At 48.4% G+C, this 57,671-nt stretch carries 51 protein-coding genes and 1 other RNA gene (1 of these 52 running past the window's edge); 20 read left to right on the top strand and 32 right to left on the bottom strand.

Features of this window, described 5'->3' with window-relative positions; all coding sequences use genetic code 11:
• The 6 genes from AB5903_RS08060 to AB5903_RS08035 all read right to left on the bottom strand — a co-directional run.
• On the bottom strand, positions 1-387 hold the 5' portion of the coding sequence (locus AB5903_RS08060; protein WP_117857535.1) for an ABC transporter ATP-binding protein. It extends 630 nt beyond the left edge of the window; the window shows 387 of its 1,017 coding nt (coding positions 1-387); it begins with the start codon at positions 385-387; the stop codon falls past the left edge of the window.
• Between the two features lie 38 nt (positions 388-425).
• Positions 426-1,490, bottom strand: a complete 1,065-nt coding sequence (locus tag AB5903_RS08055) for an iron ABC transporter permease (protein ID WP_022104796.1) — start codon at positions 1,488-1,490, stop codon at positions 426-428.
• On the bottom strand, positions 1,490-2,656 hold the full coding sequence (locus tag AB5903_RS08050) for an ABC transporter substrate-binding protein (RefSeq protein ID WP_060385983.1): 1,167 nt from the start codon (positions 2,654-2,656) through the stop codon (positions 1,490-1,492). Before AB5903_RS08050 ends, AB5903_RS08055 begins: the two co-directional genes overlap by 1 nt.
• 89 nt (positions 2,657-2,745) lie before the next feature.
• Entirely contained in the window at positions 2,746-4,101 is a 1,356-nt protein-coding gene (locus tag AB5903_RS08045; RefSeq protein WP_217733255.1) for an FAD-dependent oxidoreductase, read from the bottom strand.
• 4 nt (positions 4,102-4,105) lie between these two features.
• Positions 4,106-4,696, bottom strand: a complete 591-nt coding sequence (locus AB5903_RS08040; RefSeq protein ID WP_217733253.1) for a DUF417 family protein — start codon at positions 4,694-4,696, stop codon at positions 4,106-4,108.
• An 88-nt stretch (positions 4,697-4,784) separates the two neighbouring features.
• Entirely contained in the window at positions 4,785-5,642 is an 858-nt protein-coding gene (locus tag AB5903_RS08035; protein ID WP_217733251.1) for a helix-turn-helix domain-containing protein, read from the bottom strand.
• A gap of 88 nt (positions 5,643-5,730) precedes the next feature.
• Between AB5903_RS08035 and AB5903_RS08030 the strand changes: the two genes are divergently transcribed.
• The 8 genes from AB5903_RS08030 to nudC all read left to right on the top strand — a co-directional run bounded on the left by AB5903_RS08030 (position 5,731) and on the right by nudC (position 15,731).
• Positions 5,731-6,438, top strand: a complete 708-nt coding sequence (locus AB5903_RS08030) for a precorrin-2 C(20)-methyltransferase (RefSeq protein ID WP_016662095.1) — start codon at positions 5,731-5,733, stop codon at positions 6,436-6,438.
• Positions 6,439-6,529: 91 nt separating this feature from the next.
• The gene (locus AB5903_RS08025; protein ID WP_022104799.1) at positions 6,530-6,925 is read left to right on the top strand and encodes a DUF1573 domain-containing protein; all 396 of its coding nucleotides are present in this window, start codon (positions 6,530-6,532) and stop codon (positions 6,923-6,925) included.
• Between the two features lie 117 nt (positions 6,926-7,042).
• Positions 7,043-9,034, top strand: coding sequence for an OPT family oligopeptide transporter (locus tag AB5903_RS08020; RefSeq protein WP_022104800.1), 1,992 nt, complete (start codon positions 7,043-7,045; stop codon positions 9,032-9,034).
• Positions 9,035-9,083: 49 nt separating this feature from the next.
• Entirely contained in the window at positions 9,084-9,953 is an 870-nt protein-coding gene (locus AB5903_RS08015; RefSeq protein ID WP_272709855.1) for an alpha/beta hydrolase, read from the top strand.
• 65 nt (positions 9,954-10,018) lie between these two features.
• A complete protein-coding gene (locus AB5903_RS08010) occupies positions 10,019-13,234 on the top strand; it encodes a glycoside hydrolase family 2 TIM barrel-domain containing protein (protein WP_005653323.1) in 3,216 nt (1,071 codons plus the stop codon).
• A gap of 12 nt (positions 13,235-13,246) precedes the next feature.
• Positions 13,247-14,074 (top strand): N-acetylmuramoyl-L-alanine amidase-like domain-containing protein, encoded by an 828-nt coding sequence (locus AB5903_RS08005; RefSeq protein ID WP_050759553.1) that lies wholly within the window; start codon positions 13,247-13,249, stop codon positions 14,072-14,074.
• A 225-nt stretch (positions 14,075-14,299) separates the two neighbouring features.
• Positions 14,300-14,920 carry an HU family DNA-binding protein gene (locus tag AB5903_RS08000; RefSeq protein ID WP_005653325.1) on the top strand — a complete coding sequence of 207 codons (621 nt, stop codon included), beginning with the start codon at positions 14,300-14,302 and terminating at the stop codon, positions 14,918-14,920.
• Positions 14,921-14,927: 7 nt separating this feature from the next.
• Positions 14,928-15,731, top strand: coding sequence for an NAD(+) diphosphatase (nudC, locus tag AB5903_RS07995; protein ID WP_005653326.1), 804 nt, complete (start codon positions 14,928-14,930; stop codon positions 15,729-15,731).
• 324 nt (positions 15,732-16,055) lie between these two features.
• Here the strand turns inward: nudC and AB5903_RS07990 are convergent, their stop codons facing one another.
• The 3 genes from AB5903_RS07990 to AB5903_RS07980 all read right to left on the bottom strand — a co-directional run bounded on the left by AB5903_RS07990 (position 16,056) and on the right by AB5903_RS07980 (position 21,271).
• The gene (locus AB5903_RS07990; RefSeq protein WP_022104804.1) at positions 16,056-17,798 is read right to left on the bottom strand and encodes a phospho-sugar mutase; all 1,743 of its coding nucleotides are present in this window, start codon (positions 17,796-17,798) and stop codon (positions 16,056-16,058) included.
• A gap of 80 nt (positions 17,799-17,878) precedes the next feature.
• Positions 17,879-19,516, bottom strand: coding sequence for a C69 family dipeptidase (locus AB5903_RS07985; protein ID WP_368117754.1), 1,638 nt, complete (start codon positions 19,514-19,516; stop codon positions 17,879-17,881).
• Between the two features lie 51 nt (positions 19,517-19,567).
• The gene (locus AB5903_RS07980; RefSeq protein WP_118207015.1) at positions 19,568-21,271 is read right to left on the bottom strand and encodes a M23 family metallopeptidase; all 1,704 of its coding nucleotides are present in this window, start codon (positions 21,269-21,271) and stop codon (positions 19,568-19,570) included.
• A 187-nt stretch (positions 21,272-21,458) separates the two neighbouring features.
• Here AB5903_RS07980 and ald point away from each other — a divergent pair, with 187 nt between their 5' ends.
• Positions 21,459-22,565 carry an alanine dehydrogenase gene (ald, locus tag AB5903_RS07975; protein ID WP_368117753.1) on the top strand — a complete coding sequence of 369 codons (1,107 nt, stop codon included), beginning with the start codon at positions 21,459-21,461 and terminating at the stop codon, positions 22,563-22,565.
• A 108-nt stretch (positions 22,566-22,673) separates the two neighbouring features.
• Here the strand turns inward: ald and AB5903_RS07970 are convergent, their stop codons facing one another.
• Entirely contained in the window at positions 22,674-23,888 is a 1,215-nt protein-coding gene (locus AB5903_RS07970; RefSeq protein WP_368117752.1) for an MFS transporter, read from the bottom strand.
• Positions 23,889-24,124: 236 nt separating this feature from the next.
• On the opposite strand from AB5903_RS07970, the gene AB5903_RS07965 reads away from it, so the two are divergent.
• The 4 genes from AB5903_RS07965 to gadC all read left to right on the top strand — a co-directional run bounded on the left by AB5903_RS07965 (position 24,125) and on the right by gadC (position 29,221).
• A complete protein-coding gene (locus tag AB5903_RS07965) occupies positions 24,125-25,561 on the top strand; it encodes a glutamate decarboxylase (RefSeq protein WP_005653335.1) in 1,437 nt (478 codons plus the stop codon).
• Between the two features lie 118 nt (positions 25,562-25,679).
• Complete coding sequence (gene glsA, locus AB5903_RS07960; protein WP_005653336.1) at positions 25,680-26,645, top strand: glutaminase A; 966 nt, start codon at positions 25,680-25,682, stop codon at positions 26,643-26,645.
• 119 nt (positions 26,646-26,764) lie between these two features.
• Entirely contained in the window at positions 26,765-27,502 is a 738-nt protein-coding gene (locus AB5903_RS07955; protein WP_005653338.1) for a potassium channel family protein, read from the top strand.
• Positions 27,503-27,604: 102 nt separating this feature from the next.
• Entirely contained in the window at positions 27,605-29,221 is a 1,617-nt protein-coding gene (gene gadC, locus AB5903_RS07950) for a putative glutamine/gamma-aminobutyrate antiporter GadC (RefSeq protein WP_368117751.1), read from the top strand.
• Positions 29,222-29,321: 100 nt separating this feature from the next.
• Here the strand turns inward: gadC and AB5903_RS07945 are convergent, their stop codons facing one another.
• The 7 genes from AB5903_RS07945 to AB5903_RS07915 all read right to left on the bottom strand — a co-directional run bounded on the left by AB5903_RS07945 (position 29,322) and on the right by AB5903_RS07915 (position 34,732).
• On the bottom strand, positions 29,322-30,287 hold the full coding sequence (locus AB5903_RS07945) for a nitronate monooxygenase family protein (RefSeq protein WP_005653342.1): 966 nt from the start codon (positions 30,285-30,287) through the stop codon (positions 29,322-29,324).
• Positions 30,288-30,365: 78 nt separating this feature from the next.
• Entirely contained in the window at positions 30,366-31,037 is a 672-nt protein-coding gene (locus tag AB5903_RS07940; protein ID WP_005653343.1) for a DUF4858 domain-containing protein, read from the bottom strand.
• 38 nt (positions 31,038-31,075) lie between these two features.
• Positions 31,076-31,621, bottom strand: a complete 546-nt coding sequence (locus AB5903_RS07935; RefSeq protein ID WP_005653345.1) for a DUF4943 family protein — start codon at positions 31,619-31,621, stop codon at positions 31,076-31,078.
• Between the two features lie 19 nt (positions 31,622-31,640).
• A complete protein-coding gene (locus AB5903_RS07930) occupies positions 31,641-32,732 on the bottom strand; it encodes a hypothetical protein (RefSeq protein ID WP_005653346.1) in 1,092 nt (363 codons plus the stop codon).
• Positions 32,716-33,327 (bottom strand): RNA polymerase sigma factor, encoded by a 612-nt coding sequence (locus tag AB5903_RS07925; RefSeq protein WP_005653348.1) that lies wholly within the window; start codon positions 33,325-33,327, stop codon positions 32,716-32,718. The genes AB5903_RS07930 and AB5903_RS07925 overlap by 17 nt, the downstream gene beginning before the upstream one ends.
• 171 nt (positions 33,328-33,498) lie before the next feature.
• A complete protein-coding gene (gene nadC, locus AB5903_RS07920) occupies positions 33,499-34,347 on the bottom strand; it encodes a carboxylating nicotinate-nucleotide diphosphorylase (protein ID WP_005653350.1) in 849 nt (282 codons plus the stop codon).
• Complete coding sequence (locus tag AB5903_RS07915; protein ID WP_005653352.1) at positions 34,340-34,732, bottom strand: DUF4783 domain-containing protein; 393 nt, start codon at positions 34,730-34,732, stop codon at positions 34,340-34,342. Before AB5903_RS07915 ends, nadC begins: the two co-directional genes overlap by 8 nt.
• A gap of 112 nt (positions 34,733-34,844) precedes the next feature.
• On the opposite strand from AB5903_RS07915, the gene rlmH reads away from it, so the two are divergent.
• Positions 34,845-35,318, top strand: coding sequence for a 23S rRNA (pseudouridine(1915)-N(3))-methyltransferase RlmH (rlmH, locus tag AB5903_RS07910; RefSeq protein ID WP_005653354.1), 474 nt, complete (start codon positions 34,845-34,847; stop codon positions 35,316-35,318).
• A 16-nt stretch (positions 35,319-35,334) separates the two neighbouring features.
• On the opposite strand, the gene AB5903_RS07905 is transcribed toward rlmH, so the two are convergent.
• From AB5903_RS07905 to AB5903_RS07865, 9 genes are all read right to left on the bottom strand, one after another.
• A complete protein-coding gene (locus AB5903_RS07905) occupies positions 35,335-35,682 on the bottom strand; it encodes a MarR family winged helix-turn-helix transcriptional regulator (RefSeq protein WP_005653356.1) in 348 nt (115 codons plus the stop codon).
• A gap of 8 nt (positions 35,683-35,690) precedes the next feature.
• Positions 35,691-38,147 (bottom strand): FAD-dependent oxidoreductase, encoded by a 2,457-nt coding sequence (locus AB5903_RS07900; RefSeq protein ID WP_368117750.1) that lies wholly within the window; start codon positions 38,145-38,147, stop codon positions 35,691-35,693.
• Positions 38,148-38,412: 265 nt separating this feature from the next.
• A complete protein-coding gene (locus AB5903_RS07895; RefSeq protein WP_368117749.1) occupies positions 38,413-39,609 on the bottom strand; it encodes a clostripain-related cysteine peptidase in 1,197 nt (398 codons plus the stop codon).
• Between the two features lie 30 nt (positions 39,610-39,639).
• Positions 39,640-40,032: a hypothetical protein gene (locus tag AB5903_RS07890; RefSeq protein WP_016662114.1), complete on the bottom strand. Its 393-nt coding sequence runs from the start codon at positions 40,030-40,032 to the stop codon at positions 39,640-39,642.
• Between the two features lie 111 nt (positions 40,033-40,143).
• A complete protein-coding gene (locus tag AB5903_RS07885; RefSeq protein WP_002561589.1) occupies positions 40,144-41,004 on the bottom strand; it encodes an RNA polymerase sigma factor RpoD/SigA in 861 nt (286 codons plus the stop codon).
• Between the two features lie 191 nt (positions 41,005-41,195).
• Entirely contained in the window at positions 41,196-42,725 is a 1,530-nt protein-coding gene (locus tag AB5903_RS07880; protein WP_368117748.1) for a trypsin-like peptidase domain-containing protein, read from the bottom strand.
• A gap of 323 nt (positions 42,726-43,048) precedes the next feature.
• Positions 43,049-44,383 carry a transglutaminase family protein gene (locus AB5903_RS07875; RefSeq protein WP_117899320.1) on the bottom strand — a complete coding sequence of 445 codons (1,335 nt, stop codon included), beginning with the start codon at positions 44,381-44,383 and terminating at the stop codon, positions 43,049-43,051.
• Positions 44,384-44,444: 61 nt separating this feature from the next.
• Entirely contained in the window at positions 44,445-45,614 is a 1,170-nt protein-coding gene (locus tag AB5903_RS07870) for a dipeptide epimerase (protein ID WP_117741394.1), read from the bottom strand.
• A 1-nt stretch (position 45,615) separates the two neighbouring features.
• Positions 45,616-46,818, bottom strand: a complete 1,203-nt coding sequence (locus tag AB5903_RS07865) for an NlpC/P60 family protein (RefSeq protein WP_368117747.1) — start codon at positions 46,816-46,818, stop codon at positions 45,616-45,618.
• Between the two features lie 171 nt (positions 46,819-46,989).
• Between AB5903_RS07865 and rnpB the strand changes: the two genes are divergently transcribed.
• An RNA gene (gene rnpB / locus AB5903_RS07860) (RNase P RNA component class A) lies at positions 46,990-47,362 on the top strand.
• 93 nt (positions 47,363-47,455) lie between these two features.
• Entirely contained in the window at positions 47,456-48,775 is a 1,320-nt protein-coding gene (locus AB5903_RS07855) for a YihY/virulence factor BrkB family protein (protein WP_368117746.1), read from the top strand.
• Between the two features lie 8 nt (positions 48,776-48,783).
• Here the strand turns inward: AB5903_RS07855 and AB5903_RS07850 are convergent, their stop codons facing one another.
• The 4 genes from AB5903_RS07850 to AB5903_RS07835 form a co-directional block, all read right to left on the bottom strand.
• The gene (locus AB5903_RS07850; RefSeq protein ID WP_005653426.1) at positions 48,784-49,323 is read right to left on the bottom strand and encodes a nitroreductase family protein; all 540 of its coding nucleotides are present in this window, start codon (positions 49,321-49,323) and stop codon (positions 48,784-48,786) included.
• 42 nt (positions 49,324-49,365) lie between these two features.
• Positions 49,366-49,968, bottom strand: a complete 603-nt coding sequence (locus AB5903_RS07845) for a riboflavin synthase (RefSeq protein WP_005653428.1) — start codon at positions 49,966-49,968, stop codon at positions 49,366-49,368.
• A gap of 353 nt (positions 49,969-50,321) precedes the next feature.
• On the bottom strand, positions 50,322-51,017 hold the full coding sequence (phoU, locus tag AB5903_RS07840) for a phosphate signaling complex protein PhoU (RefSeq protein ID WP_016662118.1): 696 nt from the start codon (positions 51,015-51,017) through the stop codon (positions 50,322-50,324).
• Positions 51,018-51,026: 9 nt separating this feature from the next.
• Entirely contained in the window at positions 51,027-51,221 is a 195-nt protein-coding gene (locus tag AB5903_RS07835; RefSeq protein WP_147345133.1) for a hypothetical protein, read from the bottom strand.
• Between the two features lie 317 nt (positions 51,222-51,538).
• Here AB5903_RS07835 and AB5903_RS07830 point away from each other — a divergent pair, with 317 nt between their 5' ends.
• The 3 genes from AB5903_RS07830 to AB5903_RS07820 are packed head-to-tail and all read left to right on the top strand — an operon-like array spanning position 51,539 to position 55,390.
• The gene (locus AB5903_RS07830; RefSeq protein WP_005653433.1) at positions 51,539-53,278 is read left to right on the top strand and encodes a glutamine--tRNA ligase/YqeY domain fusion protein; all 1,740 of its coding nucleotides are present in this window, start codon (positions 51,539-51,541) and stop codon (positions 53,276-53,278) included.
• 10 nt (positions 53,279-53,288) lie between these two features.
• Positions 53,289-54,710 carry a tetratricopeptide repeat protein gene (locus AB5903_RS07825; protein ID WP_022104823.1) on the top strand — a complete coding sequence of 474 codons (1,422 nt, stop codon included), beginning with the start codon at positions 53,289-53,291 and terminating at the stop codon, positions 54,708-54,710.
• Positions 54,711-54,745: 35 nt separating this feature from the next.
• The gene (locus AB5903_RS07820; protein WP_005653437.1) at positions 54,746-55,390 is read left to right on the top strand and encodes a DedA family protein; all 645 of its coding nucleotides are present in this window, start codon (positions 54,746-54,748) and stop codon (positions 55,388-55,390) included.
• 74 nt (positions 55,391-55,464) lie between these two features.
• On the opposite strand, the gene tpx is transcribed toward AB5903_RS07820, so the two are convergent.
• Entirely contained in the window at positions 55,465-55,968 is a 504-nt protein-coding gene (gene tpx / locus AB5903_RS07815; protein ID WP_005653439.1) for a thiol peroxidase, read from the bottom strand.
• A 125-nt stretch (positions 55,969-56,093) separates the two neighbouring features.
• Between tpx and AB5903_RS07810 the strand changes: the two genes are divergently transcribed.
• The gene (locus tag AB5903_RS07810) at positions 56,094-56,669 is read left to right on the top strand and encodes an HdeD family acid-resistance protein (RefSeq protein ID WP_118207408.1); all 576 of its coding nucleotides are present in this window, start codon (positions 56,094-56,096) and stop codon (positions 56,667-56,669) included.
• 130 nt (positions 56,670-56,799) lie between these two features.
• On the opposite strand, the gene AB5903_RS07805 is transcribed toward AB5903_RS07810, so the two are convergent.
• Complete coding sequence (locus AB5903_RS07805) at positions 56,800-57,396, bottom strand: master DNA invertase Mpi family serine-type recombinase (protein WP_005653444.1); 597 nt, start codon at positions 57,394-57,396, stop codon at positions 56,800-56,802.
• Positions 57,397-57,671: the final 275 nt, after the last annotated feature.

Below are 57,671 nucleotides of genomic sequence, written 5' to 3'. Positions count from 1 at the left end.
GGCTCGCTCCACCACCTGCCTGTCCTCTTTGGTAAGCGTACCCCAAAAGCCCGTATAGGGACTGCGTCCCAATCCTATCAATTCCGTAACGGACATATTGCGGATGTCGCATTTCTCTGTCAGCACTACACTGATAACGCGCGACAGTTGCTTGTCGGTATAGGACTCAATCTCCTTGCCTTGAATACGTATCTCTCCACCCAGTTTGGGCTGGAAAGCGGACAGAGTGCGGAGCAGTGTGGACTTACCCACTCCGTTAGCACCCAGCAGGCAGGTCAGCTCGCCACTGTTGATGCCTGCACAGATGCCGTCCGCCACTACCTTCACATCACTCTTACCGGGATAGCCGATAGAAAGATTCTCGATATGTATAGTCTCGTTCTTCAATGTTATATGTAATATTAGAGTTCAATATACTTGATATTTTATTCGTTCAACTCCCCTTTTCTCTTTCTGAAAAGCACGGATGCAACCACCGGCGCACCTACCAGCGCAGTTACCGAATTGACGGGCAACGCTCCCTCGAATCCCGGCATGCGGGCTATCAGGTTACACACCAACGCCAAGGCTGCGCCTACCAGCAAGGTAGCGGGCATCAATATGCGATGGTCGGACGTGTGAAAAATGGCGCGGCATAAATGAGGCACTGCCAACCCGATAAACATAATAGGACCGCAGTAGGCGGTGACAATGGCCACCAGCACTCCGGAACAGGATATGACGAGCAGGCGCGCCCGTTTGATATTCAATCCTAAGTTACGTGCATAACCGTCGCCCAACAACAACAGGTTCATGGTCTTTATCAGCAGGAACGACAAGGGCAGCAACACCGCCATGATACAGACAAACAGCAGCATCTGGTCACCGGAGACACGTGCAAAACTGCCCAGCCCCCAGATAACGTACGCCCGTATATCCTCTTCCACACTGAAATATTTCAATACACCGATAACGGCACTTGCCACATAACCTATCATCACACCGATAATGAGCAGCGTTACATTCCCCTTTACTTTTTGGGAGACGTAGACAATCAGCGCCATGACCGACAATGCCCCGATAATGGCAGCCACGGACAACGCCACCTCTCCCATATACCCCAAACGGCTCAGTGCCACACCGCCCATAGCACCGGACAGCAGTACCACACAAGCCACTCCCAGGCTCGCTCCCGAACTGATGCCCAGCACCGAAGGTCCTGCCAGCGGATTACGGAACACCGTCTGCATCTGCAAACCGCTGACCGAAAGCCCCGCTCCCGCCACCAATGCCGTCAAGGCCTGCGGCACACGGCTTTTCCAAAGAATATTGCTCCAGATAACTTCCTGGTTGCTCATCGTATCGGGATTGGAAGCCGCTCCTGTCCCCCACAGCAATTCCCATATCTTGCCAAACGGGATATGGACGGAACCCAACAGCAGGTTCAGCAAAAAGAGCAGGAAGATGGATGCCAGTATAAGGAGCATCAACGGCAATGCAGGTCTTTTCATTAGTTCAGTCGCTCGTAATAAGTGGGTTTATAATCGGGCAGCAGGTCGGGATGAAAAGCATGAATCAAATCTTCCAATACTACCTCAGGCTGCATGGGCATACTCTCATAGAAGGGTTTCTCACGCATATTGCAATAGATTACTCCTTTCTCGCGAAAAGCGCGAAAGTCGGCATAACGAGGGTCCAAAGACTTCAAGGCATCGTAAGAGAATGTTCCGTCGTAACTGTTGACGATGCGCCAATAGTCGGCACTCTCCGCCCTACTGTACACCGTCTCGAAATCCAGTGTCACACCGCCCGAACGCGGATCGTCTTTCAGGAAATAGTCTGCACCGGCATCCCGGAACAGTTCGGCAAGGAAACTCTTTCCGCCTACCGCATACCAGTTGCCGCCACGCATTTCACCGCTGAACACCACAGGACGCTTTTTTACACCGGCAGCCAGTTCTTTTAGCTCGTTATACCGCTTCTCTATCCCGGCAAAACGGGCATTCGCCTCTGCTTCCCGACCGATGAACATACCGATGAACTTTATCCATTCAGCCTGCCCCAACGGAGTCATTTCCTTATATCCCAAGTGCGGCACCAGCGGAATGCCTGTTTCGCGCATGGCGTCATATCCGCCCCGTTTGAAAGGAGAGATAAAGATAACATCGGGATTAATGCTCATAATCACCTCGTTATCGAAGTTCCCCTCAATCCCGATTTTGGATGTCTTGCCCGCCTTCAGACGCCCGTTCATCTCCTTATTGAAAAGATGGCGGGTACTGGTAATGCCCACCACATAATCGCAGGCATCCAACCGGATGAAGTTGGACAGTTGCAGGGAAGTCATGCAGATAACATGCTTCACCGGAGTTTCTATCACGGTATAATCGGCAGGAATACCGGCAGGCTTCGTACCCCTCGGAACCAAAGCATACCGAAAGGTATTCCCCTCTTCTTTTTGAGGGTCGTGTATGTCCACCAGACGCACATTCCCCGGCAGATGTTTCACCGCATAGCCTTTGGCGTAGACGGGAATAACGGCTGTTGCGGTATCCGCAACGGAAACCGCAACAGCCGCAGTATCGGAATTGCCGGATGCTTGCCGGGACTTTGTACCGCACGAAGTCATAGACACTGCACACGCAAATACAAGACCCATGAGAGGTAATCTGATCATGATTGTTCGGTTTTATATTTCAGGACACAATATTCGGCAATTTTGGGGAGATACGCAAACTCTTCCCGAACAAATCGTTATAAAAGAAACTACAAGTTCATCAAATCGTTCAATGCCTCGCTCATGCTAGGATGTGTGAAGATGAAATCACGCAGGAAAGTATACTCCTGCCTCATCTTCATAGCCATCGCCACCAGATTGATTACTTCACTCGACTCCGGGCCAAACAGAGTGCAACCCACTATTTTATCGGTATCGGCATCCACTATCACCTTGAACAATCCGTCCGTATTGCCCAATGTACGGGCACGGGGAATGGCGGAGACGGGGAGTTTGTTTACCTTAATGTTCAAACCTTTCTCACGTGCTTCGGTCTCACTCATACCGATACGTGAAAGCGGCGGATCTATAAACACCGAATAGCTCACCGGCTCACGGTCGGACACCTTACGCTCTCCCGCTCCAAACAGGTCTTCGCGGAGAATACGGTAATCGTCCAACGAAATATAAGTAAATTGCAGTCCGCCTTTCACATCGCCGATAGCACGGATATTGGGATTGGTAGTCTGCAAATGCTCGTTCACGATAATAGCACCACGTTCGTTCACCTCTACTCCTGCCTCAGGCAGATTCAATCCCGCAGTATTGGGACGACGTCCGGTAGCCAAAAGAATAGCATCCGCGTCCAATTGCAGTATCTTGCCTGTCACGGCATCCTGATAGACAACCACCGTACCTTCCACGGACTGCACACGGGCATTCAGGCAGAAAGTGATGCCTTTCTTTTCCAACACTTCCTGCACGCTGGCAGCAATGTCACGGTCTTCACGGGCTATCAGTTCGGAATAGCTTTCCAACACTGTCACCTGCGATCCGAAAGAAGCGTACATCGAAGCGAACTCCAAGCCGATATATCCGCCGCCCACAATAACAAGATGCTTAGGAAGCTCCACCAGTTCCATAATGGAAGTGCTGGTGTATACTTTCGGATTGTCCTTTACTCCCCCGATAGGCGGAATGATGGTTTCAGCTCCCGTATTGACAAATATCTGCTGGGCTTGAAGCTGAATCGTTTCTTCCGCCATACGTACTTCCACCACATCAGGACCGACAAAAGAACCTGTACCCGTATATACCGTTATATTAGGATTGTCTGACAGATTGCGGTAATTCTTCTGACGCAGGAAAGAAGTAACTTCCTCTTTCCGTGCAACAGACTGGCGGTAGTATGCCCGTTTCTGTTCCCAGGACGCACTTGTATCTGCCAACTTTGCCGAATGTATCAGTGTCTTGGTCGGAATACATCCGATATTGATACACGTACCGCCGTACATCTTATCCGAACGTTCTATCATAGCAACAGTAAAGTTCCGTTCAGCCAGCCCGGCAGCGAGTGTCTTGCCTCCTTTTCCAAAGCCGATAATAATAGCATCATACTTTTTCATAGTCTTATTTTTCCAATTGGTTCAATACCCTTTTTGCACTGTCCGCCAGCACCACGATAGCTCCGGCAAGGATGGCGGTATCCTTTATCACCAGTCGTCCGGTCCCTGTCAGCAAAGGGAAGCCATGCTCTCCGCTTCCCAAATCGGGAACCCACACTTCAGGAGTAGTGACAAGGAACGAAAGCGTGCCGACAGTCATTATGACGGCCAGCGCAGCCCCTGCCAATCCGATTTTCGGAAAGAATATCCCCAGAAAAGTAAGGATGCCGATTGCCATAATCAGTATGCCAAGACCACGGGAGAAGCCGTAGGTATTGTTCTCTACATGCCACCGGTGCTTGGCTTCGTCAAACTCTCCCTCTTTCAGCTTGTATTCCTTGTATTCCGGTGCAGGCTTATCGTAGAAGAAACTCATAAAAGGACTGTTTGCCACGAACGGAACGATTCCTTCGGCTTCGTAGTTCCAGAATTTCAAGCCGCCTATCCATACAAATATCACAAGAATGGCCACGCGGATGAGGTTGATACCCAACTTTTGGAAAGAAGCGGCCAGCGTCAGTGCCGCAAGGAACAGTTTTTGCAATTTCGTTTTCATATTTTTGTTGTTTTAGATTCACCACAGAGACACTCGGGTGAAATGTTTTTGCAAAGATCCCTGTTTCCTGCCGGTTATGGAATGGCAATTATTCCGTAACAATTGGCAATTCTTCCCGATGTGCTTGTTTCCGATACTCCGACACACTCTCTCCCGTCATTTTCTTGAAGAAGCGGCTGAATGCAGCCAAGTCCTCAAAGCCCAGGATGGCGCTGATTTCCTTAGCGCTCTTCCGTGTGTACAGCAGCAGGCGTCTGGCTTCCGCACCTATCCGTTCGTGAATGATGCGAAGCGGAGAAGGCAGTCCGCAGGCAGAAAACAAGTTGGAAAGCGTCTTAGGCGAACGGCAAAGCATATCGGCATAGTCCTGCACCTGTTTCTTTTCACGGAAATGCTGGTCTACCAGCACATAGAACCGACGGACAACATCGAAAGTCCTTTCATTCTCCTGCCCCACACCAAACCTTGCACGTGCTATGCGCGTACAGGTGATGATGAAACGTTTCAGTACAATCCGCAACATCTCTTCCTGAAGATTGTCATTAATGGCGGACTCCTGACGGAAGATGCGGACTATATCATGCAGGTTGGACGATTGCTCCTCGGACAGCTTCAGCCGCATCACCCGGGACGAACCGTAGAACAGAAAGCCGTTGCAGGACACCTCATTGTCATGTCCGTAGATGCAGTAGAAGTTACTGTTGAAAACAAAGGTCAGAAACTCACCTGCCACCTCTTTGATAGTCAGATGATGCAGCGGGGTAAGCGTGACAATCTCGTCTTTCGCCAGCTTCATGGGTATATGGTCTACCTCGATGGCGAGCGTGCCGCTCTGTACCCAGAGAAACTTATACAGAGTCTTGTCGCGTTGCAGCGGCTTGTTTTCGTGAAAGCGGGATGTCATTGCGATATTGCCGTTCAAACGCGTATTCAGTTGGTAGTCCATAGGCTTCCATTATTTGTAAGGGTAACAAAGATAGCGAATATCTTGCTTACTATTGATTATTTCCCGATTTTTGCACATAAAAAACAGAATGTCCCCTATTCAATTCGTATCCCTCGGCCCCGGTGAAGCCGAACTCATCACCCTGAAAGGACTGAAAGCCCTGCAAAATGCCGACTGTATCTTCTGTCCCGAAACACCCGTCCGCGACGGTCATTCCCTGTCACGCGCCGCCGACATCATGCTCCGGCTCGACATACCCGCCAACCGTATCCGCCGCTTCTCCCTGCCCATGAGCAAGCAGCGGACCGATGCCCTCAACGCCTACGACCAAGTGTATGCCGCCGCCCTTTCCCTGCATCACGCCGGCAAGAAAGTGGCTATCGTGGCAGAGGGCGATGCAGGCTTCTACTCCTCTGTACATTATATATATGAGAAACTGCAAGCCGCCGGCATCCCCGTAGAACAGATTGCCGGCATCCCCGCTTTCATCGCTGCCGGAGCACGGGGCGGATTGCACATCGCCAGCCGGGAAGAGAGGCTGACCGTAATTCCCGGCATCACCACCGCCGAAGAGATAGAACGGCTGATACAATCGCAGAACACGGTAGTCATCATGAAACTGTCGCAGTGCACCGATGAAGTGCACCGTTGCATCCGCCTTCATCCCGAATACGATTACCGCTATTTCGAGAATGTAGGCACTCCGCAGGAGAAATACATCAGTGACGGGCAGCAGCTTGAAACACTCCGTTTTCCTTATTTCTCTCTACTTATCATCCGTCACAATGGCTTCTGACGCCGATTTAATACAATTTCGCACAGAGTACGAGTGATTTTTGCAGAAATGGCTTACCTTTGCACCTTGTGTAATTAAAAAAGATAAAGACATGAAGAAACTTGCTTTTTATATGTTGATGCTGGTTATGAGCATCGGTTATGCCTATGCACAAGGCGGGGCAGACATTAAATTCGACAAGACCACCCATAACTTCGGAACATTCTCCGAAAATAATCCGGTGGTAAGCTGCACGTTTACATTCACCAATGTGGGAGACGCTCCGCTGGTAATCCACCAGGCAGTGGCATCTTGCGGATGCACAGTGCCCGAATACACGCAAGAGCCGGTGATGCCCGGAAAGACCGGAACCATCAAGATTACCTACAACGGTACAGGCAAATACCCCGGACACTTCAAGAAGTCCGTTACGCTACGCACCAACGCCAAGACCGAAATGATGCGTCTGTTCGTTGAAGGCGACATGACTGCCAAAGACGCCAAATAAACGTTTTTATGATACAGAAAAAAGGAGAATTTTTCAATTCTCCTTTTTTTTTGCTTTCTTTGAAGTCTATAATGGAATACATATCGCAATCATAACAATAAAAATAAAACAGCTATTATGAAACAAGAAGAAGAGAAAGCAATCGGCGTACCGGAAAACGCGTTCCGCGAGCTGAAGCCGGGAGAGGTCTACAATCCCTTGATGAGTCCCGACAAGAAATATCCCGAAGTAAACCTGTGGTCGGTACTGTGGGGTATCGCCATGGCGGTACTGTTTTCGGCAGCGGCAGCCTATCTGGGGCTGAAAGTGGGACAGGTATTCGAAGCCGCCATCCCCATCGCCATTATCGCCGTCGGCGTGTCCGGCGCAGCCAAGCGTAAGAACGCACTGGGCGAAAACGTCATCATCCAGTCCATCGGGGCCAGCTCCGGAGTAATTGTGGCAGGCGCAATCTTTACCCTGCCCGCACTGTATATCCTACAGGAAAGCTATCCGCAGGAAATTACCGTAACGTTTGCACAAGTATTCATCAGTTCGCTGCTGGGCGGCGTACTGGGTATCCTTTTCCTTATCCCGTTCCGTAAATATTTTGTAAGCGACATGCACGGCAAATATCCTTTCCCCGAGGCCACCGCAACAACGCAGGTGCTTGTATCGGGAGAAAAAGGCGGCAGTCAGGCAAAACCGTTGCTGACGGCAGGTATTATCGGCGGTCTGTACGACTTCATCGTTGCCACTTTCGGTTGGTGGAACGAGAACTTCACCACCCGTGTATGCGGCTTCGGCGAAATGCTGGCAGAGAAAGCCAAGCTGGTGTTCAAGGTAAACACCGGAGCTGCCGTACTGGGTCTGGGCTATATCGTCGGACTGAAATACGCCTCTATCATCTGCGCCGGCTCGCTTGCCGTATGGTGGATTATCATCCCCGGCATGTCCCTTATCTGGGGCGACAGCGTGCTGAACCAATGGAATCCGGAGATTACCGCCACCGTAGGTGCCATGTCTCCCGAAGAAATCTTCAAGTACTATGCCAAGAGCATCGGTATCGGCGGCATTGCAATGGCGGGTATCATCGGCATCATCAAGTCATGGGGCATCATCAAGAGTGCCGTAGGGCTGGCTGCCAAGGAAATGGGCGGCAAGGCTGATGCGGAAACCAACGTGAAGCGTACGCAACGCGACCTTTCCATGAAGATTATCGCTATCGGTTCTATCGTGACGCTGATACTGGTTACGCTGTTCTTCTACTTCGATGTGATGCAGGGCAACCTGATGCATACGGTAGTGGCTATCCTGCTCGTTGCAGGCATCTCATTCCTCTTCACCACCGTAGCAGCCAATGCCATTGCCATTGTGGGAACCAATCCGGTATCGGGCATGACGCTGATGACGCTTATCCTTGCATCGGTAGTAATGGTGGCGGTAGGCCTGAAAGGTCCCGGCGGAATGGTGGCAGCGCTGGTTATGGGCGGTGTGGTTTGTACGGCACTGTCCATGGCGGGCGGTTTCATCACCGACCTTAAGATTGGCTACTGGCTGGGAAGCACTCCCGTGAAACAGGAGACGTGGAAGTTCCTCGGAACAATCGTTTCGGCAGCTACCGTAGGCGGTGTGATGATTATCCTGAACAAGACATACGGATTTACCAGCGGACAACTGGCTGCTCCGCAGGCCAACGCAATGGCGGCGGTTATCGAACCGCTGATGAACGGTGTAGGTGCACCGTGGCTGCTTTACGGCATCGGTGCCGTGCTGGCCATCGTGCTGAATGCCTGCAAGATTCCTGCACTGGCTTTTGCACTGGGCATGTTCATCCCGTTGGAGCTGAACGTTCCGCTGGTAGTGGGCGGTGCCGTAAACTGGTACGTAACCAGCCGCAGCAAGGATGCAACCCTCAATGCCGAACGTGGCGAGAAAGGTACGCTGCTGGCGTCCGGCTTCATTGCCGGCGGTGCGCTGATGGGTGTGGTAAGCGCGGCAATGCGCTTCGGCGGTGTCAATATGGTGAACGACGCATGGCTCAGCAATACATGGTCTGAAGTGCTGGCGCTGGGTGCTTATGCCATCCTGATATTCTACCTCGTAAAGGCTTCGATGAAAACGAAATAAGCTGCGGGGACACTGAAACAAATTCAGATAATACAAAACAATATTCACCATGAGAAAGATTCTATTTCTATCCCTTCTGTTTGCCGCAACGATGTTGTCCGCACAGAGTCCCGTCGAACTGCCGTTGTGGCCCGACGGAGCTCCCAATACAAACGGACTGACCGGTGAACAGGAAGATTTGAAAGGCGGCCGCGTTGCCAACGTGACCCATCCTTCCATAACCGTTTACCGTCCGGCAAAGCCCAACGGTATGGCCGTCATTATGTGCCCTGGCGGTGGATACGCCCGTCTTGCCATGAACCACGAAGGGCACGACATGGCGGCCTGGTTCACGACGCAAGGCATCACGTATGCGGTACTGAAGTACCGCATGCCGAACGGGCACAACGAGGTTCCCCTGTCGGATGCCGAGCAAGCCATCCACCTGGTACGCAAACATGCCGGGGAATGGGGTGTCAACCCCAACCGTATCGGTATCATGGGAGCATCCGCAGGCGGACATCTGGCAGCTTCCCTTGCCACGTTATACGGCAGCGACGCTACCCGTCCCGACTTCCAGATACTGTTCTATCCCGTCATCTCCATGCTGAAAGGCGTGACCCACAGCGGTTCCCGCCAAAACCTTATCGGAGAGACTCCTTCGGCCGAACTGGAACAGAAATACTCGCTCGAAAGGCAGGTATCTCCCAAAACGCCGCAGGCCTTCATCATGCTGTCGGCAGATGACGCAACCGTACTGCCTATCAACGGCATCGGTTACTTCCTCGCCCTGCGCGAACAGAAAGTGCCTGCCACACTGCACGTCTATCCCACCGGCGGTCACGGATGGGGCTTCCGCGACAGCTTCACCTACAAGCGCCAATGGACCGGCGAGCTGGAAAAATGGCTGAGAGAAGGACTGACCTTCCCGGATAAGTAACGCTTCCGTAACAGCCGTTTACGCCAATCATCATTAACCTGTTCAATCCTTAAAACTTACTTACCATGAAAATACACGGACTATTGCTTGCCGCAGCCTTTCTTCCTGTCGCCCTTGCGGCGCAGGAAGACCGGTATGCGCAAATTACCAATCCCAAGCTCACAAGTATCAACAAAGAGCCGCCCCGCAGCACCTTCACCTCTTACACGAACGAGGCGGATGCCGTTGTCAACGACCGCAAGAGCGGAACATTCCGCATCTCCCTCAACGGCAAGTGGAAATTCAACTATGTGGAGAACTTCGCCGACCGTCCTACCGACTTTATGGATGCCCGTACGGACGTAAGCAAATGGCCGGACATCAACGTTCCCGGCAATTGGGAGCTGCAAGGTTTCGGCACGCCTATCTACGTCAACCAGCCGTACGAGTTCTGCTCTCCCGGCTATGCCCCCTATTGGGACAAGCCCAACCCGCCCTACGTTCCCAAAGAGTGGAATCCTACGGGAACCTACCGCCGTACCTTCACCCTGCCTGCCGACTGGGACAACAAAGAAGTCTTCCTGAGCGCCGACGGAGTGCGCGGAGCGGCATTCTACTACCTCAACGGCAAGTTTGCAGGCATGAGCAAAGACTCCAAGACTCCCGCACGCTTCAACGTCACTTCCCTTGCCCGCAGAGGCGAGAACGTGATTGCCATACAGGTGCACCGCTTCTCCGACGGCAATTATCTGGAGTGCCAGGACTTCTGGCGCATCAGTGGCATCGAACGGGACATCTACATGTATGCCCAGCCGCAAATACACCTGACGGACTTCAAGGCGGAGACTCCCCTGGACGGAGATTACCGCAACGGAATCCTGAAGCTGAAAGTGAAGTTTGCCAACGAAACCGGCAAAGAGACTCCGTTCCTCGTAAGCTATCGTTTGCTGGACAGCAAAGACAAGCTGATTGCCCAATCCTCAACCCGTGTAAGTTACGGTCAGACGGAAGTGGAGTTCACCCCAAAGACAATCAAAGAACCGTTGCAGTGGACAGCCGAGACGCCTAACCTCTACACGCTTGTCATCAGTCTGAAACATACCAACGGTGACGTTATCGAGGCCACCGGTTGCAAAGTAGGGTTCCGCACCGTAGAGATAAAAGACAAGCAACTGATGGTAAACGGCAGACCTATCCTCGTAAAAGGCGTCAACTATCACGAGCATAATGAATACACCGGCCATTACGTTCCCGAAGAGCTTATGCTGAAAGATTTCGAACTTTGGAAGCGGTACAACATAAACACGATCCGTACCTGCCATTACCCGCAGCAGGAACGTTTCTATGAGCTGTGCGACCAATATGGCTTCTACGTCATAGACGAAGCCAATATCGAGAGCCACGGAATGGGCTACAATCTGAACGTAGGCGGCACGCTGGGTAATAACCCGCTGTTTACAAAAGCGCATATAGACCGCACCATGAACATGTACGAGCGCGACAAGAACCATCCCTGCATCATCACCTGGTCGCTTGGCAACGAAGCGGGAAACGGCCTGAACTTCTACGTCACCTACAATACGCTGAAAGCATTGGACAGCCGTCCCGTGCAATACGAACGCGCCCTGCTGGAATGGAACACGGACATCTTCTGCCCCATGTACCACAGTCCCGCCCATATCGAGAAATACGCACAGAACCCCGAAATGACCCGCCCGCTCATCCTCTGCGAATATGCCCATGCCATGGGCAACAGCCTCGGCAATTTCCAGGATTACTGGAACATCATCGAGAAATACCCCATCCTGCAAGGCGGCTGTATTTGGGACTGGGTAGACCAGGGACTTGCCGCCAAGACCGCTGACGGCCGTAAATACTGGGCATACGGCGGCGACTACGGCGAGTACGGCACCCCGTCCGACGGCGACTTCTGTATCAACGGCATAGTATATCCCGACCGTAGCGTCAAGCCGCAGACCGAGGAAATGGGAAAGGTGTATCAGAACATCAAGTTCTTCGACTTCGACCCGGCAGCCTCTGTCGTAAAGATACGCAATGATTTCTCCTTCACCAATCTCGACAAATACGACTTCCATTACATCGTCCGCCATCATGGCAAAGAGATTTACAAAGGCCGAATCAAAGACATCAAGGCCGAACCGGGACAAACCGTCACCAGTCCGTTCCTCAACGGCATTCCCGCCACCAACAGCTCGACCGGAGACGTACGCATAGAGTTCTATGCCGCTATCCGTACTCCCGAACCGTTCCTTCCGGCGGGTACGGTCATTGCCCGTGAACAGACCTATGCGCATACTTTCCATAAGGAAGATGCCCCGAAACAGGCATTCGCCGGTTCGGAAGAAGACGACCGGCAAGTTGTTTTCTCCGGTCCGCACTTCAAGGCAACCTTCGACAAGCAAAGCGGCCTGCTGGTATCTTACCGATACAAGAAGCAAGAGTACATCCATAACGGGCAAGGTCCCCGCCCCTTCTTCTGGCGCGCCCCTACCGACAATGACTACGGAGCCAAACTTCCCGTACGTTTGAAAGCATGGAAAGAGGCCAGCTATCAGGAGCCGAAAGCCGAAAGCTTCAACGTAGTGCGCGACAAAGATACTACGGCGGTAAAAGTGACCTACCGCTTCCCGCAGACCGATGCCCGCTGGGATATAACGTATAAGGTATACGGCAACGGCGTTATCAAGGTAGACAACCATTTCGTTGCAGAGAACGCCCAAACACCGATGATACCGCGTGTGGGACTGCGTATGCAGCTACCCGCCCGCATCACCTCGCTGACCTACTACGGCCGGGGTCCGGAAGAAAATTACCGCGACCGCCGCACCTCACAGTTCATCGGCGAATACACATCGGGTATCCAAGATATGTACGAGCCTTATGTCCGTCCGCAAGAAAACAACCACCGCACGGACATCTATTGGTGCACCCTCACCAGTAAAGCAAAAGAAGGTCTGCTGTTTGTTGCCGACCGCACTTTCGAAATGAACGTATCCAACTATCCGCTGGAAAGCCTGGATAGCGGTGAGTCTATCGAGAACGGCTCTCCCCGCACCGAAAAGACCAATCACCGCCATCTCACCGACCCGCAACCGGAACCCTCCGTAGACCTCTTCATAGACTACCGCATGATGGGCGTAGGCGGTGACGACAGTTGGGGAGCTTTGGCGCACGAACCTTATCTGATACGTCCCGGCAGGCAGAATGCCATCAGCTACGGTTTCGCGATTGTACCGTTCGACAAGGGAACGGATTTCAAGAGTTTGATATATAGATATTAAAGCTGTCCAGCTATGAAAACGTTATCCGGCATATCCCAGATTTTATTTAACAGGTTCTACTGTATATTCCGTACCTTGCCTTGCGTTTTCTGTACTTTGGCAATAGCATCGTCCGTTTCCGCACAGGAAACGGACAATGCCATGCTGAAATACGGTTTGAATTTCCTCAAGACTCCCTACGTGGCACATACGCTGGAAGTAAATGAAGAAGAAAAACTTGTAGTCAACTTCGACGAAGTGGATTGCACCACTTTTGTGGAGTATGTGCTCGCCCTGGCACTTTCTCCCGTCAAGAATGGCACGATAGACAATGCCGACTACGCACGCACCCTGCAAAGCATCCGCTATCGCGACGGCAAAATCGACGGTTACACTTCCCGCCTGCACTACATTGCCGATTGGGTGAACAACGGCGTCAGACATGGTTTCATGGAAGACATAACCGCTGCCAACAGCCCCGATACGGTAAGGCTGTCCCTCAACTTCATGTCTGCGCATTCCAAAGCATACAAACACCTGGAGTCTTCTCCCGAAAACATCAGCAAGATTGAAGAAATAGAAAAGTCGCTCTCCGGACAACTGTTCCATTATATCCCCAAAAACAAACTGCCCGATGAAGGACTCGGGTGGATAAAGGATGGCGATATCATAGCCATTACCACCAACATTCCCGGGCTGGATGTTGTCCATCTGGGACTTGCCTGCTATGAAAAGGGAGTATTGAAACTGCTCCATGCCTCCTCTACGCAGAAAATGGTAGTCGTCTCCCAAGAGCCATTGGCACAGATGCTGAAAAGGAATAAGAAGTTTACAGGAATCAGAGTGTTAAGAATAAAATAATACTCTCCCAATAACTGTTATCCTATCATTAAAAACTATATCTTTGCATAGTAAGGACTTTCCGTCCGACATCTGTCTTTCTTTCGTCCGACAGATGTCGGACGAAAATTACACACCTGTCGGACGAAAGAGAAACTGCTATCGGACGATTACTTCTTAGTAAGAAAAAAAACAACTCATTGCAGGGATGGAAATTATTCATTGCAGTGGCAAAACAATTTATTCATGAGTGCATACTATGACCTTTACGAAACTCCCTCTCCTAACGGAAGCGAGGAAAAAAAATCTCTCCATGCCCGTATATGTCCTAAAGAAACTTATACCCAAAAAGAGTTTGTAGAACACGTTGCTATGTTTCAGCATCTGCCCAAAAACATTATAGGGGCGGCACTGGACGCTTGCATCGACGAACTGTGCGACCTGCTTGCCAGCGGCAACATTGTAGAACTCGGAGAGTTGGGATTTTTCAGCACTTCATTGAAGTGCACTCAGGATACCGATGATGAGAAAAAGAAAATCAGGTCCGAATCTGTCCGTTTTCAAAACGTGCATTTGCGTATCAGCAACACATTCCGCAAGAAAATCAGACAGAGAATGAAACTGGAAAGGACACATTCTCCGACTAAGAAATCGAAGAAAACGGAAACGACAGAAGAAACAAGGAAAGAAAGGCTGATGCTGTTCCTGCAGGAGAATGTTTGCATCACCAAAAACGAATATATTCACCTGACCGGGCTGACAAGGCATGCAGCCATCGATGAACTGAACAAATTCATCCGGCAAGGTATCCTGCGGCGTCGGGGCATAAGCCGCTCCACAGTTTATATAAATAATATTCAGCATTAACAGAAGAATGGAAACTACGGAAATGGAACAATCCATGCAGTGGTTCGTCTTTTTCAAAGACCAGCTGCTGCTGAAGAAAGAGTACACAACAAACGGAGAGAACAAATACGGTATACCTTATGGAGTAACCCCTCCTGTAACACCCGCAGCGGGATGCAAAATACACGAGGTAACTCTGACCGGCGGAAAGAAAGTAAAGGCTTGCGCACTCGGACAGCCCGTACCCGAAACCGAAGAATGGGTAATGACAGGCTTGCGCGCTTCTTACGACTACCTGCCATTGGCAGATTACCAGGCAGCGGGAAAAGCATTCCAGATACTCTATTGGGACAGCCACAGCCGTTTCTGTCCCGTATGCGGCACTCCTATGGAACAGCAGACTCCTATCATGAAGAAATGCCCGGAGTGCGGCAATGAGATGTATCCTCCCGTTTCTACGGCTATCATCGTGCTGATACGGAAGGGCAAAGAAATATTGCTGGTACATGCACGCAACTTCCGCGGCACGTTCCACGGGTTGGTAGCCGGCTTCCTCGAAACGGGCGAAACGTTGGAACAATGCGTAGAGCGGGAAGTTATGGAAGAAACGGGGCTAAGGGTGAAAAACATCACTTATTTCGGCAGCCAGCCCTGGCCTTATCCCAGCGGATTAATGGTAGGATTCATAGCCGACTATGAAAGCGGGGAAATCAAACTGCAAGCCGATGAACTCAGTTCCGGCGCATTCTATTCCAAAGACAACCTGCCGGAAATACCCCGGAAACTAAGCATTGCAAGAAAACTGATTGACTGGTGGCTGGAGAATAATTGAAAGGACGGATTAATAATTAAAGGAAAAGACAAAAAAAACAGATTGCGGAAAACACGCACTCGCAAACGAACAACTACGAATGAAACGACTCTCATTCACATCAACCAATCGGCGTGCAACCGCAATCTGTAGTACTATCTGTTAACTGTAGGCTGCTGTTGCATATAAGAACAGCATTTAATGGGAATTGATTTGCCAACCGGTATAAAGAATATAAAAGAAACTTAATACATTCCGGCTTATCATCTGCCCGCACTGCAAAAACAAAAGGTGCAAGCAGCTTCCTGCCACTTGCACCTTTCCATATATGAAAATCAAACAGTCTTAGATACCGAGTGATTTGCGCACTGCCTCCACTTTCTTTTCAGCCTCGGCATTTGCGCTGGCATAGCACTTAGGACATCCCATTTCGCCTTTCACCTCGATATAGAACTTAATCTTCGGTTCCGTACCCGAGGGACGAACGGAAATCTTCGTACCGTCTTCCGTAAAGTACTGAAGCACATTGGATGTTTCGGGCATATCCAAAGCGGTTACATTGCCTTTGGCATCGGTAGCCTTCAGCGTCTTGTAGTCCTTAGTCAAAGAAACGGCAGAGCCACCGATTTCTTTCGGCGGATTGGCGCGGAAGTTATCCATCATAGCCTTGATTTCATCGGCGCCGCTCTTACCCGGCTTCACTACGTTGACGGTAGTTTCTTTGGAGAAACCGTACTCTACGTAGATGTCCATCAGGATGTCATACAGCGTCTTGCCCTGGTCTTTGGCCCATGCACAGATTTCCGCCAACAATGAACAAGCGGAAACGGCATCTTTATCGCGAACGAAGTCTTCGGCAAGGAAGCCGTAGCTTTCTTCACCGCCGCCGATGTATTGTTGCTTGCCTTCGCGCAGACGGATTTCACGTGCAATCCATTTGAAACCGGTATAGCAGTCGAGCATCTCAATCTTGTTCTTATCGGCAACGGCCTTGATAAGTTCGGTAGTCACAATGGTCTTTACGATAAAGTCCGTAGGCTGCATCTTGCCGGTTGCGATACGGTTCTTGATAATATAGTACAGGAAGAGCAGGCAGGTCTGGTTACCGTTAATCAGCACCCATTCGCCCTTGTCGTCCTTGCAAGCCATACCTACGCGGTCGGCATCCGGGTCGCTTGCCATCACGATGTCGGCGTCTATCTTCTTGGCAAGTTCAATTGCCATGGAAAGCGCTTCCGCGTTTTCGGGATTCGGAGAAACCACTGTCGGGAAGTCACCGCTCTTCACCATCTGTTCGGGCACGCAGTGTACATTCTCAAAGCCCCATTCTTTCAGAGAAGCGGGAATGAGCGTTCTGCCCGCGCCGTGAAGCGGAGTATAAACGATGCTGAGGTCTTTCTGACGCTTGATTACTTCCGGATCGATAGAAAGGGTATGAACCTTGTCCAGATATACCTTGTCTACATCTTCACCGATAATCTGAATCAAATCTTTGTTGCCTTTGAACTTGATATCCTCAACGGTTACCTTGTTTACTTCATCGATAATGGCTGTGTCGTGCGGAGCAAGTACCTGTGCACCGTCATCCCAATAAGCCTTGTAGCCGTTGTATTCTTTCGGGTTGTGGCTTGCAGTCAGATTGATACCGCTTTGGCAACCGAGGTGGCGGATAGCGAAGGAAACTTCCGGAGTAGGACGCAAATCCTCGAAGAGATAAACCTTGATACCGTTTGCCGAGAAAATATCGGCAGAGATTTCGGCGAACTTGCGGCTGTTGTTACGGCAGTCGTGACCCACCACAACGGAGATTTGCCCTTTGTCCTTGAAGCATTTGTTCAGATAGTTTGCCAATCCCTGGGTAGCCGCACCTACCGTATAGATATTCATGCGGTTGCTGCCTGCACCCATGATGCCGCGCAAACCGCCCGTTCCGAATTCCAGGTCTTTATAAAAGCACTCTATCAGTTCGGTTTTATCTGGATTTTCCAACATTCGTTTCACTTCAGCCTGAGTTTCGGCATCGTATGCCGGGGTAAGCCATTTTTCGGCTTTCTCAGTCACCTGTTTAATCAACTCTTGATTTTCCATAAGACTTTTTTTATATTAAAGGTTAATACTTCATTTTCTGTTCTGTCACAAATGTAAAAGAATAAGTTTGAATATCCTAATCAATCGGGCATTTTATAGCGGTCGCCCGTTTGTTTTACATATTCTTCCAGAAATTCCTTCGGATAACCCGGACGTTCCACGCCGGCAGGCTGGCCTATGGCATTGCGCTCAAACTTTCCGTCTTTCATCTTGCGGACAACTCCGTCGTTGTATTTCACGATGATGAACTCGCCCAAACGTTTCCAGGTGTCGAAAGTACTCTGCGCCGTCATATTGGTATAGTTTGTCAGGAATGTTTTCGCTTTGGCAGGGTCTTTCTCCAAAAGTTTGGCGGCGGCAGACTCGATACCTTCCTGCGCATCGTTGAAAGTGTTTTCGAGTTCGGCCTGCGTGGCACGCACATCGCCGATCATAAGGTCGTAACGGGGATATACCATGTTGGCAACCCAGTTGAAAATCCAGAAAGAAGAGTTCCAGGAGAATGTGATGTAGTCCGCACCGTCTGCACGCGAATAGCATACGGGAACCTTATCCGTACAGCAGTATACGGGAGTGAACACGGTCATGTTGGCATCGTCCGTACCGAACCACAGTACGCCGCCTATGGCATCGGGCAAGGTGGAACGCATCTGCGCCACGAACACGAAACCGCTCTGCTGGGTGGAAATGGGGCGTTCGTTGAAATATTCCTTGTCGCCTACCTTGAAGGAAAGGGGTGAAAGGCGGTAAGGGGTGTGATACGGTCCGGCGCCGAAATCTTTGCTGATGTCGAGAGGAGTACCTTCGTAATGGTCGCGCATGGCATTCTTTACATCCTGTACGGAGATTTTACGGTCGGGCTTCACGAAAAGCGGCATCGGTGTATCGGTATCGCCTAATATATAAGGTAAGAACTCGTTGCCTCGGGCGGTAAACATATTGAAATAGCTCCATACGCGGGCTTCACAATAACGGCGAGCGCCAAAATCGAGCGGCGCATAGGCCTTAGCGAAGCTGAAGTCCTTGTTTACTCCGTCGAAATAACCTTTCTCGCGGGCAAAGGAAATGACATCGAGAGAGTACATGCAGTTGTTCTTGTCGTTCATATCGAACTGGTGGATACGGCTTTGGTTGGCATGTGCGGAGATGCAATCATCGGGCACGCGGACAGCCACCCACACAGCGCCACGCACACCGGGACCCTTGCCTATCATCTCCATAATCCAGATTTCGTTGGGGTCGGCAATCGTGAAAGACTCGCCGCTGCTGTAATAACCGTATTCCTGTACGAGTTCCGTCATTACCTTGATGGCTTCGCGGGCGGTACGGGAACGTTGCAGACCGAGATAAATCAGACTTCCGTAATCGATGATGCCGGTAGTATCCACCAGTTCGGGACGGCCGCCGAAGGTTGTCTCGCCGATAGTAAGCTGGAATTCATTCATATTACCGATGACGTTGTAGGTCTGGCGCGCCTGTTCTATCCGGCCGAGGTACTTGCCGGTGTCCCACTCGTGCACATCAATCCATGCACCCTTTTTGTGCATGCCTGCGGGATAATGGTATAACTCGCCGAACAATCCATAGGAGTCGGCAGAATAGGAAACAATTGTAGAACCGTCTGCAGAGGCGTTTTTACCCACAATGAGGTTGGTACAGGCAAATGCGTTTACCACAGTTGCCACCGCTAATGCGACGGAGAGAGTTAATTTTTTCATACTTCTGTTATTATATGGTTTGTTTGATAATGCAATGTCACAGGTGAAAAGTTACCATACAAAATGAAACTCTTCGGTAGTCCGGTTGCCACGGCCGTCGGTTACGGTCATTTCCACAGTGTGCCTGCCACCTTTCTTTACATGCTTCGGGTCGAGTTCGCAGACCAGATTGCCGCTGATGGAATTGGGCTTGCCGAACAGAGCGTATTTCCCGTCTATCGTTCCGCGGTAACTGTTTATTCCGGTTTCTTTATCCTTGGCCTTGAGGGTGATGCGCCCCGTACGCCCCCACTGTCCGGGGTTGAGCGGAATTATCTCCGGCGGCACGGTATCTACCGCTACCGTATAAGTGCCCAGGTCGCGGATACGGACTTTCATGAAACCGTCCTCGTAAGTGCCGCCTATACTGTATTTTCCGCCCCGCGCCGTAACGCCGGCTACATAATACTTCGATTTATCTTCCAGACGGTCGCGCCGCAAGCCGATGCGCATCTCGCACGCTCCGTGCAGAGGGACACGCTTATTGTGCAGCTGATAAGTAAAAGCCACATCCCCGCTATCGGCACGTACGGAATAGTCCAGCCAAACGTCATCGTACAACATTCCACGCGGTACAACCAATTCCAGGCCGGGTTCCTGCAGATAGTTGGTCCTGTCCCACTTGAAAGCATACTTCTCGCGATGTTCCACAGGGTGAATTTCGGTGTTCTTCCCTTGTACGGTGAAACGGACTTTCGAGGTGTTGCCTAACGCATCACTTAGCGTATATACAAATCGGTAAGGACGCTCTTCGTTGATTTCCACCAGTCCCCGATTGCCGTTGGAAGCATGCAGCATGCGCAGACGGTTGCCGGGTTCGATGAACGACTTCATGTACTGTCCGTGCGTCCATGAATTGATATAGCGGTTTTCTTCGTAAGCAAAGCGGTCTACCACACTGCGGAACACCTCTTCACCATCCACTTCGAGAATAACGGTATGCACGCCGTAGCGGTTGCCCACTCCGTCCATATAGTCATAGGCACGGATTCCTGCACCTATCAGTCCCCAGGCAGTAATAGGCTGGGTAGGATTTACAGGGAAAGTCCGGTGTATCTGCTTTCCGTTCACCACGCCTTTGCCCGGTTGGGGAAACAAAATGATGCCTTCGGCACGGGGAGCGATATTGTCCTTCACCTTCTCCATAAAAAAAGGCAGCGGGTCAACATAATCTCCTGTTGCCGACTCAATCATATCCAGATGCAGGTGAGGGCCGAAAGAGTAACCCGTGTTGCCGCTAAGGGCTATCACCTGCCCCGCCTTTACCGGATATTCCCCCGGTTCGGGGGTAATCTCCACTTCCCAGCTTTCCTGTTCATACTGCAAGTCTTTCACCCTTCGGGCTATATCGCCCACAAATGCGCTGAGGTGTCGGTTGATAGTGGAATAACCGTTATCGTAGTCCACATCGAGCACATATCCCGAACCGTGCGTCACACGGATGCGCGAGATATGCCCGTCTGCCAAAGCATGTACAGGCTTGCCTATGGCTCCGCCGGTCTTGAAGTCCAACCCGCCGTGAAAGTGATTGGAGCGTATCTCGCCGAAGTTACCGGAAAAGACAATCGGAAAATCGAAAGGGGGCGTGAAAGATGCCTGCTGTATGTCCGGTCCGGTTTCCACCTCGGACGCTTCTTGCGCATATCCACCTTGTATGCTGCCTGCAAAAAACAAAAAAGAGAAAAGTATCGGGTATTTTATATTCTTACAGTTCATATCCTATTTTTTAATGCATGCAAATATAAAAAGAATAGTTCTCTCCGCCTAACCAAAAAAGAATAATCCTGCCGTCACACACGAGAAAAAAGCAGGCGTTTTCTGTTGTAAAACACGCTGTGCAAAATGACAATGAGAAAGATAAATCACTATCTTGCAACATGTTTAACCATTAACAGATGACATTATGATTATCGGAGTACCCAAAGAAATCAAAAACAACGAGAACCGTGTAGGAATGACCCCTGCCGGAGTAGCCGAGTTGGTGAAGAAAGGTCATACGGTGTATGTGCAGGCAACGGCCGGCGCAAACAGCGGGTTCTCTGACGATGATTACATCGCCGTAAGTGCGCAAATCCTACCTGCCATTGAAGACGTTTATGCCATAGCCGACATGATTGTCAAAGTGAAGGAGCCTATTGCACCTGAGTACAAACTGATTAAAAAGGGACAAGTGGTATTTACCTATTTCCACTTTGCAGCCGATAAATTACTGACCGAAGCCATGATTGAGAGCGGTGCCGTATGTATCGCCTATGAAACCGTAGAGAAGGATGACCATTCCTTGCCACTGCTTACTCCCATGAGTGAAGTGGCAGGACGTATGGCTACCCAGGTGGGAGCCCGCTTTCTGGAAAAGCCGCAAGGCGGAAAGGGCAAGCTAATGGGTGGCGTACCGGGTGTCCGCCCTGCGCGTGTGCTTATTTTAGGAGGTGGCGTAGTCGGTACCAATGCCGCACAAATGGCTGCGGGAATGGGTGCGGAAGTGATGATTACGGATGTCAACCTGACGCGTCTGCGTTATCTCAGCGAAGTATTGCCCAAGAATGTAAAAACACTCTATTCCTCGCTTCACAATATTAAAATGGAACTGCCTACCGTGGATTTGGTGATAGGTTCGGTACTTATCCCCGGCGATAAAGCACCGCATCTGATTACGAGGGAGATGCTGAAAATGATGAAGCCCGGAACCGTACTTGTGGATGTCGCCATCGACCAGGGCGGTTGTTTTGAAACGTCCCATCCCACTACCCACAGCGAACCAACGTATGTCGTGGATGGCATTGTGCACTATGCGGTGGCCAATATTCCCGGTGCCGTACCGTTTACTTCCACTATGGCATTGACAAATGCAACGCTGCCTTATACCGTGGCATTAGCTTGCAAAGGTTGGAAACAGGCTTGTAAAGATGATCCGGCATTGGCATTGGGACTGAATGTGGTAGAAGGGAAAGTGACGTATAAGGCAGTGGCAGATGTCTTCGGAATGAGGTATGAGGAGATAGAACTATAAGTGGTTAGGAGTTAGTGATAAGTGATTAGCGATTAGTGATTAGGGGGTAGTGATGAATTATGATTCAGCATAACTTATAACTTATCACTCATCGCTAATCACTAATCACTAATCGCTAAACAGGAATTCTTCTTTCTTTGCATACGCCCAATGCATAATCAATATTGTTATGCACAGATTGAAGATAAACGGAAATTCTTGCGAGCCGGTATGGAATATCCATTGGAAAAAGTCTGTGATGAAAGGAGAAAGCAGTATGGCAAGATAATTCATCACCATTACAAAGGCAAGGGCAAGCGTTGTCTTCTGAGGGATAGCAGTATCAACTGTCTTATCGTAAATCAGAGGCTGGATGATGCCATAGCCCAAACCTACTAAAATACATCCCGGCACGATGAGCCATTCCGTAGGCGAAATCCATATCAACAGTAATCCGATGGCAATAGCCAAAAGGCTGTAAAGTTTTGTTTTATTCCCCAAAAGCTTCACCAAACTATCCAACATAAATCCGGGAGCCATAATGGCAAGGAAAAACAGAGAAATCATCAGCCCGGAATTACCGCTTGAAAAGTGATGCGCTTCCATCAAGAAAGGCAAGTTAAAAGTAACCGCAAGAACTACATAAGTAACCAACCCATAGAATAACATTAACTGAACAAGATGGCATATGTGTATGCCATATTTACCGGAAATTACAGGCGTAGATTGAATGGGAGGAATGATAGCCGCCGCCTGCTTGATTGTTACCGAAGCCGCATCCTTCTTTAAATAAGCCGAAAGAACTAAAGAAATCAACGGCAACAGATAAACGGCAAAAGGCAAACGCCAGTGCACCTCTGCCAGATACCCCGTTACAGCCGTAGCCACCACCAGCGTCATATTGGTTATGGCAGAGCTATAGCCAAACTGCCTGACGCGATACTCTCCCGTAAAATACCGTGAAATCAATCCTGTAGAAAGCGGAATAATCAATCCTGCCCCGATACCGAGCAAAGCGCTGACAGCCATTAGCTGCCACATCCTGGAAGAAAACAAATAAAGTAGACCGCTCGCTGCAAACAGCCAAAGCCCCACCCGCAGCAAACGGATAAAATCGCGTTTCTCCGCCAATTTACCTGCCAATAGTACAAAAGGGATAATCAGCAAGGAAGGCAAAGAAGTCAACATCTGTATATCCAACTCCGTGGCATGGGGAAAAATCGTAGAAAGTTCTCCCAAAATAGGCGAAACAGCCAAGCCCGGCAATGAGGTCAGTGCAGAAACAGACCAGATACCTATAAGCGTAATAAGAGGAATGGTTCCTTGTCCGGTATTAATCTTCATAATTTAAAAAGCGGATTAGTTAGTGGAAGGACAACAAGCGATGCAACAGAATGTTCGGATAGAATAAGCGATAATTAAAAAGCAACAGCCGGTAGAGCGCCAGGATTTCCGCCCCGCCCTTTTAATAAACGCCAAATAATGTAAAACGGCGGAACTTTCTTTCGCGGGGGTCGTTGTTGTGGAAAATTCGACGGGGAAAGTCCCCGCCGCCTAAACCTTTAAAAACTTACAGTTATATGGAAGATTTGAATTTCAGAAAAGGAGATGCCAAGACAGATGTATTCGGCTCAAACCGTATGTTGCAACCCTCACCGGTAGAAAAAATACCAGACGGACCTACTACTCCCGAAATCGCTTACCAGATGGTGAAGGATGAGACCTTCGCCCAAACACAGCCCCGTCTGAACCTGGCTACATTCGTCACCACCTATATGGACGAATACGCAACCAAGCTGATGAACGAAGCCATCAACATCAACTACATCGACGAAACCGAGTATCCCCGCATCGCCGTAATGAACGGTAAATGTATCAACATCGTCGCCAACTTGTGGAACTCTCCGGAAAAAGATACCTGGAAAACAGGCGCGCTCGCCATCGGTTCTTCCGAAGCGTGTATGCTGGGCGGTGTAGCTGCATGGCTGCGCTGGCGCAAGAAACGTCAGGCGCAAGGCAAACCGTTCGATAAGCCGAACTTCGTTATCTCCACCGGTTTCCAGGTGGTATGGGAAAAGTTTGCCCAACTGTGGCAGATTGAAATGCGCGAAGTGCCCCTGACTCTTGACAAAACCACACTCGACCCTGAAGAAGCCCTGAAAATGTGTGACGAGAACACCATCTGTATCGTACCTATCCAGGGGGTTACATGGACAGGACTGAATGACGATGTTGAAGCGCTCGACAAAGCGCTCGACGCATACAATGCCAAGACCGGCTACGACATTCCCATCCACGTAGACGCTGCCAGCGGCGGTTTCATCCTCCCGTTCCTGTATCCGGAGAAAAAGTGGGACTTCCGTTTGAAATGGGTGCTTTCCATCAGTGTCAGCGGTCACAAGTTCGGCTTGGTCTATCCGGGTCTGGGCTGGGTTTGCTGGAAAGGCAAAGAGTATCTGCCCGAAGAGATGTCATTCAGCGTAAATTATCTCGGCGCCAATATCACGCAAGTCGGTTTGAACTTCTCCCGTCCTGCCGCACAGATTTTAGGACAGTATTACCAGTTTATCCGCTTAGGATTCCAGGGGTACAAAGAAGTACAGTACAATTCGCTCACAATCGCCAAGTATATCCACGACGAAATCGGAAAAATGGCTCCGTTCGTGAATTATTCCGATGAAGTAGTGAACCCGTTGTTCATCTGGTACTTGAAACCGGAGTATGCAAAGACCGCCAAATGGACCCTGTATGACTTGCAGGATAAACTCTCGCAACAAGGCTGGATGGTTCCTGCCTATACACTGCCTTCCAAACTGGAAGATTACGTAGTAATGCGTGTCGTTGTCCGCCAGGGATTTAGCCGCGACATGGCAGATATGCTGCTGGGCGACATCAAAAACGCCATTGTCGAACTGGAGAAACTGGATTACCCCACTCCCACCCGTATGGCACAGGATAAGAATCTGCCGGTAGAAAGCAAAATCTTCAATCACGGCGGAAGACACCACAAAAAATAATAAAGCAAGAATCAGCTTACCGCTTATACATTAAACCATGTATCGGATAAGGCTTTAGGAGATTGAAACTCCAGTCTCCTATTCCTTATTCCATATAAACTCTCTCTATATATAGATTATGGAAAAGAAAATATCAATCTCTCAAATCAAGGAAGTTGCCCTGGAAGCCTACAATGAGGTGAAAGAACAAACCGGCGGCAAGAATGCGGATTATATTCCGTACCTTGCCAACATAGACTCCAAGCTGTTCGGCCTCAGCATCTGCCTGATGAACGGACAAACCATCAATATCGGAGATACGGACTACCGCTTCGGCATAGAATCCGTTTCAAAAGTGCATACCGCCATACTTATCCTGCGCCAATACGGTGCACAGAAAGTGCTGGATATGATTGGCGCCGATGCAACAGGACTGCCGTTCAACTCTATCATTGCCATTTTGCTGGAAAACGACCATCCCTCTACACCGTTGGTAAATGCAGGCGCTATCTCCGCTTGCTCCATGGTACAGCCGGTGGGCAATCCGGACAAGAAGTGGGATGCCATTGTACAGAATATCACAGAACTGTGCGGCTCCGCTCCGCAACTCATCGACGAACTGTACAAATCGGAAACGGCTACGAACTTCAACAACCGCTCCATTGCCTGGTTATTGAAGAATTACAACCGTATCTACGACGATCCGGATGTGGCGCTCGACCTTTATACCCGCCAATGCTCGCTGGGCATCACAGCCGAACAATTGGGCATTGCAGCCGGAACGATTGCCAACAACGGCGTCAATCCCGTTACCAGACAAAGCGTATTCGATGCGGGGCTCGCACCGAAAATCACTTCAATGATTTCTACCGTGGGCTTCTACGAGCATTCGGGCGACTGGATGTACACTGCCGGCATACCTGCCAAGAGCGGCGTAGGCGGTGGCGTAATGGCCGTATTGCCCGGTGTGATGGGCGTTTCCGCTTTCGCTCCACCGTTGGACGAAGCCGGTAACTCCGTCAAGGCGCAACTGGCCGTCAAGTTCATCATGAACAAGCTCGGCCTGGGCGTATTCAACGGCGACAATGTGACAATTACAGAATAATCTCTCGTACTCTTTTTTCCAAGGTTGCTCCGAAAACGTTACGGACGCTGAGGGGCAACCTCTTTAATGATGAATTACGGGTTGCCGACGGCAATTCCGTAACCAAACAGACCTTCATTATGAAAATGGCTCTATCGGAATTCGTTTTACGAAAGAAAGGGATATACGGCATATTGCATGTTATCATCCTGCTGCTTTCGCTGTTCCTGGTTATCAGCATCTCCATTGATACGTTCAAAGGCATCCCCTTCTACGAGCAATCGGTGTACATGGAAGTACAGCTATGGATTTGCGCATTGTTCCTGGCGGACTTTGTACTGGAATGGTTCCTGGCAACAGACAAGATGCGTTATGTAGCCACTCATTTCATCTTTCTGCTGGTAGCTATTCCTTATCAGAATATCATTGCCTATATGGGCTGGACTTTCTCACCCGAAGTCACCTATATGCTGCGTTTCATCCCATTGGTACGGGGCGGCTATGCCATGGCCATCGTGGTGGGATGGCTGACGTACAACCGCGCATCGGGCTTGTTCGTATCTTACCTGACAATGCTGCTGGCTACCGTCTATTTCTCAAGCCTTGCATTCTACGTCATGGAGCATGGGAGCAATCCTCTGGTAAAGGGGTATGGCGACGCCTTGTGGTGGGCGTTCATGGATGTAACTACGGTAGGCTCCAATATAATAGCGGTCACCGTCACAGGGCGGGTACTGTCCGTGCTGCTGGCAGCGCTGGGCATGATGATGTTCCCCATTTTCACAGTATACGTAACGAGCCTGGTAGAGCGGCGCAACAAGGAAAAGCAAGACTATTACAAAAAGATAGAACAGGAACCGGCAAAGAGCGCTCCTTAATTGTTAAAGCCGGGATTTTCCTCTACCCGCCGGGAACAACTGTTCCCAAGGGTTGTTATAAACGCTGATTTCGAATATATTTTTCACCAAAAACCTTAACTTATGGCAAATATTAAACAAACAGTGAAGCTGGGAGTGTTTACCCTGGCAATCATGAATGTGACGGCTGTAGTATCCCTGCGTGGACTGCCCGCCGAGGCCGTGTACGGAATGAGTTCGGCCTTCTATTATTTATTTGCAGCCATTGTCTTTCTTATCCCTACGTCACTCGTGGCTGCGGAACTGGCTGCAATGTTTCAAGACAAACAAGGCGGTGTGTTCCGCTGGGTGGGTGAAGCCTACGGAAAGAAACTCGGCTTCCTCGCTATCTGGGTGCAGTGGATTGAAAGTACAATCTGGTATCCTACGGTACTGACGTTCGGTGCTGTGTCCATCGCTTTCATCGGCATGAACGACGTACACGACATGTCGCTGGCAAACAACAAGTACTACACGCTGGCCGTGGTGCTCGTTATCTACTGGCTGGCAACTTTCATCTCCCTGAAAGGTATGAGCTGGGTAGGAAAGGTAGCCAAAGTCGGCGGTCTGGTAGGTACAATCATCCCTGCCGGATTACTGATTGTCCTCGGCATTATCTACCTTGCCACAGGCGGACATTCCAATATGGACTTCCACAGCAGCTTTTTCCCCGACCTGACGAACTTTGACAATGTGGTGCTTGCCGCAAGTATCTTCCTCTTTTATGCAGGTATGGAGATGGGCGGTATCCACGTGAAGGATGTAAACAATCCGTCCAAAAACTATCCGAAGGCTGTGTTTATCGGTGCACTGATTACGGTGCTTATCTTTGTGTTGGGCACATTCGCTCTGGGTGTCATTATTCCGGCCAAGGACATCAGCCTTACACAAAGTCTGCTGGTAGGTTTCGACAATTACTTCCGTTACATCCATGCTTCCTGGCTGTCGCCGGTTATAGCCGTTGCACTGGCGTTCGGCGTGCTGGCAGGTGTGCTGACATGGGTTGCCGGTCCGTCCAAAGGTATCTTTGCCGTGGGCAAGGCAGGTTATATGCCCCCGTTCTTCCAGAAAACAAACAAGCTGGGTGTACAAAAGAACATTCTGTTCGTACAGGGTGGCGCTGTAACCGTATTAAGTCTTCTGTTTGTGGTGATGCCTTCGGTACAGAGTTTCTACCAGATTCTTTCACAGTTGACGGTGGTCCTTTACCTCATCATGTATATGCTGATGTTCTCCGGAGCCATCGTATTGCGTTATAAGATGAAGAAACTGAACCGTCCGTTCCGTATCGGTAAAGGCGGTAACGGCCTGATGTGGCTTGTAGGCAGTCTCGGCTTCTGCGGCTCACTGCTTGCATTCGTACTGAGCTTCATCCCGCCCAGCCAGATTTCTACCGGCAGCAATACCGTATGGTTCTCCGTACTTATCATCGGCGCACTTATCGTGGTGATTGCTCCGTTCATCATCTACGCTTCCAAGAAGCCGAGCTGGGTTGACCCTAACAGCACTTTCGAACCGTTCCATTGGGAAGAACAACCGGCTGCACAAGTTGCAGACAAAACCGCCACGGCTACGGCAACTGCCGGAACAACCGCTTCGGCCACTGCAAACGAAAGCGTTGCGTCTCCCACGGGCAATGCTCCGTCAGCAAACAACAGCAACAACAGCGGTAAAGCTCCGAACATTCCCCCTAAAGGATAAAGGCAGGCTTGCTGTCATATAATTTTGCCTATAGTGGAAATCCGGTACAATGTACATCAAAAGGATTTTTCACTATAGGCAAAATCGTTTATATCAACTGTCAAACGTCCCAACGCTCGCAAACATTGGCGGCAAGCGTTTCGCATGCCCGCTGATAACCTGTTACCAGTTCGTCCATCACTTCTGCTACCGTCTGTATTCCTTTCTCATTGAGCAAGGCGGAAGCCTGACCTATTTCAAGTTCGCCCTCTTCAAGGTCTCCTTCAAAAATACCGCGTTTGGCACGTCCTTTAGACAAAAGGATACGTAAATCCTCCTCCGTAGCCCCGACAGCCTCAGCCGCCGCTACTGCCTGCTGAAAATTACCGCGGGCCAGACGTACCGGAGATAGTTTCTTCAATAATAAACGGGTATCCCCCTCTTTCAGATGCAGGCAATATTCTTTAAACACTTCGCTGGCTGAGCTTTCTTCGGTCAAAGCAAACCGCGTACCCACCTGAACACCCTCAGCCCCCAAAGCACGCATGGCAAGAATCGCCTCACCGGTAGCAATGCCGCCGGCAGCAATCAAAGGCAGTGAGGTAACTGCACGTACAGCAGGTATCAGGCAAAGCGTAGTTGTCTCTTCGCGCCCGTTATGCCCACCGGCTTCAAATCCTTCGGCCACAATGGCATCTACACCGGCAGCCTCGGCTTTCATGGCAAAACTCGATGACGAAACAACATGCACCACTGTAATGCCATGCTGCTTCAACCAACCGGTCCATGTCTTGGGGTTTCCGGCAGAAGTAAACACGATACGCACCCCCTCATCTACCACTATCTGCATGATTTCCTCTATCTGGGGATACATTAAAGGAATGTTCACTCCAAACGAATGATGCGTAGCCGCACGGCACTTCCGTATATGCTCACGTAATGTTTCGGGGTGCATGGAACCTGCTCCCAACAAGCCTAAGCCACCGGCATTACTTACTGCCGACGCCAACCGCCAGCCACTGCACCACACCATACCACCTTGGATGACGGGATATTTTATTCCAAACAAAGAAGTTATTCTATTCATTAATTTATCCTTTAAAGGTTTATTTTTATGAAAACAAGAAGCGGAGAAATAAAGTTCAATACTCAAAGCGGAATATCCCTATTTGATAATCGTCTCTTTACGACGGGCAGTTATGGAATCGCCGTAGGTTCTTAATACTTCCAAAGTACGTGCACGGCGTCTGGCAGCTTTCCTGTTCCAGAAATCTTTTGTAAAAGGACGCATGAAATCACCTGCAATGCCACCGCCGCCGACACTTCGCCAACTCCCCACTGCCATATTGTTGGCACGTTCGGTCACCATATAGCGCAAACCGGTAGCTTCTATCTGTTCGATACTCTCACGCGGCCCGGCATCCAACGGACGCTTTGCCCAGTCTGTATAGATTTTGAGTCTGGTCAGTTCGTAGAACGGATTGCCCCGCCATGTATTCTTGTTCACCGTAATCTTCTTCTGATAGACGGGATCCCAGTTGTATTTGGTGTTTGCGGTATAAGGCCGTAAGGTAAGCACTACCTTTTTCTCCGGCATCCGAGGCATTGCGGGTAAGGAAGCATCAAAGTCCATCCACGTCTTACTTACATCAGCCTTTGGAGAGCCCAAAGGAGCATCAACGCCCATTTCCTTCAATACATCCGGATTCAGCTTCATCTCTTCCCCGCCATTCAGCAACCGGTGCAGGCGCAAAGAGTCCTGCGGCGTCCACTCTTGAGCGTAAAGAGGAAAGGCTACCGCACAAAGCAACCCCAAAAAGAGAATAGAATACTTCACCCGATTGTTTTTTTATACCTTACACTTTATACCTAATCTCACCACCACATATAGCTGCTTCCGCAAAGCGGTTCGTCGTAGCAAGGGTCTATAGTCCACATGGTACGCGGATATTTCCGGCCTTCCCACCAACGACGGTAACGGGCGGCTGCATCGAGCACCTCCTCATCGGTCAGAAAGTAGATGCCTTCATAATTCTCGGCATCGGTATGCACCATCTTACACCCCATCGAAGCATTATGTCCCAAACGAATCGTTTCCACCGTCCACAGGATACATTCGCCTAACCGCAGTTTTCCGCCTGCCGAATAGGATACGGGAGCCAACGGAAAAGAAGGTATTACCGTCAAATCCTCGGCATACTTCAGGAGTTCTTCAATATCTTCTTTGGCAAATTTGGGAACATTACTCAGTCCTTCAGGACTTTGAGTAGAGTATTTGCCGGTTTTCAGTTGTTTTACAAACAAATCTACATCCGGATGATTGTAATCCAGCGATTCTTTACCGCAGGATGCAAGCATAAGGCAAGCTGCCATTGCAAGTATCAGATATCCGTATTTATATAGTTTACAGAGAGCATTCATTTCATTGTTGTATTTAAGGTTAATAAGTCATACGCACTCCACACAAAAGATTCAGGTTCGTAGGGCGTTCCGTCCGCAAGGTTCCGGTTTCGGAGTCCGTACCGAAATGGTGGGAAACCGAAGGCTCGGCAAACAAAGCAAACCGCTCATTCAATCTGTAACGCACCCCTACTCCTGCCGCTACTGACAGTTGAACGGGTTCCGCATTAAAGCCGTTATCCGCAGCGCCGGCAATGCACTTTTCGGCAGTTCCGCCTACAGTGGCATATAAATCGAGTTTGGGAGTACTTGCCAATGTCATATTCAATTTTACGGGAATCCCTAAAGTATGGAGCGTGCGGTCGGCATGCAAACGATTATACAGAATACCCGTTTCCAACGCGAACCGGCTGTTCAGACTACGTTCCACTGTAACGGCCGCCGTCAGCGGCATATTGTAGTCCCCTTTAGGAAGAGAGGTTCCAAGAGCTGCTTTCAACGCCCACTTACGCGATTTCCGGTATTTTAAAGGAGTAGTTGCCTGCTCTTCTTCCGCAGGAACAGCGGAAAAGGTGTCCGAAGCAGAACTTACCCGACCGGTGGCGTTCTGATAAGAACTGCCGGTTTGTGCAACGGCATTATTGTTGAAGTAACTGTCACCGGCCTGCTGCACCCGCTGCCTGATAGTGATGGAAAGCCGGACGGAAACGGACTCGCCCTCAGTTTCCGATTGGGCAGTCATGCCTGCGGGAATTCCATTGACAGGTTGTTTTGTACCGGAATTCCGTACCATCGGGGTTGCCTGATGGATAGATGGAAAAGATTCCTGCACCACATCTCCGTCCAGACTACCTTCCGGCGTCAAAGCAGCCACTTGCGTAAAAGCTTCCTTTATCTCCTCTTTCGGAGAGAAATACCAGAAAGCGGCCGAAGCGGCTCCCAGCACAAATATAACGGATGCGGCGGCTGCCACCCGATAATATTTAGGAGAAAGAACAGCCGCTCTCTTCCGGCCTGCAGCCGAAGATGCCGCGTCTTCCTGCAACTGCTCCCAAAAGCCATCGCGTACCGTCATCTCTGTACCGGACAGACGGCTGCGGAACAATCCGGTTATTTCATCTTTTTCTCTCATATTCAGTATATTCTTTAATTCTTTTTGCTAACATACACTTGGCACGGTGCAACTGCGAGGTAGACGAATGCTCCTTGATATGAAGCAGTTCCGCAATCTCCTTGTGCGACTTCTCCTCGAACACATACAAGTTGAACACGGTACGGCAGCCGTCGGGAAGTTCCGCCACGAACGCCATCAACACTTCCTCTGAAAGCCGGCTTCCGCTTTCGGCAATACTCGCTTCGTCCTGCACATCGGGAAGTTGTTCTTCGTTTACCACCAGTTGGCTGAAACGATGCTTCCGTCGCAGATAGTCGATAGCTTGTGTCACCATCACCCTCGTTACCCACGTGCCCAATGCACATTCACCGCGAAACGTGAAGCGGGTGAAGATTTTGATAAAGCCATCGTGCAAAACATCGTGCGCCGCATCCATATCGCCCGTATAACGGTAGCATACCGCCAGCATCTGCTTGGAATAGAGAGTGTAAAGTTCCTTTCGTGCGGAATCCTTTCCTGCCCGGCAGCCCTCTATCAGTTCTATCTCATTTTCCAATGTCAGTGCTCGTTTTACGGACGCCTCTTCGCGTCGTTTGTTAGTTAGACGCAGCATCCGGCAGAATGCTGCAATAGAATCTCTAAAAAGAAGTTAAAGAATAAGGTTATCCATATCTTTCCGTTTCATCATTTGCCCTTTATAACATAAGAAAAAAGCCTCTCACAGATCTGCCCTGACGGGCAGCATTCCCTATGAGAGGCTTTCTCCTGTATTATATCGCCTTTATCAGCAGGCTTTGAAGCTCATGTCCAATCCTTTTACGGAATGCGTCAAAGCACCTACCGAGATAAAGTCTACGCCGCATTCGGCATAGTCGCGCAGAGTGTCAAAGGTGATGCCGCCGGAAGATTCCGTTTCATAACGGCCTGCTACCATTTCTACGGCTTTCTTCGTCATTTCGGGTGTAAAGTTATCGAACATGATACGGTCTACGCCACCCAAATCGAGTACCTGTTGCAGTTCGTCGAAGTTGCGTACTTCAATTTCTATCTTGAGGTCCTTGCCCTTCTCCTTGCAATATTCCTTGGCACGGGTAATGGCCTTGTCGATACCGCCGGCGAAGTCAACATGATTGTCTTTCAGCAGAATCATGTCGAACAGACCGATTCGATGGTTTACGCCGCCACCTATCTTCACAGCCATCTTTTCCAGAATACGCATGCCCGGAGTCGTCTTACGGGTATCGAGCACACGGGTATTCGTACCTTTCAGCTTCTCGGCATACTTATGGGTCATGGTAGCGATGCCGCTCATACGCTGCATAATGTTCAGCATCAGGCGTTCGGTCTGCAACAAAGACTGCACCTTGCCTTCCACAACCATAGCCACGTCGCCCGGTTTCACTTCAGTACCGTCATTGATGAATACTTCCACTTTCATGGTGGGGTCGAAACGACGGAACACTTCTTTAGCTACCTCGATACCGGCAAGAATACCGGCTTCTTTAATCAAAAGCTTGGATTTGCCCATTGCCGTAGCAGGAATGCACGAAAGGGTGGTATGGTCACCATCGCCTATATCTTCGGCAAAGGCCAGGTCAATCAGCCTGTCAATCAATTCTTCTTCCTTATTCATTTGTCTTATCTATTCTTATTTGGTGTATCACATATTTGCCTGCCACTTTTCTAAAGAAACAATTCACCCGGAAGTTTCCGTTCGCGGTTGTCAACGTACCGACTATGAAACTCGACTCATTGCGCTTTCCCTGGTGATTCACCGTAAAACCGCTCACCCGATTACCTGAAAAGAAAGATGCCATCTTTTTCTCTGCCGCTTGATTGTCGACATTGATTGAACGACTCTCCAGAATCAGTTCCACTTTATCACTCAGATACCCGTTCAGTTCCTGAGAATTTCCTTTTTTAAAGGCGGCGACCACTCCTGCCGGTACGTCTTGTGCCATAAGCGAAACTGTCCAGACAAAGAAGCAGAGCCATAATATTACTACTCGTTTATTCATTTTCACAAGTATTAATGATAGGCAAAGGTAAGCAAATCTTATAAATAACAAGAAAAGAAAAGCGACATTCTCACAGGAAAGGATTATTTTTGCACGAAAATCAGTAATTCATATGAAAATGACCTTGCTCGTCGTAGGACGAACCGTAGAACAGCACTTTATTACAGCCATCAATGACTACATACAGCGCACGCGACGCTATCTCTCGTTCGATATGGAAGTTATCCCGGAACTGAAAAATACCAAAAGCCTCTCCGCAGACGTACAAAAAGAAAAAGAAGGCGAACTGATACTGAAAGCGCTCCAACCGGGCGATGTGGTGGTGCTACTGGATGAGGGCGGAAAAGAAATGCGCTCCATAGAGTTCGCAGACTATATGAAGCGCAAGATGAACACCGTAAACAAACGGCTGGTTTTTATTATTGGCGGCCCTTACGGCTTCTCACCCAAAGTCTATGAAGCGGCACACGAAAAGCTGTCTCTTTCGCGCATGACCTTTTCGCATCAGATGATAAGACTTATTTTTGTGGAGCAGTTATACCGTGCCATGACCATACTGAACGGCGGGCCGTATCACCATGAATAAACCGGAAAGCCTCTCTCTAAACAATCTCCTGCAATAGGGCCGGAATTTCGGGAGTGCTGTTTTTTATAACCGTAATACGGCTCTTCCCTTCCGGCGTCAGTGCAAAGTGCATCTGACGCTTATCCGTTTTTCCCACCAGTCGGGTAATCAGCTTCTTGTCCTCTACCGAGCGGATTACCTTGGAAGTATTGGAAGCTGACAGTCCGAGCGCTTCCGCTATCTCGCTGGAGGTGAGTTTGGGCGTATTGAGCAGGGTACACAACAGCATACCCTCATTCAACGACAAGTCAAACTCCTGCATGAATTTTACTTCAAACTCGGCTATCGCCCGGTAAATATCGCGGATTCTACATAAAGTTTCCATTATTCCGTTTATATAAATAGATTCACATTCGCCTTGTCCGCGCGCTCCATATAGGTCGCCACACCGCCTATGGTAACTTCGTCCAGCAATTCTTCGCGCCGGATGCCCATCATATCCATAGACATCTGACAAGCAATAAACTCAACTCCTTGCGCCAACGCCTGAGAACGCAACGATTCCAAAGAATCTATTCCTTTCCGCTTCATCAGGAAGCGCATCATCCTGCTGCCCAAGCCCATCATATTCATTTTGGACAGTTTCAGCCGCAATGAACTGGACGGAAGCATCATACCGAACATCTTTCCGAAAATATCTTTCTCTGTCCGGGGTTTCTGTATCTTCTTCAAGACATTCAATCCCCAGAAGGTGAAGAATATCGACACTTTCTGTCCGGTTGCCGCTGCGCCGTTAGCGAGTACAAAGGTAGCTAAAGCCTTGTCTAAATCATCGCTAAAAAGAATTAAAGTTTTTCCCCGTCCGCCTGCTGCCGGAAGAGACGACGGGCAGGCACAAGCCTCATCGCCTTTTTCAAGCAATACCGTGTAGCGTCCTTTTTCTTCCTTTTTCTCTATCAGCTTGTTGCCCGTAGTGGCACACCAGGCAGAAGCATCACGTGCGAATCCGGCATCGGTCGCCACAATTTCCACCCGCTCGCCCGGAGCGATGCTGTCCATGGCTTTCTTTACCTGCATGATAGGGCCGGGACATTGCAGGCCGCAGGCATTAACCCTCAAAGGCTCTTTGGCAGAACCGCTCTGTACCGATTGCGACGGAGCGGATGCAGCAGGCTGAGCCGGCGATGATGCCGTAGGAGCAGGAATGGGCGCCACTGCTGTAGAATAGGTCTTATATCCGCCTATCAAGTTGGCCGTATTGCGATAACCGCGTCCTATCAGAATACGTTGTGCCAAATATCCGCGCAAACCTACGGCACAGAAAAGCACGACGGGCTTATCCGCCGGTATTTCCGACAAACGGTCGCGCATCTCGTCCAGCGGGATATTGACAGCTCCCGGAATCGTTCCGAACGAGAATTCTTCAGGGGTACGGGTATCTATCAGCATTACTTCGTCTTTCTTCTCTGCCAGTTCGCGCCAGGAAATAACCGGCATGGCGCCGCTGATAATATTGGAAGCCACGTATCCGGCTATGGCAATAGGGTCTTTTGCCGATGAGAAAGGCGGTGCATAGGTGTGCTCCGTTTCCATCAAATCGTAAACGGTTCCTCCATGTTTGATAAGTCCCGCTATCTGGTCGATGCGCTTATCCACTCCCTCGTAGCCTATGCATTGCGCTCCATAGAGTTTTCCGGTTTTCGGATGGAACGTCAGTTTCAAGGTCAGAGGCAACGCATCGGGATAATAACCTGCATGCGAAGCAGAATGGGTTACCGAGCTTTGATACTCCATACCCCATTGTTTCAGACGCTTGGCGGCAAGTCCGGTAGAGGCTACCGTCATATCAAAGACTTTGGCGATGGATGTACCGATAGCTCCTTCGTAGGATGTGGTATTGCCCAAGGCCATATTATCGGCAACGATGCGTCCCTGACGGTTTGCCGGATTGGCCAGATAGTTGAGCCACGGTTTTCCGGTCAGCGGATGGGGATATTCAATGGCATCGCCCACAGCATAGATGTCTTTTACGGAAGTTTCCAAGTGCTCGTCTACCCGGATACCGCCCGTTTCGCCCAACTCCAAACCTGCCTGTTGCGCCAATGCCGTTGCCGGACGCACACCGATAGAAAGCAATACCATATCGGCAGGAATCGTTTTTCCGCTTTTCAGAAAAACGGTAATTCCCTCTTCAGTACGCTGGAAACGGGTAACGCCCTCTTCCAGATAAAGAGAAACGCCTTTTTCGATCAGATGCCGGTGAATAGGTGCAGCCATGGAGAAGTCGATAGGCGCCATAACCTGATTGCCCATCTCTACAACAGAAACCGTAACTCCCGCATGATGCAGGTTTTCCGCCATCTCAAGTCCGATGAAGCCTGCGCCTACTACAACTGCGCGTTTTACTTGCTTGTCTGTGATATAAGCCTTAATCCGGTCGGTATCTTCTACATTGCGAAGCGTAAAGATACCTTCCGAATCAATGCCTTCCAAAGGCGGTTTCACCGGATTGGCTCCCGGAGAAAGCAGAAGTTTGTCATAGGTTTCTTCATATTCCTTTCCATCTGCTTTACGAATAGTCAATGTTTTCTTTTCCGGATCGATTGCGATTACTTCGTTCTCTACCCGCACATCGATACGGAAACGTTTACCGAATGATGCGGGAGTCTGAACCAATAGTTTTTCGCGATCGGCGATAACACCGCCTATATAATAAGGTAATCCGCAATTGGCATAGGAAATGTATTTGCCTTTCTCCAATAAAATGATTTCAGCTTGCTCATCTATTCTTCTTAACCGGGCAGCAGCCGTGGCTCCACCTGCAACGCCACCGATAATTACATATTTCATATTTCTTTCTTTTTAGTTTGATACTGCAAAGGAAGTAATAATTTCCAATATAAAATAGTTTCCTTAGGAAAATAATGTTAATATACTATTTAATAATATATTATACCTGTATAACAAGAAGAATAAGCTATTATTAAAAACATGCAGTTTAATCATTGCAAGTTATAAAATATAACGAAAAACATAAAAAAAGAGATGCATCCTCTCGGACGCATCTCCATTATAACCATATCATATTCAAAGTCCTTTCTATTCCTACTACATACTACCAGCCCATATTTTCGAGTCCCGCAGCTTTATACCAAGCCATGGAACGGTAAGCCTCAGCAGCTTTGGAATCAACCGAAAGGGGGATATAATGCGTAATGCCGTTTGTTCCTTCCATTGAAAACATTCTTTTGAACATGGAGTAATTTTTATCTGTAGTATTCCAATAGACAATAGAAGCATCAAACACATTCTTCCAAGCAACATAAGCATCGGCATCCAGCCGCATTTCCATCATCTGCGAGAAATCATAGTAACCAACATGTCCTTCTTCCATATCCCGCTTATCATAATCAAACACCGTATTAAAGGAAGACACGCTTTCGTTGTCCGCGCGCTCCAAGAGTTGCCCTGTCACATCCGCCAAATCATCCAACGCATCTGTCCTTACAGCGCAAATGGAAGTTCCGCCTGTCCAGTTTGCATTCGAGATACCCTCTCCTGCTTTATAATTATCCTTATAATGATTAAAGTAGGCTTCTGCCATTTGTGCAGCCGCGCCCGGTTTAAACATATAAGGAACAACCTTGTCATAAGGAGCGCCCGGACCCGGATTCTCCGTAGGCGAACCGATATAATAATCGGTATAATTACGCACCTCATAAGCCACTTCTACAGACATCATAAAGCATGCGTCAAACATTATAAAGTCAAAGTGAGGCATCCCGTCATCCAATACATCAACAAAGTCAGATATATTCATACGGTTATCCTGCCCCTCTCCTGTATCCTGCCCTATCCAGCGTGTAGAAGCCGAAGGTACCGGATAAGGAATCCAGCCGTCTGCGTGCGACCAGTAAACCAAACCGTAACTGTCTGCCGGATATTCATAGAAAGCACGGTGCATTACCTCCTTCATCACAGAGGCCTTCGTGGATACCTGCTCTGCATACTCCTTGATTATCTCCTTCTCCAAACGCCCTTTCTTGTTTCTAGAGATCCGGAACAAAACTGGTGCTACCCTGTCATCCTGATATACCAGCAAGTTACTGGATGACAAATCAACGGATTCCATGCCTGCAATCATCTCTTCCACATCTTCCTTCGCAAATGACGACAAGTTATTATCCGCTACAATGTAAACAAGCACGGTTCTACTTCCTACCTCAGGTGGCACCGGATCATCATCTTGATTACAAGCCGTAAACAAAAGGAAAAAAGATATGCACAGCAATGTATAAAGCTTCATTCTCATAGGTATCGTATAATTGTTGCAACGCACCGATTACTCTTCCGGCTTCTTAAAACTGAACTTATCCGACGTAATAGCCTGCAACACCATTGTGCTCTTCTTATACTTCGCCTTTACCTTGACAGCTTCCTTTTCCAGTTTCTTTTTATTCTCACTGAAATAGATCATACACGTATAATCGGGTTTCTTCAAATCGTATTCCAGATAGTTTTTCAATTGATAGCTGTACAAGTCACGCTTGGGCAAAAAACCGTTCTTGTCCAGTGCCGTACTGTCCAATACTTGGATTTCCGTACAATACACTACCGAATCATTGAAAGACGCCGCTACGCCAAAAGCATAAACAGGCTTATGGCTTTTCATTGTAAACGCTGTACACAAAGTAAATACGAGCATCACTGCAAATACTATTTTTATGTGCTTCATAACTTCTTTTTGATTGTTTAATGGGGCAAAGATAATAAAAAAACCGGCCATCCACTCTGGACAGACCGGTTTTCTTAATTTCTTTTATTTGTCAGAAACCGATATTCTTATTTATCCCAAATAAGATTTGAGCAATTTACTACGATTACTTTGTCTTAATCTTCTGATTGCTTTTTCCTTAATCTGGCGGACACGCTCACGTGTGAGACCGAATTTGTCGCCGATTTCCTCTAATGTCATTTCCTGCTGTCCGATACCGAAAAACATCTGTATGATTTCTTTTTCCCTATCGGTTAACGTAGAAAGAGCTCTATCAATTTCCCTCGCAAGAGACTCGTTCACCAAAGAGCGGTCGGCCATAGGAGAGTCGTCGTTGACCAGCACATCGAGCAAGCTGTTGTCTTCTCCTTCAACGAAAGGCGCGTCTACCGAAATATGGCGGCCGGAAACCTTCAGCGTATCGGAGATTTTGTCAACAGGGATTTCCAGTTCATCGGCAAGTTCTTCGGGCGACGGGCGACGTTCGTTTTCCTGCTCGAACTTGGAGAAAGCCTTGCTGATTTTATTCAGCGAGCCTACCTGGTTCAAGGGAAGACGCACAATACGCGACTGCTCTGCCAAAGCCTGCAAAATGGACTGACGTATCCACCATACTGCATAACTGATGAACTTGAAACCACGTGTCTCATCGAACTTTTCGGCAGCCTTAATCAGTCCTAAATTACCCTCGTTAATCAAGTCGGGCAAACTCAAACCCTGGTTCTGGTACTGTTTGGCTACAGATACAACGAAACGCAGATTGGCACGTGTCAATTTCTCCAGTGCAACACGGTCACCCTTGCGGATGCGCTGAGCGAGCTCTACCTCTTCTTCGACTGTAATGAGGTCTTCGCGACCGATTTCCTGCAAATACTTGTCAAGAGAAGCGCTCTCTCTGTTAGTGATACTTTTGGTAATTTTTAGTTGTCTCATTCTTATAATACAGATTTGGGTTGCAAAGTTACGACAAATTATTTATTACAACACTAACATGCCGAAACTTTTTCACCTTATTTATACCTTACTTATACAACAAAAAAGATGTCGGTAAGTATTCACCGACACCTTTTTTTCATCTTTCTTTGCTTATATTACAATCTTCTTACCTGATTATCATGTTTTTGTTATTCCTGGCTCAAATCAACAGCATAACTTGCACGCTTGCCCGACGGGAACATACCGGTGATAAACAACACTTGTTCGGGAGATTGGGCGGCAGCTTTCAGTACCTGCTCCATGTCCTCTACCGACTTCATCTGTACATTGTTCGCCTTGAGGATGATGAATCCCTTACGGATACCGGCATCTGCCATTTTACCGTTGGACACTCCGGTTACTTCCAAACCGTAACCCAAGTTAAGTTGTCTCTTCAATTCGGAAGATACAGGCTTGAAAGCTGCACCCAACAGTTCCATTCCGGCATCTTTCACTACTTTCGTATTGCCTTGAGAGTTCTTCAGCGTCAATACAAACTCTTTCTCTTTCTTGTCACGGATTACCTTCACCTTTACTTTATCGCCCGGACGATGCTTAGCCAGCACTTCCTGCAAATCGGTAAACTTATGCACCTTCTTACCGTCAATACCGATGATAACGTCATCCGACTTCAACACATCGGCAGCAGAACCACCCTCTACAACTTCGGCAATCAAGACACCTTCCTTCACACCGAGTTCGTCGGCTTTCTTCTTCATTTCCTCAGCCAGTCTTTCGTCCATTTGCAGGTCTGTGCCCAGTGTAGTACCGGTAATACCCAGCAAAGCACGCTGTACCGTACCGAACTGCTTCAAGTCCGCTACAACTTTCGTCATGATACTGGTGGGGATTGCAAAGCCGTAGCCGGAGTATGCACCTGTCGGTGAATACAACATGGCGTTGATACCTACCAGCTCACCTCTTGCATTAACCAGCGCACCACCACTGTTGCCCTGATTGATGGCAGCATCCGTCTGGATGAAGGACTGGATATTCGCAGCCTGTCCGTTGGACGCCGTTGCGCCGATGGCACGAGCCTTTGCACTGACGATACCGGCTGTTACGGTAGAGTTCAGGTTGAACGGGTTACCTACCGCCAACACCCACTCACCTACTTTCAGTTCGTCGGAGTTGCCTACCGGTACTGTGGGGAAATCATCACCCTCAATCTTAATCAGCGCAAGGTCGGTGCTGGGGTCAGTACCGATGATGCGGCCTTTCAACTCGCGGTCATCGTTCAGTTTCACGGTAATTTCATCAGCACCCTCAACCACGTGGTTGTTGGTTACGATATAGCCGTCTTTGGAAATAATCACGCCGGAGCCGAAACCTACGCGCGGTTGGGTCTGTATCTGACGTTGCTGTCCGCGACCGTCACCGAAGAAGAAGTCAAAAATATCCGGCATGCTCTGCACTGTCTGAGTCTTGCTCAACTGTTTGGCACGTATATGTACTACGGCATGAACCGAACTTTCTGCCGCTTGCGTCAGGTCAACAGGCTGCGCATCCGTCGCGTTATAAGCAGCCAACCGTAAATTATTAGGGTTCTGCTGGAACAATTCGCTGAATGTAGCAGACTTTTCCTTATTCTGCATCTTATAAGTGGTAACACCGGCCACTCCTGCACTCAGAACTACAATGGCTGCAACTCCAAGGATGTTTTTTGTTGTCTGTTTCATATTACTTTCTATTTTCTTTAATTGTTAATATTCAAATCTCATTTAACATTCTGACGTTAAAATAACGACAAAAATCGTTCTGTTATTCCGCTTGTCACTCTTTTTTGTTCTCTTTTAACAGTGAATATTTGGGACTTAACAGCGGTTAACGGCAGAAGCTGACAAATTAGCATTTATGCACGATTACTGTCTGTTAAAAGACTGACAGATAGACAAAACAAAAACGCACCATCCGTTTGCCTGTAACGGATGATGCGTTGAGGTTCAACAGATGATGCGTTTCGCCTCAACACATCATCTGTTTTCAAGTTGTATGCCATGCCTTAATAATTAAGGTAATCGATGTCCATATGGTAACTCCATTGCGGAAAATAAAGGTTTCCACCTTCCCACTCTACCTCACCGCGCTGGAAATCTACGGTTTCGCTACGCGGATACTTCTTTTCGGGCACTAACGGCATGCCGTAATCGGTATTTACAATCATGCGCCAGGAGTCGATACCACCCAGGAAGAAATACTCTTCATCGGCATTGCGGGCAAAAGCCGGGATTCCGAACGATTGGTCTACAGGCACCCACCCTACGCCTTCAAAATATACTTCCGCCCAATCGTGCAGGTTCCAAGCACGGGGATGCATCATGAACCCGCTCTGAAAATGTGCGGGAATGCCGCTGATGCGGCATAAGGTTATGAATAAAAGGCTGACCTGACCGCAATCGCCGTGACGGTTGTCCAATACATATTCCGGAATATTCTCAATCGTGGAATACTCGCGGGCAGATGCCCAGGGGAAGTGATCGTTAATCCAACGGAAGATGCGCTTAGCCTTTAAATAAGGATTGGTTTCACCTGCTGTCAACTTGGCAGCCAACTCACGCAGCCGCGGAGAGAAGACGATGTGTTTCTCCCGCTCGGCGGTATACTCTTTATAAAGAGCGGTAGTCGTATCATAAGGCAGAACATCTTCCGCGCGCAGATTATGCCACTCTCCGCAGGATGTATATTCAAATGTTTCGGAAAATACGGTAGGCTCTCCTTGTACCGCACGCTTTTCCATATAGAGCGTGCTATGCCGGCACTCTTGCGGAGAAAGGACATAGTCCGGCTCACTGGCAGAGATGAACTTCACATCCCGCTGCCGGGCCTGGTCGGTACGGGGATAAGGCAACCAGCAGCGAACCAGCTTTCCGGCAGGAACGGCATTAGTGTCTACCGTCAGCGTATAAGTGACACGCATCCGCTTAGGAGCGACTATCGCCTTGTTTTCTTTCTTCACGGCAGTAATCACTTCGGGCAGATTCTCTTTGTTCACCTTCTCACTTCCGCTTAGAGCAGTGCCCTCTTTGGCTATCTTTATATCATAGCAGGCAGAATCCACACGAAACAGATTAGGACCGGCATTACGGAAATAGCGTTTTTCACCATCCAGAACCATGCACTCCAAAGCATTGGATGCTTCCCACTGCCGCATCTGTTCGTCCGTTACATCAGGGATATACTTTCTGATATAGTCCTTGACCTGAGATTCCGTCAAACAAAAATCCGTAAGCAGACGCCGGTGCAAATCATCATCCCAACTGTATGGCCTGTTCTCCGGTTTCGTGCTGCAAGCAGAAACAAAAACAAACAAAAAGACAATATATAGCAGATTCTTCATGGATTATATAAGTAAATCAGTTTATATCAAGAGCACCTGTCACCGTATGATTTCCGTACTTTTATATCTTCACGACTCCAATACCCGGCAAGTCCGGCAGTGTAATCTTTCCCTTTACAACTTCCATTCCCTTGAAACGGTCGTTGGCTATCAGCAAACTGCCGTCCAAATCGGCAAAATCAACTGCCGGAGAAAATTGTGCAGCCGCAGAAATGGCACACGAAGTTTCGGTCATGCACCCCACCATTACTTTCATGCCCAAAGCACGCGCCAGTGTCACCATCTTCCATGCTTCACGCATACCGGTACATTTCATCAGCTTGATATTGATGCCGGTAAAAGCATCTTTCAGCCCTACTATATCCTTTAAGCGTTGGACGGATTCATCTGCAAATACCGGCAACGGACTTTGCCCGGTTACCCACGCAATATCATCCAACTGCTCTTTAGGCATGGGCTGCTCTATCATCACAATGCCTTTCTCTTTCAGCCAGTGAATCATATCAAGCGCATAATGTTTGTCTTTCCAGCCCTGATTGGCGTCAATGGCGATAGGCAGGTCGGTTACCGAACGGATGGTCTCGATCATCTCCTTATCGTTGTCGCGCCCCAGCTTCACTTTCAGGATATTGAACTGCCCGGCACACTCTTTAGTCTTTTCACGCACCACATCGGGCGTATCAATACCGATGGTAAAGGTGGTAGAAGGCGCTTTCTCCTTATCCAATCCCCAGATTTTATACCAGGGGGCCTGCAACAATTTACCCACCAAATCGTGCAAGGCAATATCCACCGCAGTCTTGGCCGCCGAATCTCCTGCAGAGAGACTGTCTATATAACTCAGGATATCTTCCAGCCGGAAAGGGTCGGAGAACTGCCCGATAACATCCTGCACTTTCTTCAAGAAAGCCAGTACGCTGTCCATCGTGCCCAATTCGTGCTGCAGGTAGGGCGGCATGGAAGCTTCGCCATAACCGATGATGCCGTCATACTCTATTTCGACCTGCACATCGGGAGTGGTGGTGCGCGAATAAGCAGCCACCGTAAACACATGACGCAACCTCAGTTCATACGAAAAGAAACGCAGCTTCATTTTAGGCGTAACGCCACTCTTATTGATATTGAACAAAGCAGGCGCCGCACCCTCACCTGCCAATACGCTATTGATAGCCATACCCGAACCTAAGGCGGCAAAGGCGGCGGTCTTTAAAAAGTCTCTTCTGTTTTGCATGTCATTTATAGTATTCATTGGTTTCCGTTGTGTTTAATCCCTCTTCCTTATTTATATAAGGTAATACGCGCGTAGCGAACAGTAACCGTCCGAGATTGTACTCATCGAACAATTCATCTGCCGGGTCGAAACTGCTGATATGCACATCGCCCTGCGAATGAATGAAACGCTTGCCGCCAATATACATACCCACGTGTACGACCCGTTCTTTACGTTCCGGAGTTGCCTTGCGGCCGAAGAATATCAAATCGCCCGGTTGCAGGTTGGAAAAATCGGCTGCAATGTCTATATGCTCGCCCACATAAGCCTGCTGGGAAGCATCACGTGGTATAATGATGTCGTGCATAAAAAGTATGGTGCGCATGAATCCGCTGCAATCCACGCCTTTCGATGAAGTTCCCGCCCAAAGATAAGGTATCCCCATCATGGTGTGTGCCGTACGGATAATGCCGGCGGCATCCTGCTGCAAGCCGGAACGCCATTTCTTCTCGGGCATGGCTATGGATTTGGAGATGTATCCCCGGCGACCGTCGGGATAGGTCACCTTGTAGAAAGCTCCCTTGCTCCCTTCCCACTTCAAACGGTTGCCGGCCACAACGTCCGAAACCGTTTGTGAAGTTTGGTTCGGTTCGGAATAGACAAAACCGTAATGAGCGGTCACAACAATCTTTTCCGCCTTGTTCCACGCAGCCATTTCTTCTTCGGTCACCGGATGTACACCTACACGATGCACCCAGGCGATATAATTGTCGGGAGTCTGGATACGCACCCAGCCATCGCGCTGCAATACGCGCACTGGCATCCCCATCAGACTCTGTGTCATCATTTCCGATGAGAAATCCGGGGCGACACGCATATTTGCCACAGACACATTGATAATACCGCAGGTTTTGCCTTCCAGCCCCTTCACATCGGGAAGCAGTTCAAGACAGTCCATCACGGCATAGCCTTTTCTTGCCAGTTCCTTCAACAATACGTTTTTCGCTTCTGCCGAAGTAGTGACGCCACGCAGCATCACATTCTTATCGGAAAAAGAATAATCTACATCCAGCAATGCCACACGCCTGTCCGGTGCAAACTGTTTTTTCAAACTGTCGGTGAGTTGTGCCACCTCTACCGGTATATTACGGTCTCCGGCTTCCGAAGCGACAGCAAAAAGAGTTATAAAGAGAAATACTGCAAAGAATGCGGCAAACTTTTTCATGGACTATACGCATTTGGGAATTATTAATGTTAGCAAAGCTAACAATTTATTCTAAAAGAGATACATATTTTCAGTGTTTTTAAGAAATTACACAAATAAAACACCGATAACGAACAAATCACCGGTCACCTGACGTCAATCACTAAAAAATTCCTATCTTTGCACCCCAAAGCAGTTGGTCGGTCTGTCGCTTGCGCCTCGTGCGCATGAGGAAAGTCCGGGCAACACAGAGCATCCTACTTCCTAACAGAAAGCTGTCCGCGAGGGTAGAGTAACGTAGAAGAAAATAACCGCCATACCTTCCGGGGTTGTGGTAAGGGTGAGAAGGTGGGGTAAGAGCCCACCGGTCTTGTGGCGACACAAGGGCTGTACGTCTTAGGAGTTGTAAGGTCATGTAAACCGACGTTATGAGAGTTGCTCGCTCCATGTCGGAGGGTAGACCGCTAAAGCCTGTATGGCAACATACGGCTCAGATAAATGACAGACGCCTTGATTTAATTGCTGAATCAGGGAACAGAACCCGGCTTACAGACCGACTGCTTTTTTAAATTAAAAATTAAAAATTGAGAATTAAGAAATAAAGTCCTTTCGGCATACTATCGTTTTTCAATTCTCGATTCTCATTTTTCAATTTAGCATGAACAAGCGCATTGCCACCCTTTGGAAATTCCTGACATACGACATCTGGCGTATTACAGAAGACGAAGTCACTAAAACGACTTTCTCCTTATATAATATTATCAAGACCATTTATCTCTGCATCAACCGCTTTACCAAAGACAGGCTTGTAAACAAGGCATCGGCATTGACATATAGCACTTTACTGGCTATTGTACCTATCCTGGCCATTGTGTTTGCCATTGCACGCGGGTTCGGCTTCGACAATCTGATGGAGAGTCAAATCGTTCAAGGCTTCGGCGGCCCATCGGAAACAACGGAAGTTATCTTCCAATTCGTCAACTCCTATCTATCGCAAACCAAAAACGGCATATTCATCGGCGTGGGCCTGATCATGTTATTGTGGACGGTGCTCAACCTGATTAACAACATGGAGATTACCTTCAACCGCATCTGGCAGGTAAAAAAAGCAAGAAGCATGTACCGTAAAATCACGGATTACTTCTCCATGCTCCTGCTGATACCCCTTCTGCTGGTAGTTTCGGGCGGTCTTTCCATATTTATGAGCACCATGCTGAAGAATGTGACAGACTTCACCCTGCTCGCTCCCATCGGCAAATTCCTAATCCGCCTCATACCTTTTGTGCTGACATGGGTGATGTTCACGGCACTGTATGTTTTCATGCCCAATACAAAGGTGAAACTCAAGCATGCGCTGATTTCGGGCATTCTGGCAGGTACGGCACACCAGGCATTCCAGTTCCTTTATATCAGCAGTCAGTTGTGGGTATCCCGTTACAACGCCATTTACGGTAGTTTTGCGGCACTTCCCATGTTCCTGCTGTGGTTGCAGATATCGTGGACCATCTGCCTTTTCGGAGCGGAACTGACGTATGCCGGACAAAACATCCGGAACTTCAGTTTCGATAAGGATGCACGCAACATCAGCCGCCGTTACCGCGACTTCATCTCCATCCTCATCATGTCGTTCGTAGCCAAACGCTTTGAAAAGAACGAACCGCCCTATACCGCCGAAGACATATCCGAGGAGTGCCAGATACCCATACGCCTGACCAACCAGACCCTTTATGAATTGCAGGAAATCAACCTTCTGCACGAAGTGGTGACCGATGCCAAAAGCCAGGGCATCGCCTACCAACCTTCCATGGACATCAGCAAGCTGAACGTTGCGCTCCTGCTGGACAAGCTGGACACCCACGGCTCCGAGGACTTCAAGATAGACAAGGACAAAGAATTCCACGGGCAATGGGAGACACTGATGAAAGCACGGGAAGAGTACTACAAGAGTGCAAGCCAAGTGCTGCTGAAAGACCTGTAACGGTCTCTTTAATAATGGTTGTATGAAACAACCTTGTCCTTGGATTTCCTGGACTTCTTCCGTTTGTCTTTTGCCGGATAACCTATCGTGATGTCGAGCAACAGACGTTTATTGGCAGGAATGCCGGTAAGCTTCTTAATCTCCTTTTCATCGAACCAGCCCAGGATGCACGAACCCAGCCCCTCGCTTTCGGCAGCCAGCGTAATATGAGCGGTGGCAATGCCGATATCTATCAGAGGGAAATACTTGTCCTTAATCTTGGCGCCCAAGAAAGAAGTGATATTCATGGATTCTTCCACCACCAGAATATGTACCGGAGCATCTTTGGCAAACTTATTCATCCCCAATCCGGCAGTGGCCTTACCCACTTTTACAGCAAGTTCCGGATCGGTGATCACCACAAAACGCCACGGCTGGGCATTGCATGCCGAAGGCGACAGCCGGGCAGCTTCCAAAATACGTTCCAACTTCTCCGGCTCTACCGCACGGGACATATCATAAGCACGGTCGCTTTGACGTGAAGCGGCCAATTGCAAAAAATCATTCATAATAAGATATGAGTTATGAATTATAAATTATGAGTTATAACTCTATTTATACTGTATCATTCTGCTGATATATTTACCGATAATATCGAATTCGAGATTCACTACGCTACCCACCTTGAAAGCGTGGAAATTGGTATGCTCGAAGGTATAAGGGATAATGGCTACCTGAAAGGTATCATCCGTAGGATTGCACACGGTCAGGCTGACACCGTTTACGGTTACCGAGCCTTTATCCACGGTGATATAACCGCGCTTCGCCATTTCCTTATCAAAGGCATACCGGAATGTAAAGTAATAGCTGCCCTCGGCATCCTTTATGTCCACACAGGTTGCCGTTTGGTCTACGTGTCCCTGTACGATGTGTCCGTCCAAGCGGCCGTTCATCATCATGCTGCGCTCCACGTTCACTTCATCGCCTACTTTCAACAAGCCGAGATTGGAACGGTCCAGAGTCTCTTTCATCGCCGTCACCGTATAAGTATCATCCGTCATGCTGACAACCGTAAGGCATACGCCATTATGAGATACGCTCTGGTCTATTTTTAATTCATTTACGAACGAACACTTGAAAGTAAAGTGCACGTTTTCTTGGTCTCTGACCATAGCCACCAGCGTGGCACATTCTTCTACTATTCCGGAAAACATAAACTTGTTACAATTTAAATTTAGATATTACCCGCATTGCGGATGCGACAAAGATACAAAAAGGGTCTCATATAGAAATGAAAAAAAGGAAGCTTTTCACAAAGCCTCCTTTTTCAGTTTTCAATAGGTATTAGTTTTTTTTAAGGTAAAAAGATTGTTTTCAGGATAACGTTGCAAAGATAGCCGCTTTTCAAGATACCAACCAAATTAAAAAACATGTCTTATAACATCTTTTCTGTAATTCTTTTGATTTTATTATCATTTCAAAGCAAATTTCTACATCTGCAATCGTTTTCAATGGGCAAATATAGGGCTATTTTCCATTAAACACTAAAAATATCCTAAAAAGTTGACTATTTCTTATCGTCTGTATAGTGTTCGTCCGTACGTCCGCTATGTTTCAGCACCTTCGCATCGATAAAAAACACTATTTCCTCGGCGATATTCGTAATATGATCGCCGGAACGTTCCAGCTTACGGAAAACACTAACCAGATTCAGACAAGAGAGTGCGCTTTCGGGATGCTTGCCGATATAATCTGCCAGAACAGCAGTGGCATTTGCATTAATTTCATCCAGCAGGTTATCTTTGGCGAATACCGCGGTTGCCAGTTCCTGACTTTCTTCCTGAAGAGCTCTTTTGGCAAGTTCAAGCATAGCCGAAACTTGATTTATCATCTCCTCCAGGCGCAGTTCCTTCACCAGTCCGCTTGCCAGAATCGGTTCCTTACAATTCAACGCAAAGCGGGCTATGCCTTCGGCAAAATCGCCCAAACGCTCCAGGTTCGTATTGATTTTGAGCATGGCAAGCACAAAACGCAAGTCGATAGCAACCGGATTATAGAGGGCGATGATGTCTTCTATATCACTGTCTATCTTGAGTTCGAAGGCATTGACACGACGTTCGCGCACCAATACCTGCTGTGCCAGCTCGCGGTCCAAAGTCAGTACGGCTTCTCCGGCACGGCCGAGCTGGTTATACACTAAAGTCCACATTTCGTCTATTTCTTTTTTCAGCAAGACGAGCTCTGATTCGATAAACTGCACCATAATGTTTTTCTATTTCAAAATTATCAATTGCCTAATCATATCACTTGTTCCAACGCATGAAACTGTCCGTACCAAGGCATGGTATCGCCCGTACCACGGCATGAAACTCACTGTACCAAAGGGTGGTAGTGTCTGTACCAACGCGTGGTACGAGAAGTACCATGCCGTGAAATGCCCCGTACCGGCACGTGGTATTTTTTTCATATTGCCTACGTTTTTCCGCGTACAAAGAAACAAAGGAAATATTAAGGCAGTATGACTATCGTTTGAAGGAAATGTTTCAAACATGTTACAAAACCGTTACAATACACACAAACCCGCCGTGTGTAACAAGTATGTAACATGCGTTGCTTTAATTCGCATGCAAAAAACTCCGGTTTTCACAAGCCGGAGTCTACGGTTCGTGTCTGCCGCTTTCCGGACAGGAAATCACTAAAAAAGAGCGGATATATTCCCGTGAAATAACGATATACGAAAAAATAGTCGTATTTTTGCACCACTATACGAATAACAATAGCATTATGGCAGAAATAAAAAGCGAAGAAACAAGCGAAAAGAAGAGCCTGAACTTCATTGAACAAATAGTAGAGAACGACTTGAAAGAGGGTAAAAACGACGGAAAGGTACAGACACGTTTCCCGCCGGAACCTAACGGTTATCTTCACATCGGACATGCCAAGGCCATTTGCCTGGACTTCGGCATTGCCGCCGCACATGGCGGGGTCTGCAACCTGCGTTTCGATGACACCAACCCCACCAAAGAAGATGTGGAATATGTGGAAGCCATCAAGGAAGATATTCAATGGCTGGGTTACCAGTGGGGCAACGAATACTATGCCTCCGACTACTTCCAGCAGTTATGGGACTTCGCCATCCGCCTCATCAAAGAAGGCAAAGCATATATCGACGAGCAGACATCCGAGCAGATTGCCGCTCAAAAAGGCACTCCTACCCAACCCGGTGTGGAAAGCCCTTACCGTAACCGCCCCATCGAGGAAACACTCGAACTGTTCCAAAAGATGAATACCGGCGAGATAGAGGAAGGCGCCATGGTGCTCCGTGCCAAAATTGACATGGCAAGTCCCAACATGCACTTCCGCGACCCGATTATCTATCGCGTGGTGAAACATCCGCACCACCGTACGGGTACTACCTGGAAAGCTTACCCGATGTACGACTTCGCTCACGGACAAAGCGACTACTTCGAAGGTGTAACCCACTCCTTGTGTACACTGGAATTCGTTCCCCACCGTCCGTTGTACGACCTCTTTGTAGATTGGGTAAAAGAAGGCAAGGACCTGAACGACCACCGTCCTCACCAGTACGAATTCAACAAGCTCAACCTGAGCTATACGCTCATGAGCAAGCGCAACCTGCTGACTTTGGTGAAAGAAGGCCTTGTCAACGGCTGGGACGACCCCCGTATGCCGACTATCTGCGGTTTCCGCCGTCGCGGCTATTCACCCGAGTCCATTCATAAGTTCATCGATAAAATCGGTTATACCACCTACGATGCCCTCAATGAATTTGCCTTGCTGGAGAGTGCCGTACGCGAAGACTTGAACGCACGCGCCACCCGCATATCCGCAGTATTGAATCCGGTGAAGCTTGTCATCACCAATTATCCGGAAGGACAGGTTGAGGAAATGGAAGCCGTCAACAACCCGGAACGTCCGGAAGAGGGCAGCCACAACATCGAATTCAGCCGCGAGCTGTGGATAGAACGCGACGATTTCATGGAAGATGCTCCGAAGAAATATTTCCGTATGACTCCCGGACAGGAAGTTCGCCTGAAAAGCGCGTACATCGTGAAGTGTACCGGCTGCAAGAAGAACGATGCAGGAGAAATCACAGAAGTATACTGCGAATACGACCCCGACAGCAAAAGCGGCATGCCCGGCGCTAACCGCAAAGTAAAAGGCACAATTCACTGGGTGAGCTGCGCACACTGCCTGCAAGCCGAAGTCCGCCTTTACGACCGGTTGTGGAAAGTGGAAAATCCGCGCGACGAACTGGCAGCCATCCGCGAAGAAAAGAATTGCGATGCGCTGACCGCCATGAAGGAAATGATAAATCCGGATTCTCTGAACGTATTGCCATGCTGCTATATCGAGAAATTTGCCGCCGGCATGAAGCCCCTCTCCTACCTGCAGTTCCAGCGCATCGGTTACTTCAATGTAGACCGCGACTCTACACCGGAGAAAATGGTGTTCAACCGTACCGTAGGCTTGAAAGATACTTGGGGGAAAATCAACAAATAATATAACATTAATGAGTAAAAAGAACCTGTTGTCCGGAAGAGACAAGGAATTGCAAGAACTTGCAGAACAATATGAAGCAGCGAAAGCTGAGAACAAACCTATCTATCTGGATGCAGACGATTTAGCCGACCTTGCCGACTGGTATGCCATGCACAGAAAAAACAGCCAGGCTACCGAAGTCGTAGAATACGGGCTGAGCTTACACCCCGGCAGTACGCCTCTGTTGGTAGAGCAGGCTTATCTCTTCATGGACGCCCGGGAAAGGGATAAGGCCAAACAAGTGATAGAGGAAATAACCGAAGATTATTCCTCGGAAGTAAAAGTGCTTAAAGCCAATATTCTCTTAGGCGAAGGCAAAATAGATGAAGCGGAACAACTCCTTGACTCCATAGAAGACAAAGAGGACTTGGCCAACATCGTGGACGTATCCTATATGTATATTGATATGGGGTATCCCGATAAGGCTGTACCATGGCTGACAAGGGGATTGGAAAAATATGCCGAGGAAGAAGAGTATCTGGCCGTAACAGCCGACTGTTTCCTGGCACAAGGTCTGAAGGATAAAGCCGAAATGTTCTATAACAAGCTGATAGACAAGAATCCTTATTCAGCCCCTTATTGGTTCGGACTGGCACGTTGCTATTTCGAACAGCAACTGTTTGACAAAGCCATTGAGGCATGCGACTATGCAATCGTGTCAGATGAAGAATTTGCCGATGCCTATATGATGAAAGGGCATGCTTTCTATCAACTTGGAAATGAAGAAAGCGCGCTTGAAAATTATACTCTGGCAGAAAAATACAAAGCCGTCAGCCCCAATTTCCTTCATATGTTCATCGGATTCAATGAAATATCCAAAGGACACTGGGAAGAAGGGTACCGGCATCTTGAATTGGTCATACACAGTAAAGATACCGACTCAACGATGTTGCCGTCTTTATATGCGCATGTAGCGATTTGCCTCTATAACTTAGGCGAAAAGCGTCAGGCCGACCTGTTTTTCAAGAAAGCCCATGAGATAGGCCCGAAAGATGCAGAGCCCTATCTGATTGAGGGAGGTATGTATATGGAAAAAGGAGATTTCGACAAGGCTGTAAAGAAATGGGCTTTGGCTTTAGAGTGTGCCCCGTGTGCCGATACTTGGAATGAAATCGGCATGAGCAGCATGGAAACGGGCCATATACAATATGCCCAAACGGCTTTTGAGCAGGTTAAGAAACTGGAGCCCGACTTCGAGAATATCAACGAGAAGCTGACCGCCCTTTATCTGTTACTTGACGACATGGAGAACTTCCTAAAGTACAACCAGCTTTGCGCACACCCGTTTCAGGCAAAAGACCTGGAAAACATGCTGGATTTGCTGGATTGTAAAAACCGGGATGAAATGATAAAAAGAGTGAAAGAGATATTTGGCGGGTCAGGTTTATTTTAAAGACATAAACAAATTATTAATCACAAGTATTATATATGGAATCATCTGCAGAACTTATCAAATGGGTTTTAGAAAATCTGAATTATTGGGTAGTTACCATCTTCATGACTATCGAAAGTTCATTTATCCCATTTCCATCGGAAGTTATAGTGCCGCCGGCTGCATGGAAAGCGATGACCGATGACAGTATGAATATCTTCCTTGTCGTTATTTTCGCAACCATCGGCGCAGATCTCGGCGCACTCATAAACTACTATCTTGCACGTTGGCTGGGTCGTCCTATTGTCTATAAATTTGCCAACAGCCGTTTCGGGCATATGTGCCTGATTGACGAAGCGAAAGTACGCCATGCCGAAGAGTACTTCAGGAAGCATGGCGCCGCATCCACATTCTTCGGACGTCTTATCCCCGCAGTACGGCAGCTTATCAGTATTCCGGCCGGACTCGCCGGCATGAAATTAGGCTCGTTCCTGCTTTACACAACGCTCGGTGCGGGAATCTGGAACACGATACTGGCGCTGCTCGGCTATTTTATATACCGGTTCACAGACATCAAGACAACCAACGATGTCTATATATTGGCTACGGAATACAGCCACGAAATCGGTTATATCATTCTGGCAGTTGCGATATTCGTTGTAGGTTTCCTGATTTATAAAGGAATAAAACAGAAAAAATAAGAATAAAAAACGGTGGATAAAGACAGCCCTTCTTCATCCACCGTTTTTTTATTGCATAGTTAAGTCCAAAGAGGTTATTTCCTAACTGCCGCAATCGCCTTTTCATAGTCCGGCTCTTGCGTAATCTCCGGTACGAGTTCCGTATAGGCAATCTTTCCATCTTTACCGACAACAATCACCGCCCGCGCCAGCAAACCGCTTAACGGTCCGTCTGCCATACGCACGCCATAGTTTTCATCAAAATCCGAGCAACGGAAATCGGACAAGGGAATTACGTTCTCAATACCTTCCGTCGTACAAAAACGGGCATGTGCAAAAGGCAGGTCCTTTGAAACAGCCAATACCACCGTATCCGGCAAACCGGCAGCCAATTCATTGAATTTGCGTACGGAAGCAGCACAAACGCCGGTATCCAGACTCGGAAAAATATTAAGAATTACATTCTTCCCGTTCAGTTCTTTCAAAGAGAAAGAAGATAAATCCGTCTTTACCAACTCGAAATCAGGAGCGACTGCTCCTACTTTTATAAACTCACCGATAACTTTTACCGGTTGTCCCTTAAATTTTGTTGTAGCCATAATTTTATCAATTTATACAATAGAGAAACAAACGGGATGCTGAAAAAGTTCAATAAAACTTTTCATACCACAGATTGTTATTCCCCCAACGAACTTATAATAATCACTTTTAAATTAAGATTTACATGAAAACAATTTTTGATGAGCTGAAACAGGAAGTAAAAAACTGGTGGGTTTCACTTATTCTCGGCATCCTGTATGTAGCCGTAGCTCTGGGGCTAATGTTCTTCCCTTTTAACGGATATGCCGCATTGAGTATTTTATTCAGCATCTCGATGCTGGTCAGCGGTTTGCTGGAAATTGCCTTTGCAGTAAGCAACCGCCAAAGGGTATCCAGCTGGGGCTGGTATCTGGCAGGAGGAGTCATTGATATGATTTTGGGACTCTACCTGGTGACTTATCCTGTGCTGAGCATGGAAGTCATTCCGTTTATCATCGCCTTCTGGCTGATGTTCCGGGGATTTTCCTCGGTAGGCTATGCAATGGACTTAAAAAGGTACGGGACAAAAGAGTGGGGCTGGTATACAGCATTCGGCATCCTTGCCATCGTATGCTCGCTTATTATCCTGTGGCAACCGACGGTCGGAGCTATCTACGCCGTTTATATGATTTCGTTTGCATTCCTTATTATAGGATTCTTCCGTATCATGCTCTCTTTCGAACTGAAGAATCTGCACAAACAAAGTTTCCGGAACTCTTAATTCGCCACAGATTACACAGATATGTACAGATTAGATATTCTTAAGCAAATCTCAGACGCTTAAAATCCGTCTGTAATAATCGGCATAATCCGCAGTGAATCACAGCACATCCCGGTTAGAGACTTCCGGTTTATCTTTTATGATGCAGAAAACGGAACATGGTTGTTCTGGACACTCCCATCCGCCGGGCGAGTTCAGAACAGGATGTTCCTTTCTTCTGCTCTTTAAGCAATTGTTTCTTGTTCTCCGCAAGTATCTTCATCTTAGGCATATCCCCCTTTTTACGCCCCAGGTGCTTTCCTTCCTGCTTTCTACGGGCCAGCGCCTCTTTAGTACGCATTGAAATCAGATTACGCTCTATCTCGGCCATCAGTCCGAATGCAAACCCCAGCACTTTGCTGTTAATGTCATTCTGAAAAACGTATCCTTCTTTGGTGCTGTACAATATCACCCCCTTTTTTATACACGAATTGAGAATAGTCATAATCTCAAGCAGCGTACGGCTGAGCCGTGATATCTCCGTAACAATCAAAGAATCGCCTGGACGCATCTTATCCAACACCCCCGACAACTTACGTTCTTTACTGCTGACGCTTCCGCTGACCGTTTCCGTATACCACTTATCAATACTCATCCCGTTCCTTTCTGCGAAGCGTACAATTTCTTCTCGCTGGTTTTCCAAAAACTGTTTTTCTGTACTTACTCTTAAATAAGCTACTACTGCCATAAATCTTGTTGTTGTTTTACTGGTTTAACGCCGCCAAAGAACGGTTATTCCAATAAAATAGCCAACCGGTCCGTCATATCCTTTGCCAACCGTTTTCAAAATACGGGTTTGTTCCCAAACAGATGCCAAACAGATAAAAAGTTTTGCATTAACATAATCTTCTTCCGGCTATATCAAACTTTTTTCCCCTTTTTCGTTTATCTTTCCTCTATGAAAAGATAAAGATTACCCCTGTCTTTATGGCTCCTTTACTTAGTTTATGGTGTTAATGAGCA

The organism is Bacteroides sp. 2201st1_D9_2201SCRN_220225 (assembly GCF_040928965.1).
GTDB lineage: Bacteria > Bacteroidota > Bacteroidia > Bacteroidales > Bacteroidaceae > Bacteroides > Bacteroides stercoris.
Note: the sequence above shows the minus strand (reverse complement) of the source record. Positions and strands in the feature narration are given on the sequence as shown.

Coding starts and splice junctions, on each gene's coding strand:
- AB5903_RS08055 (WP_022104796.1), bottom strand. CDS start 1,490: ATGAAAAGACCTGCATTGCCGTTGATGCTCCTTATACTGGCATCCATC.
- AB5903_RS08050 (WP_060385983.1), bottom strand. CDS start 2,656: ATGATCAGATTACCTCTCATGGGTCTTGTATTTGCGTGTGCAGTGTCT.
- AB5903_RS08045 (WP_217733255.1), bottom strand. CDS start 4,101: ATGAAAAAGTATGATGCTATTATTATCGGCTTTGGAAAAGGAGGCAAG.
- AB5903_RS08040 (WP_217733253.1), bottom strand. CDS start 4,696: ATGAAAACGAAATTGCAAAAACTGTTCCTTGCGGCACTGACGCTGGCC.
- AB5903_RS08035 (WP_217733251.1), bottom strand. CDS start 5,642: ATGGACTACCAACTGAATACGCGTTTGAACGGCAATATCGCAATGACA.
- AB5903_RS08030 (WP_016662095.1), top strand. CDS start 5,731: ATGTCCCCTATTCAATTCGTATCCCTCGGCCCCGGTGAAGCCGAACTC.
- AB5903_RS08025 (WP_022104799.1), top strand. CDS start 6,530: ATGAAGAAACTTGCTTTTTATATGTTGATGCTGGTTATGAGCATCGGT.
- AB5903_RS08020 (WP_022104800.1), top strand. CDS start 7,043: ATGAAACAAGAAGAAGAGAAAGCAATCGGCGTACCGGAAAACGCGTTC.
- AB5903_RS08015 (WP_272709855.1), top strand. CDS start 9,084: ATGAGAAAGATTCTATTTCTATCCCTTCTGTTTGCCGCAACGATGTTG.
- AB5903_RS08010 (WP_005653323.1), top strand. CDS start 10,019: ATGAAAATACACGGACTATTGCTTGCCGCAGCCTTTCTTCCTGTCGCC.
- AB5903_RS08005 (WP_050759553.1), top strand. CDS start 13,247: ATGAAAACGTTATCCGGCATATCCCAGATTTTATTTAACAGGTTCTAC.
- AB5903_RS08000 (WP_005653325.1), top strand. CDS start 14,300: ATGAGTGCATACTATGACCTTTACGAAACTCCCTCTCCTAACGGAAGC.
- nudC (WP_005653326.1), top strand. CDS start 14,928: ATGGAAACTACGGAAATGGAACAATCCATGCAGTGGTTCGTCTTTTTC.
- AB5903_RS07990 (WP_022104804.1), bottom strand. CDS start 17,798: ATGGAAAATCAAGAGTTGATTAAACAGGTGACTGAGAAAGCCGAAAAA.
- AB5903_RS07985 (WP_368117754.1), bottom strand. CDS start 19,516: ATGAAAAAATTAACTCTCTCCGTCGCATTAGCGGTGGCAACTGTGGTA.
- AB5903_RS07980 (WP_118207015.1), bottom strand. CDS start 21,271: ATGAACTGTAAGAATATAAAATACCCGATACTTTTCTCTTTTTTGTTT.
- ald (WP_368117753.1), top strand. CDS start 21,459: ATGATTATCGGAGTACCCAAAGAAATCAAAAACAACGAGAACCGTGTA.
- AB5903_RS07970 (WP_368117752.1), bottom strand. CDS start 23,888: ATGAAGATTAATACCGGACAAGGAACCATTCCTCTTATTACGCTTATA.
- AB5903_RS07965 (WP_005653335.1), top strand. CDS start 24,125: ATGGAAGATTTGAATTTCAGAAAAGGAGATGCCAAGACAGATGTATTC.
- glsA (WP_005653336.1), top strand. CDS start 25,680: ATGGAAAAGAAAATATCAATCTCTCAAATCAAGGAAGTTGCCCTGGAA.
- AB5903_RS07955 (WP_005653338.1), top strand. CDS start 26,765: ATGAAAATGGCTCTATCGGAATTCGTTTTACGAAAGAAAGGGATATAC.
- gadC (WP_368117751.1), top strand. CDS start 27,605: ATGGCAAATATTAAACAAACAGTGAAGCTGGGAGTGTTTACCCTGGCA.
- AB5903_RS07945 (WP_005653342.1), bottom strand. CDS start 30,287: ATGAATAGAATAACTTCTTTGTTTGGAATAAAATATCCCGTCATCCAA.
- AB5903_RS07935 (WP_005653345.1), bottom strand. CDS start 31,621: ATGAATGCTCTCTGTAAACTATATAAATACGGATATCTGATACTTGCA.
- AB5903_RS07930 (WP_005653346.1), bottom strand. CDS start 32,732: ATGAGAGAAAAAGATGAAATAACCGGATTGTTCCGCAGCCGTCTGTCC.
- AB5903_RS07925 (WP_005653348.1), bottom strand. CDS start 33,327: ATGCTGCGTCTAACTAACAAACGACGCGAAGAGGCGTCCGTAAAACGA.
- nadC (WP_005653350.1), bottom strand. CDS start 34,347: ATGAATAAGGAAGAAGAATTGATTGACAGGCTGATTGACCTGGCCTTT.
- AB5903_RS07915 (WP_005653352.1), bottom strand. CDS start 34,732: ATGAATAAACGAGTAGTAATATTATGGCTCTGCTTCTTTGTCTGGACA.
- rlmH (WP_005653354.1), top strand. CDS start 34,845: ATGAAAATGACCTTGCTCGTCGTAGGACGAACCGTAGAACAGCACTTT.
- AB5903_RS07905 (WP_005653356.1), bottom strand. CDS start 35,682: ATGGAAACTTTATGTAGAATCCGCGATATTTACCGGGCGATAGCCGAG.
- AB5903_RS07900 (WP_368117750.1), bottom strand. CDS start 38,147: ATGAAATATGTAATTATCGGTGGCGTTGCAGGTGGAGCCACGGCTGCT.
- AB5903_RS07895 (WP_368117749.1), bottom strand. CDS start 39,609: ATGAGAATGAAGCTTTATACATTGCTGTGCATATCTTTTTTCCTTTTG.
- AB5903_RS07890 (WP_016662114.1), bottom strand. CDS start 40,032: ATGAAGCACATAAAAATAGTATTTGCAGTGATGCTCGTATTTACTTTG.
- AB5903_RS07885 (WP_002561589.1), bottom strand. CDS start 41,004: ATGAGACAACTAAAAATTACCAAAAGTATCACTAACAGAGAGAGCGCT.
- AB5903_RS07880 (WP_368117748.1), bottom strand. CDS start 42,725: ATGAAACAGACAACAAAAAACATCCTTGGAGTTGCAGCCATTGTAGTT.
- AB5903_RS07875 (WP_117899320.1), bottom strand. CDS start 44,383: ATGAAGAATCTGCTATATATTGTCTTTTTGTTTGTTTTTGTTTCTGCT.
- AB5903_RS07870 (WP_117741394.1), bottom strand. CDS start 45,614: ATGCAAAACAGAAGAGACTTTTTAAAGACCGCCGCCTTTGCCGCCTTA.
- AB5903_RS07865 (WP_368117747.1), bottom strand. CDS start 46,818: ATGAAAAAGTTTGCCGCATTCTTTGCAGTATTTCTCTTTATAACTCTT.
- AB5903_RS07855 (WP_368117746.1), top strand. CDS start 47,456: ATGAACAAGCGCATTGCCACCCTTTGGAAATTCCTGACATACGACATC.
- AB5903_RS07850 (WP_005653426.1), bottom strand. CDS start 49,323: ATGAATGATTTTTTGCAATTGGCCGCTTCACGTCAAAGCGACCGTGCT.
- AB5903_RS07845 (WP_005653428.1), bottom strand. CDS start 49,968: ATGTTTTCCGGAATAGTAGAAGAATGTGCCACGCTGGTGGCTATGGTC.
- phoU (WP_016662118.1), bottom strand. CDS start 51,017: ATGGTGCAGTTTATCGAATCAGAGCTCGTCTTGCTGAAAAAAGAAATA.
- AB5903_RS07835 (WP_147345133.1), bottom strand. CDS start 51,221: ATGAAAAAAATACCACGTGCCGGTACGGGGCATTTCACGGCATGGTAC.
- AB5903_RS07830 (WP_005653433.1), top strand. CDS start 51,539: ATGGCAGAAATAAAAAGCGAAGAAACAAGCGAAAAGAAGAGCCTGAAC.
- AB5903_RS07825 (WP_022104823.1), top strand. CDS start 53,289: ATGAGTAAAAAGAACCTGTTGTCCGGAAGAGACAAGGAATTGCAAGAA.
- AB5903_RS07820 (WP_005653437.1), top strand. CDS start 54,746: ATGGAATCATCTGCAGAACTTATCAAATGGGTTTTAGAAAATCTGAAT.
- tpx (WP_005653439.1), bottom strand. CDS start 55,968: ATGGCTACAACAAAATTTAAGGGACAACCGGTAAAAGTTATCGGTGAG.
- AB5903_RS07810 (WP_118207408.1), top strand. CDS start 56,094: ATGAAAACAATTTTTGATGAGCTGAAACAGGAAGTAAAAAACTGGTGG.
- AB5903_RS07805 (WP_005653444.1), bottom strand. CDS start 57,396: ATGGCAGTAGTAGCTTATTTAAGAGTAAGTACAGAAAAACAGTTTTTG.